We start from the raw sequence: 54,229 nt of genomic DNA on the forward strand, positions 1-54,229 counted from the left end.
TGGTCGTGGAGATGCGCGTCCAGCCGCCAGCGATCAACGCTTGACCGAATCCAGCCCGGTGGCCTGTACATCAGCCTGAGCGGCCGGTGCAGCGAGGTAGGCGAGCAGGGCTTTGGCCTCTTCCGGATGCTCGGCCTTGACCGGGATGCCCGCGGCAAAACGCGTCACCGACTGCACCGATTCCGGAATCTTCGCGACGAAGCTTACGCCCGGCACGGGCAGCAATTCGCTGACCTGCTGGAAGCCCAACTGATAGTCGCCAGTGGCAACCACCGAGCCGACCGGGATCCTGGCAATCATTTTAGCCTTCGGTTTCAACTGATCTTCGATGCCGAGTTTCTTGAACAGCTGCTGCTCGATGTACACGCCGCTGGCGCTGTCGGAGTAGGCCACCGACTGCGCATCAAGCAGGGTTTTCTTCAGGCCATCGACGCTGCTGATGTCCGGTTTCGCCGCGCCTTCACGCACCACCATGCCGATCCGCGAATCTGCCAGTTCAACGCGGGAGGCCGGGTCGACCTTGCCTTGTTTGATCAGCTCATCGAGGGCGTAACCGACCATGATCACCACATCGGCGTGCTCGCCGCGCGCCAGACGGTTGGGAATCGCTTCCGGCGCCTTGCCCATCGACGGGCCGAGGCTGGTGGTCAGCGTGTTGCCTGTTGCGGCAGCGAATTTCGGCCCGAGGATCTTGTAGGCGGCAGTGAAACCACCGGAGGTCATCACGCTGAGTTCTTCGGCCTGGGCCGCGAAGTTGAATGCGAGACCGGCGAGCAGGGCGGTGACAGTAAAAAGTTTTTTCATGGCGAGTTTTCCTCAGGCCGCGACAGGTTGCAGACGACCACCGGCACGGCGGTACAAGTAAAGAGTGGCGCACAGAGCGCACAGGGCACCGATGCTCATCCAGTAGCCTGGCGCGGCTTTGTCGCCGGTGTACTGGATCAGAAAGGTCGACATCGCCGGGGTGAAACCGCCAAAGATCGCCGTGGCCAGGCTGTAAGCCAGGGAGAAACCGGCGACGCGCACTTCCACCGGCATGATTTCGGTCAGCGCCGGAATCATCGCGCCGTTGTACAAGCCGTAAATGAAGGACAACCACAGCAGCGACAGCAGCATGTTGGTGAAGCTCGGCGCCTGCACCAGGAACGACAGCGCCGGATAAGTCGTGGCCAGTGCCAGCAAGGCCATGCCGATCAGCACCGGACGACGGCCGATACGGTCGGACAACGCGCCGCCAATCGGCAGCCAGAAGAAGTTCGACACGCCCACCAACAGCGTTACCAGCAACGCGTCGGAAGTGCTCAGGTGCAGCACGGTCTTACCGAAGGTCGGTGCGTACACGGTGATCAGGTAGAACGCGGTGGTGGTCAGCGCGACCATCAACATTCCGCCGAGTACCACGCCCCAGTTCTGGCCGAGGGTGCGGAACACTTCGCGCATGCTTGGACGGTGTTTGCGTGCGGCGAACTCTTCGGTTTCCGCCAGGTTACGGCGCAGGAAGAAGATGAACGGGACGATCATGCAGCCGACGAAAAACGGAATGCGCCAGCCCCAGGCTGCCACGGCTTGCGGCTCCATCCACTGGTTCAGACCGTAGCCCAGCGCTGCCGCGACGATGATCGCCACTTGCTGGCTGGCCGACTGCCAAGCGGTGAAAAACCCTTTGCGGCCCGGCGTAGCGATTTCGGACAGATACACCGAGACACCGCCCAATTCCGCACCGGCCGAGAAGCCTTGCAGCAGCCGCCCGATCAGTACCAGTGCCGGGGCGAACAGGCCAATGGTTTCGTAGCCGGGCACCAGCACAATCAATATCGTGCCGCTGGCCATGATCGACAGGGTGACGATCAGACCTTTGCGCCGGCCGACGTCATCGATGTAGGCGCCGAGCACGATGGCGCCCAGCGGACGCATCAGGAAACCGGCGCCGAATACTGCGAAAGTCATCATCAGCGAGGCGAACTCGCTGCTCGCCGGGAAGAACACCGCCGCGATCTGCGTGGCGTAGAAGCCGAACAGAAAGAAGTCGAACTGTTCGAGGAAGTTGCCCGAGGTCACCCGGAAGATGGCACCGGCCCGCGAGCCGTTGGTTGGGAATGAGGCTGTCATAGAAAAGTACTCCACCGCTTTTATGACGTGCGCTACGGAGAAGCGGCGCACGGTTTTTATTGAGGTGGATGGTGGCGCAGATGTAACAATCTGTTAATTGCATTGTTGGCATGGATTGATGCGTGGGGCGGATCAATGGATTCAGTGCCTGGCGCATTTGTGGGAGCGAGCCTGCGTCGCGTCGGGCGATGATTTGTTCTGGCTGACCGGGTACATATCCGTTGCTGCGGTCATGGCCGCTTAGGGTTTCGCCCTTACGGCGACTCACTTTTTTTACAAACGCCTAAAAAAAGTAAGCAAAAAAACGCTTGCTCCTGCGTTCGGCCCTCGCAGGCTCGGGTTCCTTCGCTGCGGGATCGATCCGGGCGCAGCGCCTCCGGTTTGCTTCGCTGCACCTCCTTGCGCTGTGTCTGGCTGCGCCAGACGGTCGCTGCGCTCCCACCCCCGGATCAATCCCTCCACTCAGCCTTCCGACGTCGCCGGTGGGTCAAAATCAAAAGCAGTACTCGAGCTTGCGCTCATTGTTGAGTGGGGCGGCTTCGCTGCGGGCAGCTGCGCTGCTTTGCTTTTCTGGTGGGGGCGAGCCTGATCGCGACGACGGCCTGCAGGTGAACCCGTTTCCATCGAATTCACGCGATCCAACTGTAGGAGCTGCCGAAGGCTGCGATCTTTTGATCTTGCTTTGCTTTGCTTGGTTTTGTAGGAGAGGACCGGAGCTCAGGTCAATAATTGCGCTGTAATACAAAACCCTGTGGGAGCTGGCTTGCCAGCGATGGTGGTCTGATGGACAAAGCCTTCTAACGGCCACCTCCGGCAAAAAAACAAGGAATGTTTCCCGCGCCACGCAGTCGGAGTTCAGGTACTACCCATCTGAAAGAGGTTCACCGATGAACAGCAAAACCCTAATCGCCAGCCTGGCCCTTGTTGCCGGTATTGCCGGGATCACGCCCGTTGTTCAAGCGGCGCAAACCTCCAGCGAACCCGCCGTGCAATCGCCGACCAGCGATCGCCAACTGAAGGTCAACGACCGCGCACCGGAAATGTACCAGCGCGAAGACAAGGCGCTGAAGAACTGGAAAGCCAAAGGTCTGAAAGCACCGATCGAGCAGGCGCAGTGGGTGCAGATCAATGACAAGTACGTGATGGTGATGATCACCAACGGCACGATTGTCGAGATGCAACCCGTCGAGAAATAGCCTGAACATCGGGGGGAGCGTTTACAGAAGCTCCCCCTTGTCCCAAAGCTGCACCAGCTCCCCAGGCGCCTGATCCTCTGGCACCTTCAACACCATTTCCCCTGACGGGTAGCGCACCTCAATCTGGTAGAAGCGCTGATCCCCACGGCCGGATTCGCTGCTGTCCAGTGGCAGGCAACCCTCAAGCACCGAGCATATTCTCGAACGCTGACTGATGTCGCATTGCGCGAATTCGATTTCCCGTGGGCGGCTCAGGCTGTGAATCGCTGCAACGCCACCCTGGCGAGATACGCGCAAAACGGAATCTTTATCCAGCTCGGGTAGCGTTTTCATACGGTCTCCTCAGATTATTCGATACCGACCTGTGCCCAGGCTTGCTGCACCGTGTCGGCTGTTTCGGCGCCGAAGCGCTGGCCAGCATGGTCGATCGTCAGTTTCGCGAACGCGTCGAACGTTGCGTCCTGTTTCAAACGGTCATCACACAGCGTGTCGTACCAGATGTGTCCGGCCTTTTCCCAAGCGAAGCCGCCAAACGCTCGCGCTGCCAGGTAAAACGCGCGGTTGGGAATGCCGGAGTTGATGTGCACGCCGCCATTGTCTTCGCTGGTGATGACGAACTTGCGCATGTGATCCGGTTGCGGATCCTTGCCCAGCATCGGGTCGTCGTATGCCGTGCCGGGGTGCGACATCGAGCGCAGGCCCTTGCCTTGGATCTGTGGCATCAGCAGGTCGGCGCCGATCAGCCAGTCTGCCTGCTCGGCGGTTTGGCCGAGGATGTATTGCTTGATCAACACGCCGAATACATCCGAGAGCGACTCGTTCAGCGCGCCGGACTGGTTGGCATAAATCAGCCCGGCTTCGCTTTCGGTGACGCCGTGGGCCAGTTCATGGCCGATGACGTCGAGCGAGCGGGTGAAGCGCTGGAAGATCTCGCCATCGCCGTCACCGAAAACCATCTGCGCGCCATTCCAGAACGCGTTTTCGTAGGCTTGCCCGTAATGCACGCTGCCGATCAGCGCGAATCCCTGATTGTCGATCGAGTCGCGACCAAGCACCTTCCAAAAGAAATCATAGCTGGCGCCCAGCGCATCGTAAGCCTCATCGACCGCCGGATCCCCGGACGCCGGCTGGCCCTCGAGGCGCACCGGCATGCCCGGCAAGAGCATTTTGTTCTGCGCATCATGCACACTGCGCCGCGCCACGCCCGGCTTGCTCGCTTCCGGCAGAATCGCCCGCGCTGGCGGCTGCGAAGGGCGTCCGGGGTTGGGCAGTAGACTGCGTACATGATTGAGCGTCTGCATCGCGGCGTTGCGCTGCGGCTCGGAACCGTGGGCAATGATGCGGTTGAGGATGTAGGGCGGGATGAAACTGCGCAGCAATCGAGAGTCGGTCATCTAAGCATCCTTGTCGTCATACGATGTCGATACACATGTGAGCGGCAAGGCGCGTTTTCGGTTCCATGGATTGCCATCGACGCCGGATTCTGCGAAAAACGCCGCCTGCAAACATCTCGAGAGCCAACGACATGACAGACGAACTGCAAATCATCGACCTGCAACCGGGCGACGGCAAAGCCGCGGTGAAAGGCGCGCTGATCACCACCCAATACACCGGCTGGCTGGAAGACGGCACTGAATTCGACTCGTCCTGGAGCCGAGGCAAACCGTTTCAGTGCGTGATCGGCACTGGCCGGGTGATCAAAGGCTGGGATCAGGGGCTGATGGGCATGCAGGTCGGCGGCAAACGCAAATTGCTGGTACCGGCGCATCTGGGCTACGGCGAGCGGAGCATGGGCAAGATCCCGCCGAATTCGAATCTGGTGTTTGAAATTGAGTTGCTGGAGGTTTTGACGCGGGAGGATTGAAGGGGAGGAATCATCCAGCGGAACTCCTGTGCAGCTGGATGATGTCGATGGTTAACTGCGAAGTTGCATGCTATTCAACTCCCTCGATTTCAAAACTCGGAATGCAGGGTGGACATTGCCACGCAAAGCCAGTGTCAGGCCCATTGCAACGGGCCTGACGCAAAGCAAATGTCCACCTCCAGCCTTGCAGCAGCTGACAGGTTGACCAACGCATCCAGCGAGAATTTGTCGATTTTCCCGTTGAGTACATCATTGAGGCGTGGCTGCGAGATTCCCAATCTTTGTGCCGCGTCCTTTTGAGGGAGCTCCCACGCTCGAATGGTCTCGCAAAGCGAACGCATGAGCTTGGCTCGCAGACGCATGTTGGCAGCTTCCTGAGGCGTGTCCTCCAATGCATCCCATACACTGGAAAATCGTTGGGATGAGTCTTGATGTTCCTTCATGGCTTAACCTATTTCCTGATATCTGGCCCGGGCCAGTTCGATGTCTCTAATTTCCGTTTTACGTGTGGTTCTGTGCATGGCGTGAAGCACACAGATTGCTTCAGGTCGATTGACTAAATAAAACACGCGAAACGCCCCTGAGTCCTCGGTGATCCTGATTTCGTTGACACCGCGTCCTACGGTTTTCATAGGGCGCCAATCGAGTGGGGCATCACCCTGTTGCAACAGATCCAGCTCAAACCCCGCCGCTCTTCGGGCATCAACCGGGAACGCTTTGAGATCTTTCAACGCGCTTCCCACGAACACCACATCCTTGTGTTTCGGCATCGGCTTGTCCTGTGTCAAAAGGAAAAGCGTAATAGCTGAACGTAAGCGGCGACGGTGAGTTTTATTGCAAGAAATGCCAGTGCCCGTTTGATTTTCAGGTTATATCAGAATCAATATAAAGCAAGCCGCATTTTCCGTTTCACAATTTTCACCGTGAGCGTTTCTGCCGGCCTCGCCGTCAACGTCAGCGCTTAAAACGCTGCGGGATGGAACGAAAGCTTGTTGCTTCGCCCAAACCGCTCCCGATAAACCGACGGCGGTACACCCACCACGCTGCGGAATGCCACACGAAAACTTTCCACCGAGCGATAGCCGCAGCGCTGGGCGATCTGCTCGGTGTGTTGATGGGTGCTCTCGAGCAGCTCCCGCGCTCGCGCCAAGCGTTCATGTTGCAGCCACGCCTTGGGCGTTTGCCCGCTGGCTTCGGTGAAGCGCCTCAGAAACGTGCGCTCGCCCATTGCCGCTTCGCTGGCCAGATCGCGGACTTCCAGTGGTTCGTGCAGGCGTTCGCGGGCCCATTGCATGACGCGCGACAGGTCGCTGCGGGGCGTCGTGCTGACCGGGGTGGGGATGAACTGGGCCTGGCCGCCGGTGCGTTGTGGCGACATGACCAGGCGCCGCGCGACGGCGTTGGCGACCTGCGTGCCGAAGTCACGTGTCACCAGATGCAGGCAGGCGTCGATGCCGGCGGCGCTTCCGGCGGAGGTGATCAGTTGGCCCGCGTCGACGTAGAGCACGTCCGGATCGACCTCGATGGCCGGGAAGCGTTGCGCCAGTTCGCTGGTATAGCGCCAGTGAGTGGTGGCGCGGTGGCCGTCGAGCAGGCCGCTGGCTGCAAGGACGAACACCCCGGAGCAGATCGACAGCAACCGCGCGCCTCGGTCATGCGCCCGACGCAATGCGTCGATCAGCGCTGACGGTACCGGGGCGTTGCGGTCGCGCCAGCCCGGAATGACGATGGTGCGCGCTGCGGCGAGCAATTCCAGGCCACCATCGGCCAGTACCTGAATGCCACCCATGGCGCGCATCGGGCCTGGATCGACTGCGGCAATCGCATGCTCGTACCAAGGGAAATCGAACTCTGGTCGGGCCAGGCCGAAGATCTCCACGGCAATGCCGAACTCGAATGTGCAGAGGCCATCGTAGGCCAGAATGGCAACCAGATTGGGCTGAGTGAGCATTTGGCGGAAAAATCCCGGTCGGTGTCTTGCGCGCCACTGTAGCGGCAAGCGCCGTCTCGATAAAGTCTGTTCATCCCCCACAGACAAAGGAGCAACACAACATGACCAGCCTGGTTCGCGAAATCCCCGCCGCACCTTCGGCGATTGCCCTGATGCATTTCAGCAATCGTCTGACCTTCGAAACCGATTGTTCCGACGTGTTCAGTAGCCAAGAGGCCGGGGAGGTCGACTTCGTTCTGGTGGATGTGCGCGGCCCATTGGCGTTCGAGCGCGGCCATGTACCCGGCGCGATCAATATCCCGACACGCTTGCTCACGGCGGAACGCTTGGCCGATTACCCGAAACACACTTTGTTCGTAGTCTATTGCGCCGGGCCGCATTGCAATGGGGCGAACAAGGCTGCGGTGAAGCTGGCGGCGTTGGGTTATCCGGTGAAAGAGATGATCGGCGGCGTCACCGGATGGCTCGATGAAGGTTTCGAACTGAGCGCGGCGTCAGTCGCCAATACACCTGTGGCCTGCGAATGCTGACGTTTCTGTAGGAGCTGCCGGAGGCAGCGATCTTTTGATCTTGATCTCAAAAAAAACAAGATCAAAAGATCGCAGCCTCCAGCAGCTCTACGGGGGATCGGCGTTTCTTGCTCTGAAAACAGTCTTGTTCTACATCCTTCGCACCAACACGGCGCACGCGTTTACTCTCGTCAAAGTGATCGCCGATGTTCTGTAAGTATTTGTCGCTTAAAAACAATTGCCTCCGTGCGCGCCGCCATAGACTGCCGGCCACTTCGGTTTTTGCCGTTAGAACGCCATGACCGAACGCTGACTCGAAAGCTGCCAATAAAAGCCTCCGCACGGGAGTAATAAATGAAAAAGCTAGTGATGTTCGGTGCCCTGGCACTGTCGATGTTGTCCCTGACCGCTGTGGCCAAAGACGACAAGCCGATCCGCATCGGTATCGAAGCCGGGTACCCGCCATTCTCGATGAAAACCCCTGACGGCAAACTCACTGGTTTTGACGTGGACATCGGTGACGCACTGTGCACGCAGATGAAAGTCAAATGCACGTGGGTCGAGCAAGAGTTCGATGGCCTGATCCCGGCACTCAAAGTGAAAAAAATCGACGCGATCCTGTCGTCGATGACCATCACTGACGATCGCAAGAAGAACGTCGACTTCACCATCAAGTACTACCACACCCCGGCACGCTTCGTGATGAAGGAAGGCTCGGGCGTCAAAGACCCGCTGACCGAACTCAAGGGCAAGAAAGTCGGCGTGCTGCGTGCCAGTACCCATGACCGCTATGCGACCGAAGTGCTGGTTCCGGCCGGGATCGAACTGGTGCGCTACGGCTCGCAGCAGGAAGCCAACCTCGACATGGTTTCCGGGCGTATCGACGCGATGCTCGCTGACTCGGTCAACCTCAGCGATGGTTTCCTGAAAACCGACGCCGGCAAAGGCTTCGAATTCGTCGGCCCGACCTACGAAGACGCCAAATACTTCGGCGGCGGCGCTGGCATTGCCGTGCGCAAGGGCGATACCGCACTGGCTGAGCAATTCAACAAAGCCATCACCGAAATCCGCGCCAATGGCGAGTACAAGAAAGTCCAGGACAAGTACTTCGACTTTGACGTGTATGGCCATTAATACGCCGTGAAAAAAAGTGGCCCCGTTTGCGCGGTGGCCACTTTTTTTATGCTTTTTTATTGATGGAAATTCTCTGTGGGAGCGAGCCTGCTCGCGAATGCGGTCTGACATTCGATATCGTCATCGTCTGACCTGACGCATTCGCGAGCAGGCTCGCTCCCACAGGGATTTGCGTAATCCAGCTATTCAGGAGTTTTTCATGCAACGCATCGACCACGATCTGCCCTGGAGCCATTTGGGCAGCGAGCGCTCCCTCAGCGTTTTCCGCTACGGCGCCGGCAGCCGCAAGGTGTATATCCAGGCCAGCCTGCACGCCGATGAATTGCCGGGCATGCGCACCGCATGGGAACTCAAGCTGCGCTTGAATGAACTGGAACAGCAGGGCCGTTTGCAAGGCGTTATCGAACTGGTGCCGGTGGCCAATCCGATCGGCCTTGATCAACATCTGCAAGGCAATCACATGGGCCGCTTCGAATTGGGCAGTGGCAAGAACTTCAATCGCGCATTCGTCGAACTCAGCGCCCCGGTCGCGGCGCTGGTTGGCGAGTGTCTGGGCGCGGATGCCAAGGCCAACGTCGCGCTGATCCGTCAGGCCATGGCTCAGGTCTTCGAAGAGTTGCCGGCGCCGGCCTCGCAACTGGAGGCCTTGCACCGCTTGTTGCTGCGCCACGCCTGCGACGCCGACATCACCCTCGATCTGCATTGCGACTTCGACGCTGCGATTCACCTCTATGCGCTGCCGCAACACTGGCCGCAGTGGCAATCGCTGGCGGCGCGGCTGAAGGCGGGCGTGGCATTGCTCTGCGAGGACTCCGGTGGCAGTTCGTTCGATGAGTCCTGCTCGACGCCATGGTTGCGTCTGGCCAAAGCATTCCCGAACGCGGCGATTCCGGCGGCGAATCTGGCGACGACGCTGGAGCTGGGCAGCATGGGCGACACCCGCGTCGATCAGGCTCAGGCCAACTGCGAAGCGATTCTGGGCTTTCTCGCCGAGCAGGGTTTCATCAGCGGTGAGTGGCCGGCGGCGCCGAGCGAATGTTGTGAAGGTCTGCCGTTCGAAGGCACCGAATACCTGTTCGCCCCGCACCATGGCGTGGTCAGTTTCTTGCGCAATGCCGGCGAGTGGGTAGAGCAGGGCGATGCGCTGTTCGAGGTTGTTGACCCGTTGCAGGATCGCGTGACCACCGTGCGCGCCGGCACCAGCGGTGTGCTGTTCGCGATTGATCGCGGGCGTTATACCGAGCCGGGGATCTGGCAGGCGAAAGTGGCGGGGCGGGTGCCGTTTCGTACCGGCAAGCTGACCAACGACTGATAGGTTGCGGTGAAGGTGCGGGCCTCTTCGCGAGCAGGCTCGCTCCCACAGACGAACGCATTTCAACGGTGGGAGCGAGCCTGCTCGCGAAAGGGCCATCAGCCACTCCACAAAATTTGGATCCTCAGCCGAGAATGTTAGGCTCCCCCGCGAACCCGACACTCTGTGAAGGAACGCTGCAATGCTGAAATTGTTCGCCCTGCTGACCCTGCTCGCATCCACCGCCGTTCACGCGCAAACCACCCTGCAATCCGATCTGCCACTCAAGTACCTCGAACAGGTCCACGCCGACGCTGAACCACGTCCGCTGGTGATTTTCCTGCACGGTTACGGCAGTAACGAGGCCGATCTGATCGGTATGAAGTTTCAGCTGCCGGCGCAGTACAACTACCTTTCCGTGCGCGCGCCGATGACGTTGGGTGAAGGACGTTTCCAGTGGTTTCGCAAGAAAGGTGAAGGCGCCTACAACGGCGAGACCGATGATCTGAAGGTCAGCGGCCAGAAGCTGCGCGACTTTATCGCCCAGGCGGCGAAGAAATATCACGCCGCGCCGGACAAGGTGTACCTGATCGGCTTCAGCCAGGGCGCGATGATGAGCTACGAAGTGGGCCTGCGCGCGCCAGCGGTCGTGGGCGGGTTTGCCGCGTTGAGCGGGCGCTTGTTGCCGGTGCTCAAAGCCGAACTCAAGCCTGGGCAAGCGCCGCTGCCGCTGAGCATTTTTATCGGCCACGGCACCGCTGATGATCCGGTGCCTTACCGTCACGGCACCGAGGTCAACGCGCTATTGCAGAAACTCGATTACAAGCCCGAGTTTCACGCTTATCCGGGCGTCGGCCACAGCATCAGTGCGGCCGAATTGCGCGATCTGAATGGCTGGTTGCAGCGGCTCAATCCTTGACGATGGCTTTGATCAAGGCATCGTGAGCTTTCTTGTCGCTGGCGCGGGAAATCACCTGCACCAGCGCCATCTTCGTCCCCGAGCCGGCCAGCAGCGTCGTGTTCAGCGTCTGGCCACCGCCCTGGGTGGCGGTGCTGTCTACCTGACGTAAACCCAGGCCGGTGCCTTTTTGGGTCAGGCTTTTTTCGCTGAGCTTGTTGAAGTCCGGCAGGGCCTTGCGCTGATCGTCGATGAAACTCGACACGCTGCCGTCGAGAAACTCACCGTCGTTGTCCTTGACGTTCTGCCCAGCCGGGATCTGGTTTTCGGCGGCGATGACCACGGTTTTGGTGGTCTGGTTGGTGTACATCGTGCCCTTGGCCCCGCTCGGGCTGGCGGGCAGCGGGTTGGCGACAAAGCCTTTGGGCAGGACAAAGGCAAACTTGCCGTCGAGCAGCGAGACCTTCTCGGTTTTGACCTTTTCCTTGGCGGCGTGCGCGTTGATCGCGGCGAAACCAGCGATGGCCGCCAGCAACAGGACGACGGCTTTTTTGCTCAACAATGACATCTGAAATCTCCGGAAAATGGTCGCGCGAGGCGGGCGATCATCCCACGGAGCGTGCCGGGCGTTCCAGCGCGATTCGTCCAGGCGGTTATTGTGCTTGCGCCTTGGCCACTGGCCGCGCCAGCAGACGCCGGGTCACCCCGAGCATCGCCACCGACACTGCCACTCCCACTGCGAAGCCGCTGAGGCCCATGGTCGGCAGCGTCAAGGCCGACACCAGGCAGAACGCCGAGAACGAATACATGCCGGTTGCCGTTGCGCGCAATAACGCAGCGGTAAACGCCGGGCCGCGGGTTTGTTGCGAGAACACCGCCATGACACTGCCGAGCACCGGGAACACCGCGAGCAGGCCGCTCCAGCGTTCGCCGACGGTGCTGGCGAGCATCGTCACCACCAGCGTCAGCGCCGCACCGGCGATCATCCGCCAGATCAGTTTGTCCGACTTCGGTGCTGGCCCGTTCAACACCGGCTGCACCTCGGGGAACAGATAAGGCGAAGCGAGCAGTGCCACCGCTGCCGCAATCACCGAGAACGGCAAGGACGCCGGGATCACCGACAAGACCGCCGCCAGCGCGGCCCAAACCGCCAGTGAAATGGTCAACGCCCACGGCCAGTTCGCCCGCTGCGCCACCTGCGCATAGGTGATGCAGAAAGCGATCATCGCGAACATTGCCGACAGCGCCGCGACCGCTGATTGCGCGGCAAACTGCGGCCCTTGTTCGATCGCCAGAAAAAACAGAATCGGCCCGACCACCACCGGCAATCCCGACAGCCACCCGGCCACGCTCGGCCCCCAGCGTTTGCCCGCCAGGGAAATCAGCAGGAGAAAACCGGGAATCAGCAGCAATTTCAGGATCAGCACGCGGGTGTCTCCATCGGGTCAGGATGAGCCACGTTAGCACTGCCGATTGAAGATTGCTGCCTATGTTCGCAATTTTTGTATACAAAAATTCAGGCGCGAATCCGGCTATGCTTTGATCATCAGAATGCAGCGGAGACGATACGGCGATGAACAGAACACCCAAGCTCGTACGTGGCTGTTGTGGCATCGGTTTATGGGCACTGTTGCTTACGCCGACGTGGGCCAATTGGCAGGACGCAGTGCCAGGGGCGCAAATCATCGGCAGTGGCGATTTCAGCGTGTTCGGCTTCGATGTTTACAGCGCGCGCTTGTGGAGTGCCGCGCGGCCTCTGGCGGACGGCCAGCCGTTTGCCCTGGAGCTGATCTACCGGCGCAACATCTCGCGAGACGATCTGGTCAGCACCAGCGTCGATGAGATCAAACGCCTGGCCGGTCCCGGGGTCACTTCAGCGCAATTGGCCGGCTGGCAGAAGCAGATGCAGCAATCGTTTGTCGACGTTCAGGCCGGCACGCGGATTACCGGCGTGTATCTGCCGGGGCAGGGCGCGCGGTTTTTTGTCGGCCAGAAGCTGCAGCATGAGATTGAGGACCCACAGTTTGCCAAGGCGTTTTTCGATATCTGGCTGGATCCGCGAACACGCAGTCCCGAGTTGCGCGAGCAGTTGTTGGGGGTGAACCCATAGGTTCAGTGATCTTTGCGCTTCAAGGCATCAGGCGAAACGACTAAGCTGCCGGGCTCCCGTTTTTGTTTCTGGATGTGTGCGTGAAATTCAGTCTGCCCAAAATCGCCACCGCGCCGTTTTGCCCGCCGGAAGTGGCTGGCAGTGTTGCGGTTGATCCGACTGCCTCGTTCTTCAAACGTGTGCTGCGTTTCGCCGGTCCCGGTTTGCTGGTGTCGATCGGCTACATGGATCCGGGCAACTGGGCGACCGCGATCGAGGCCGGTTCGCGTTTTGGCTACAGCCTGTTGTTCGTGGTGTTGCTGGCGAGTCTGGCCGGCATGGTCGTGCAATGTCTGTGCTCGCGGCTGGGCATCGCCACCGGGCGCGATCTGGCGCAGTTGTCCCGCGAGCGCTACAGCACCCCGACAGCGCGCCTGCAATGGATACTGGCGGAGATCTCGATCATCGCCACCGACCTCGCCGAAGTGCTTGGCTGCGCTCTCGCGTTTCACTTGCTGCTCGGTTGCTCGCTGACCTTCGGCATCGCCCTGACGGCGTTCGACACGTTGCTGGTGCTGGCCCTGCAAAACCGGGGCTTCCGCCGTCTCGAAGCGATCATGCTGGTGCTGGTCGCGACCATCGGCGTGTGTTTCTTCGTCGAGTTGTTGTTGATCAAACCGTACTGGCCAGACGTGGCGCTGGGCTTCAAACCTTCGCTGGCGGCCATCGGCGATGCCGCGCCGCTGTATCTGGCCATTGGCATCCTCGGCGCCACAGTAATGCCGCATAACCTTTACCTGCACACCTCGATCGTGCAGACACGGATGATCGGCAAGGACCTGGCGAGCAAGCAGGACGCGGTGAAACTCGCGCGTATCGACACCATTGGTTCGCTGGCCCTGGCGCTGCTGGTCAACGCGGCGATCCTGATTCTCGCGGCGGCGGCGTTTCACCAGTCCGGACACACCGATGTGGTCGACATTCAGGACGCGTATCACCTGCTCGACCCGCTGGTTGGCGGTGCGCTGGCGAGTGTGCTGTTCGGCGTGGCGCTGCTCGCGTCGGGGCAAAGTTCGACCTTCACCGGGACCATCGCCGGGCAGGTCATCATGGAGGGCTATCTGAACCTGCGCATCCCGTGCTGGCAGCGGCGTTTGATCACTCGCGGGCTGGCGCTGATTCCGGCGTTCATCGGCGTCTGGCTCATGGGCGATAACGCGATCGGCAAGTTGCTGGTGTTGAGCCAGGTCGTGCTCAGCCTGCAACTGCCGTTTGCCTTGTACCCGCTGATTCGCATGACCAACGACCGGCAGTTGATGGGGCCGTTCGTCAACCGCTGGCCCACGCGGGTGCTGGCCTGGGGGCTGTTTGTGTTGATCAGCGGGGCGAACAGCTGGTTGATATTGCAGTGGGCGGTTTGATCACTGAGTTGCGGTGACTGGCAGGGCCTCTTCGCGAGCAGGCTCGCTCCCACAGGTTTTCGCGGGCGGCCACAATTCAGCTGGCCAGCCGACGAGGGGTCATCCATCAACTTGTTTCGCGGCGGGCGAGCCTATACTGTATATGCACACAGTAAAGAGTCCGTGCCATGCAAATCATCGACAAGCTCAGCATCCTCGCCGACGCCGCCAAGTACGACGCCTCCTGCGCCAGCAGTGGTGCGCCCAAGCGCAGCTCCGAGGGCAAGAGCGGGCTCGGTTCGACGGACGGCATGGGCATTTGCCACAGCTACACGCCGGACGGGCGCTGTGTGTCGTTGCTGAAAATCCTGCTGACTAACTTCTGCCTTTACGATTGCCAGTACTGCGTCAACCGCCGTTCCAGCGATGTGCCGCGTGCGCGCTTCACCCCGGAAGAAGTCGTGACGCTGACCATGGATTTCTACCGCCGCAACTGCGTCAGCGGCCTGTTTCTCAGCTCCGGGATCATTCGCTCGGCGGACTACACCATGGAGCAACTGGTGCGGGTGGCGAAGTTGCTCCGTGAAGAGCACGAATTTCGCGGCTACATCCATTTGAAGACCATTCCCGAAGCCGATCCTGCTTTGATCGAAGAAGCCGGGCGTTATGCCGACCGTCTCAGCGTCAACATTGAATTGCCCACCGACGCCAGCCTGCAGACGCTGGCGCCGGAGAAGGACATCACCTCGATCAAGCAAGCGATGAACACCATCTACACCGGCGTGCAAACAGTGTTGAACGAGCCGCGCTCGGCAAAATTCGCCCCGGCCGGGCAAAGCACGCAGTTGATCGTCGGTGCCGATGACACCGATGACAGCACCATCCTCCACAGCGCCCAGTCGCTGTACGGCAACTTCCGTTTGCGCCGGGTCTATTACTCGGCGTTCAGCCCGATCCCCGACAGCCCGAAAAGCGTACCGCTCGCCGCGCCGCCGCTGATGCGCGAGCACCGTTTGTATCAAGCTGATTTCCTCCTGCGCAGCTACGGCTACAGCGCTGACGAATTGCTTAAAGGCCCGGGCAATCTGGCGCTTGATATCGACCCGAAGCTTGCCTGGGCGCTGGAAAATCGCGAAGTGTTTCCGCTGGACCTGAACCGTGCCGACGCGACGTTGATCGCGCGCATCCCCGGCATCGGCTTGCGCACCACCGAGCGCCTGGTCGAGTTGCGTCGCCAGCGCCGCATCCGTTACGAAGACGTGGCGCGGATGCGCTGCGTGCTGGCCAAGGCGAAGCCTTTCATCATCACCAGCGATTACCACCCGCAACAGGCGGAAGTCACCAGCCACATGCTCTATCAGCAATTGCGCGACCGACCGATGCCGCAGCAGATGGGGTTGTGGGGATGATCAGTCTTGATTGCGATGACCTGTTCGACACATGGCGTCAGCAGGCGCGCTGGTTGCTCAGCCATGAAATCGATCCGAGTCTGGTGAGCTGGGCGGCGGAAGGGGTGGGCGATCTGTTTGCCAGTGATGAGCACGTGCCCGAAGGGCAGGGGCCGTTTCAGGCGCGTATTCCCCGTGCGCTGCTCGACACCCTCGAACAAGCGGCGCGCTATCGCGGCGAGCAACGCTGGAGCCTGTTGTATGAAGTGCTCTGGCGCGTCAGTCACGGCGACCGCACGGCGATGATGGCAGGCGACAAACTCGGCAGCGAGTTGCAGCGGCGCATCAAGCAGGTCAGTCGCGAGGCCCATCATCTGCATGCATTCGTGCGTTTCATCGAGCGGTCGAAGGATCTGCCCGGTCCACAATACGTGGCGTGGCACGAGCCGGCCCATGACATTCTGCACAGCGCCAGCGAGCACTTTATCGGGCGCATGGGCCAGCATCGCTGGTTGATCGCCACACCGCGTGACGGCGTTTATTACGACGGTGAGCAATTGATTCACGAGCGGCAGTGCCCGATTGAGTGGCAGCAACTGGCGCAGAACGTCGACGATCCCCACGGCGATTTGTGGTTGACCTACTACAGCCACATCTTCAACCCGGCGCGGTTGAACCCGAAGGTCATGCAAGGGCATCTGCCGGTGCGGTTCTGGAAGAATCTGCCGGAGGGGGAGTTGATACCGGGATTGATCACCCAGGCGCGGATGGGCAAGCAGCAGAATGGGCAGGCGAGCGGGATTTCGGATCGGACGGGCAAGCGCATTGCCTCCAAAAATCAAAAGCAAACCCTCACCCCAGCCCTCTCCCGGAGGGAGAGGGAGCCGACCGAGGTGTTCTTGCGAACTCCATCGACCTGAATGGCCGAGGTGAACGCGATTTTTGAAAAGCACACAAGTCGGCTCCCTTTCCCCCTCGCCCCCTTGGGGGAGAGGGCTGGGGTGAGGGGGAAAAGATCTCCAGCCCTACACAAAAAAAACCAACAACCACCATCAAAAAAGCCCCCCACCAATCACTCGGTGGAGGGCTTTGAGCATCAGCAGTCGTCAGATCAAACCTTGACGATCCAGCCCGCTGGCGCTTCGATGTCGCCGGTCTGCACGCCAGTCAGCTCTTTGTAGAGCTGCTGGGTTACCGGGCCTACCTCGGTTTCGCTGTGGAACACATGCAGGTGGTCGTTGTAGCTGATGCCGCCAATCGGCGTGATCACCGCAGCGGTACCGCAGGCACCGGCTTCCTTGAAGTCCGACAGCTTGTCGATCAGCACGTCGCCTTCAACCACTTCCAGGCCCAGACGCGATTTGGCCAGTTCGATCAGCGACAGGCGGGTGATGCCTGGCAGGACCGATGGCGAGTTCGGGGTGACGAACTTGTTGTCGTGGGTGATCCCGAAGAAGTTGGCCGAACCGACTTCCTCGATCTTGGTGTGGGTCATCGGATCGAGGTAGATCGCGTCGGCGAAGTTGGCCTTCTTGGCTTTCGAGCCCGGCATCAGGCTGGCGGCGTAGTTGCCACCGACCTTGGCCGCACCGGTGCCTTGCGGGGCCGCGCGGTCGTAGCTGGAGATCTGGAAGTTGTGCGGGGTCAGGCCGCCCTTGAAGTAGGCGCCGACCGGGATGCAGAAGATCGAGAAGATGAACTCGGGCGCAGTGCGCACGCCGATGTTGTCACCCACGCCGATCACGAACGGACGCAGGTACAGCGCGCCGCCAGTGCCGTAAGGCGGGATGAAACGCTCGTTGGCGCGGACCACGGCTTTGCAGGCTTCGATGAACTGCTCGGTGTCGACCGTCGGCATCAGCAGACGCGCGCAGCTGCGTTGCATGCGCAGGGCGTTCTGGTCCGGGCGGAACAGGTTGATCGAGCCGTCCTTGCAGCGATAGGCCTTCATGCCTTCGAAGCACTGCTGACCATAGTGAAGGGCGGTGGAGCCTTCGCTGATGTGCAGGACGTTATCTTCGGTCAGGGTGCCTTTGTCCCACTCGCCATCGCGAAAGTACGACAGATAGCGCTTGTCGGTCTTGATGTAGTCAAAACCCAGCTTGTCCCAATTGATGCTTTCGTTACCCATGACACCCTCTATCACTGAACAACCGCCGAAACGGTTCAAGGCTTCTGACGTTTTTTTGGATGGGCACAACAATACTTCATTCTTGAGCGGTTTCGCAGCCCGGACTATCGGATGACACTCAGATAAATAGTGTTGCCCTCAAGAATTCGCGAGCAGGCTCGCTCCCACAGGGGGAATGCATTTCAAGTGTGGGAGCGAGCCTGCTCGCGAAGGGGCCTACAGATGCAGCGCATGCCCCAGCGCCCGCAACGCCGCTTCCTGCACCGCTTCGCCCAAGGTTGGGTGCGCATGAATGGTGCCGCCGATGTCTTCCAGTCGCGCGCCCATTTCCAGGCTTTGCGCAAACGCCGTCGACAGTTCGGAAACCCCAACGCCCACCGCTTGCCAGCCGACAATCACATGATTGTCGCGACGTGCGACCACGCGGACGAAGCCGCTTTTCGATTCCAGGGTCATCGCCCGGCCGTTGGCGGCGAACGGGAAGCTGGAAACGATGCAGTCCAGCCCCGCAGCCTTGGCCTCGTCCGGGGTTGTGCCGACCACCACCAGTTCCGGGTCGGTAAAGCACACGGCGGCGATGGCGGTCGGGTTGAACTCACGGCTCTTGCCACTGATCAACTCGGCAACCATTTCGCCCTGAGCCATGGCGCGGTGGGCCAGCATCGGTTCGCCGCTCACATCGCCAATGGCGTAGACGTTGCGCATGCTGGTCTGGCAACGGCTGTCGATCCTGATCGCCGAACCGTTCATGTCCAGATTCAGCGCTTCGAGATTAAACCCCTGCGTATTGGGTTTGCGACCAACGGCAACCAGTACCTGGTCGGTTTCCAGATTGAGGGTTTCGCCTTCAGGATCGCGCACCTGCAACGTGCCGTCGAAACCGAGCACGCTGTGCTTGAGGTACAGCTTCACACCCAGTTGCTTGAGCGCCTCATGCACTGGTTGCGTCAGTTCTGCGTCATAGGCCGGCAGGATACGGTCCTGTGCTTCGACCACGCTGACCTCGGCGCCGAGCTTGCGATAAGCGATGCCCAGCTCCAGCCCGATGTAACCACCGCCGACCACCACCAGGCGTTTCGGCACAGCCGTTGGCGCCAGCGCTTCGGTGGAGGAGATGATCGGCCCGCCAATCGGCAGGATCGGCAGATTGACGCTGGTCGAACCGGTGGCCAGCACCAGATGTTCGCACTGGATGCGGGTATCGCCGACTTCCACGGTTTTGCCGTCGATGATTTTCGCCCAGCCATTGATGACCTGAACCTTGTTTTTCTTCAGCAGCGCGGCGACGCCAGTGGTCAGGCGATCAACGATGCCATCCTTCCACTCGACGCTTTTGCTGATATCCAGGGTCGGCGCGGCAACGCTGATGCCCAACGCCGAATGCTGGTTGTGATGTTGTGTCTGGTGAAACTGCTCAGCCACATGAATCAGCGCTTTTGACGGAATGCAGCCGATATTCAGGCAGGTGCCGCCCAACGACTGGCCTTCGACCAAAATGGTCGGAATACCCAATTGCCCGGCGCGGATCGCCGTGACGTAACCGCCGGGGCCGCCGCCGATAATCAGCAGCGTGGTGTTCAAAGTCTGCATTCCATTACTCCACAAACAAGGTAGCGGGTTGTTCGAGCAAGCCACGGATGGCCTGAATGAAAAGCGCCGCATCCATGCCGTCGACCACGCGGTGATCGAAGGAGCTGGAGAGGTTCATCATCTTGCGGATCACCACTTGGCCTTTGACCACCATTGGCCGTTCGACGATTTTGTTCACGCCGACAATGGCCACTTCCGGCAGATTCAGCACCGGCGTGCTGACAATGCCGCCCAATGCGCCGAGGCTGGTCAGAGTGATGGTCGAACCGGACAGCTCATCGCGGCTGGCCTTGCCATTGCGCGCGGCGTTGGCCAAACGCGAAATTTCGGCGGCGCTGTCCCACAGGCTGCGCGCTTCGGCGTGACGCACCACGGGCACCATCAGGCCGACATCGCTTTGCGTGGCGACGCCGACATGCACCGCACCGAGGCGGGTGATGACTTGCGCTTCGTCATCGTAACGGGCGTTCATCTGCGGGAAGTCGCGCAGGGCGACGACCAGCGCGCGAACGAGGAACGGCAACAAGGTCAACTTGCCACGGCTGGCGCCATGTTTTTCATTCAGATGCGCGCGCAGTTCTTCGATTGCGGTGACGTCGATTTCCTCGACATAACTGAAGTGCGCGGCACGCTGAGTAGCATCCTGCATGCGCTGAGCGATCTTGCGGCGCATGCCGATCACTTGAATCTGTTCTTCGTCGTGGCGCTGGGCATAAGCGGCAGCGGCCGGCGCCGAAGCGTTCGACTGACCTTGCGCCAGATAGGCCTCCAGGTCGTCATGCAACACACGACCGGCCGGGCCGGTGCCGCGAACCAGACGCAATTGAATACCCAGATCCAGGGCATGTTTGCGCACGGCTGGCGAGGCTAGCGGGCGTTCATCCGCTTCGCGAGCGACCATCGGGCCCTGGCAAACGGCAGCCGGACGTGGTGCGGCGGCTGCGGCGGGCTTGCTTTCGACAGCAGTCTCAACGTTCGGCGCAACCGGTGCTTCTTTGACATGCGCGGGTGCGGCGGACTCTTTAAGGTTGCCAGCACCTTCAACCTCGATGCTGATCAACACACTGCCGACCGCCATCACTTCACCCGGCTGACCACCGAGCGCAATCACTTTCCCGTGTACCGGCGACGGAATATCGACCATCGCCTTGTCGGTCATCACATCCGCCAGCACCTGGTCTTCAACCACCAGATCGCCAACCTTGACGTGCCACTGCGACAGTTCTACTTCTGCGATGCCTTCGCCGATGTCCGGCATCTTGATAACGTGCGTGCCCATTCAGACCTCCATGACCCGTTTCAACGCCGCGCCCACGCGGGACGGCCCTGGGAAATACGCCCACTCCTGCGCGTGCGGGTAGGGAGTGTCCCAACCGGTGACGCGTTCGATCGGCGCTTCCAGGTGATGGAAGCAGTGCTCTTGCACCAGCGATACCAGCTCGGCGCCGAAACCGCAGGTGCGGGTGGCTTCGTGTACCACCACGCAGCGGCCGGTTTTCTTCACCGACTTGACGATGGTTTCCAGGTCCAGCGGCCACAGGCTGCGCAGGTCGATGACTTCGGCATCGACGCCGGATTCTTCGGCAGCGACTTGCGAGACGTAGACGGTGGTGCCGTAGGTCAGCACGGTCACGTCCTTGCCCGGGCGAGTGATCGCGGCAACGTCCAGCGGCACGGTGTAGTAACCGTCCGGCACCTGGGCTTGCGGATGTTTCGACCACGGGGTTACCGGGCGGTCGTGATGGCCATCGAACGGGCCGTTGTACAGGCGTTTCGGCTCGAGGAAGATCACCGGGTCATCGTTTTCGATGGAGGCGATCAGCAAGCCTTTGGCGTCGTACGGGTTGGACGGCATCACCGTACGCAGACCGCAGACCTGAGTGAACATCGCCTCGATGCTCTGGCTGTGGGTCTGGCCGCCGTAGATGCCGCCGCCGCAAGGCATGCGCAGGGTCATCGGTGCGGTGAACTCGCCGGCCGAGCGATAACGCAGACGCGCCGCTTCGGAGATGATCTGGTCGGAGGCGGGGTAGACGTAGTCGGCGAACTGGATTTCGGCGACCGGGCGCAGTCCGTAAGCGCCCATGCCGACAGCCACGCCGACGATGCCGCTTTCCGAAATCGGCGCGTCGAACACCCGCGAGGTGCCGTACTTGGTCTGCAGGCCTTCGGTGCAGCGGAACACACCGCCGAAGTAACCGACGTCCTGGCCGAAGACGACGACGTTGTCATCACGCTCAAGCATCACATCCATGGCCGAGCGCAGGGCCTGGATCATGGTCATGGTGGTCGTGGTCATGGCGGTTTCCAACTGAATATTGTTGTTGTGATCGTTCATGTCAGATCCCCAACTGCTGACGCTGGCGCTTCAAGTGCTCCGGCATCTCTTTGTAGACGTCTTCGAACATGGTCGCGGCGCTTGGAATCTGACCGCCGGCGAGGGTGCCGTACTGTTCGGCCTGTTTCTGCGCAGCAATCACTTCGGCCTCGAGTTCAGCGCTGACGGCGGTGTGCTCTTCCTCCGACCAGTGACCGACCTTGATCAGGTGCTGTTTCAGACGCGCGATCGGATCGCCGAGCGGGAAGTGGCTCCAGTCATCGGCAGGGCGGTATTTCGATGGGTCGTCGGAGGTCGAGTGCGGGCCGGCGCGGTAGGTGACCCATTCGATCATGGTCGGGCCGAGGTTACGCCGGGCGCGTTCGGCAGCCCAGGCGGAAGCGGCGTAGACCGCATAGAAATCGTTGCCGTCGACCCGCAGCGAGGCGATGCCGCAGCCGACGCCGCGTCCGGCGAAAGTCGTGGCTTCACCGCCGGCGATGGCCTGGAAGGTGGAAATCGCCCACTGGTTGTTGACCACGTTAAGGATCACCGGCGCGCGATAAACGTGGGCGAAGGTGAGGGCGGTGTGGAAGTCCGATTCGGCGGTGGCGCCGTCGCCAATCCACGCAGAGGCGATTTTCGTATCGCCCTTGATCGCCGAGGCCATGCCCCAGCCGACGCCCTGAATGAATTGGGTGGCGAGGTTGCCGGAAATGGTGAAGAAGCCAGCGTCCTTGACCGAGTACATGATCGGCAACTGGCGGCCCTTGAGCGGATCGCGCTCGTTGGACAGCAACTGGCAGATCAGGTCTACCAGCGGTACATCGCGGGCCATGAGGATGCTTTGCTGGCGATAGGTCGGGAAGCACATGTCATCGATGTTCAGCGCCAACGCCTGGGCGCTGCCGATGGCTTCTTCGCCAAGGCTCTGCATGTAGAACGACATCTTTTTCTGCCGCTGGGCGACGACCATGCGGTTGTCGTAGATGCGCGTCTTGAGCATCGCGCGCATGCCTTTGCGCAGGATCTCGACCGGCACGTTTTCGGCCCACGGGCCGAGGGCGTTGCCCTGATCGTCGAGCACGCGAATCAGGCCACGGGCGAGGTCGGCGGTATCGGCAGGTTCTACATCGACAGGGGGTTTGCGCACCGTACCGGCATCGGTCAGATGCAGGTAGGAAAAATCGGTTTTGCAGCCGGGACGGCCCGAGGGTTCAGGGACGTGCAGGCGCAGCGGTTCATACGCTTGGGTCATGGCTTCTACGCTCGATCTTGTGAATTTCTTGTAGTGAGCTGGCAGTCATTCCCGGGTAGGGGAAGTCTTGTCCTACAACAATCATAGGCGTGGCCAAGAAGAATATTTCTCTGTGTTTCGTTGCGCTGGCGACCATTTGCAGATAGAAATTCTGCATAAACATAAAAAACAGGTGGTTTTGTCTCATGCGCAAACTGGACCGTACCGACATCGGCATTCTCAACAGCCTTCAAGAGAACGCGCGGATCACCAATGCCGACCTCGCCCGTTCGGTGAACCTGTCGCCGACGCCATGCTTCAACCGGGTCAAGGCCATGGAAGAATTGGGTCTGATTCGCGAGCAGGTCACGTTGCTGGATGCCGATCTGCTGGGGCTGCATGTGAATGTGTTCATTCACGTCAGCCTGGAAAAGCAGGTGGAGGAAGCGCTGCAGCACTTCGAGGAGGCGATTTCTGATCGGCCGGAGGTGATGGAGTGCTATCTGATGGCCGGCGACCCGGATTATCTGATCCGTGTGCTGGTGCCGAGCATTCAGTCGCTGGAACGCTTCATGATGGATTTTCTGACCAAGGTGCCGGGGGTGGCGAACATCCGCTCCAGCTTTGCGCTGAAGCAGGTGCGTTATAAGACCGCGTTGCCGTTGCCGGCTAATGGATTGACCCTGGGCGCATAACCTGACCTGATGCACCCGACCCGACCCGACCCGACCCGACCCGACCCGACCCGACCCGCCGACGCCGATCGTTCCCACGCTCCGCGTGGGAATGCCGCCAGGGACGCTCCGCGTTCCGCCTCAAGAAGTGACGCAGAGCGTCACGGGATGCATTCCCACGCAGAGCGTGGGAACGATCAGACTTAGGGCGCCTGACTAGGGGTCAGAGTTTGTTAAGCGGAATCTTCAGGTAAACCACGCCATTGTCCTCAGGCGCCGGCATATTCCCCGCCCGTACATTCACCTGAATCGCCGGCAGCAGCAACGTCGGCATGCCTAACCCAGCGTCACGTGTCGTGCGCATCTCCACGAACGCCGCTTCATCGATCCCGTCATGCACATGAATATTGCTTTTGCGCTGTTCGCCGACAGTGGTCTGGCACTGCGAGGCGCGGCCTTCGGGTGGGTAATCGTGGCAAACGTAAAGCTTCACGCTCGCCGGAAAAGCCAACAGCTTCTGGATCGACTTGAACAAGTGCTGCGCATTGCCACCGGGGAAATCACAGCGCGCGGTGCCGACATCGGGCATGAACAGCGTGTCGCCGACGAGGATCTGTTCGCCGTCGATCAGGTAGGCCATGTCCGCTGGCGTATGGCCGGGGACGTGCAGGGCGGTGGCCTTGAGGTTGCCGATCATGAACGACTCGTTCGGCGCGAACAGGTGATCGAACTGCGAGCCATCGACGCAAAATTCCGGCTCCAGATTGAACAGCGCCTTGAACACATTCTGCACTTTGCTGATCGATTCACCGATGGCGATCTTGCCGCCCAGTTCACGACGCAGGTACGGCGCGGCGGAGAGGTGATCGGCGTGGGCGTGGGTTTCCAGTAGCCATTGCACTTGCAGCCGGTGCACACGCACGAAAGCGATGATCTTGTCCGCCTGCGCCGTGCCGGTGCGCCCGGCGGCGCCATCGTAATCGAGCACCGGGTCGACGATCGCGCACTGGCCGCCGTCGGCTTCGTAGACCACGTAGCTGTAGGTCGAGGAGGCGGGGTCGAGGAACGCTTCAATCAGGGCGGGCATGGCGAAAACCTGTGCTGGGTAATTTCGGGTTGCAACACTTTATGTAAAAACATAATGTTCGCAGCTTAAGTGACCTTCAAGGCCTCGTGCAAATGCAATCCAGTCTGACCGAATGTGAAGTCGCCCAACTGCGCGCCTCGGCGTCCAAAGCCTGCGCCTTGCTCAAAGCCTTGGCCAATGAGGATCGCCTGTTGATTCTCTGTCAACTGACCCAGGGCGAACGCAACGTCGGCGAGCTGGAAAAAATGACCGGCGTACGCCAGCCGACGCTGTCCCAGCAACTGGGCATCTTGCGCGATGAAGGCCTGGTCGCGACCCGCCGCGAAGGCAAATACATTTTCTATGGCCTGGCCAGTCACGAAGTGATCCAGGTGATGAAAACCCTCTCGGGGCTCTATTGCGGAGCGGTACTCAAGAGCTGGGAACAGCCATAAATGCCAGCCCTCACAAACATCTCCTGTGGGAGCGAGCCTGCTCGCGAAGGCGGCGTGTCAGCCGACGAATAGTTGACTGAGCCACCGCTTTCGCGAGCAGGCTCGCTCCCACATTGGTTGTTGTGGTGAGCCAATAAATCCTTGCGTGCAGCAAAAGGAACAAGCAATGAACGATCAACACTGGGGCCTATCCATCAGTGCGGACATCGTGGTCATCGGCGGTGGCACGGCCGGCATCGGTTTTGTCGCCAGTCTGCTCAAGCGTGACCCGCAGCTCAAAGTCACCGTGATCGAACCGAGTTCACAGCACTACTATCAACCGGCGTGGACGCTGGTCGGCGGTGGCGCGTTTGACGTGAAGGACACGGTCAGGCCGATGAGCAAAGTCATGCCGCGTCAGGCGACGTGGATTCAGGCCAGTGTCAGCGCCATCGACCCGCAAAGCCGCCAACTCACCCTCGACGACCAGCGCACCGTCAGCTATCAGAACCTGATCGTCTGCCCCGGTCTGCGCCTGGCCTGGGAGAGAATCGAAGGCTTGCAGGAAAGCCTCGGCCAGCACGGCGTCACCTCCAACTACAGCTATCAACACGCCCAGTACACCTGGGATCAAGTGCAGAAACTGCGCGATGGCCGGGCGCTGTTCACCCAGCCGGCGATGCCGATCAAATGCGCCGGCGCGCCGCAAAAAGCCCTGTACCTGTCTTGCGATCACTGGCGCAAATCCGCCGTGCTGAAAGACATCAACGTTGAATTCAATCTCGCTGGCGCTGCGCTGTTTGGCGTGCCGACCTTCGTGCCGCCGTTGATGAAGTACATCGAACAGTACGACGCGCAACTGGCGTTCAACTCGAATCTGGTCAAGGTCGACGGCCCGGCAAAAACCGCGTGGTTTGAAGTCAAGGGCGCCGATGGCAATGTCAGCCGGGTCGCGAAAACCTTCGACCTGCTGCACGTCGTGCCGCCACAAGTCGCGCCGGATTTCATCGCACAGAGTCCGCTGGCCGATGCCGGCGGTTGGTGCGAAGTCGATCCACACAGCTTGCAGCATCCGCGTTATCCCGACGTGTTCGCACTGGGCGATATCTGCGGCACCAGCAATGCGAAAACTGCCGCAGCGGTGCGCAAGCAGGTTGTCGTCGTTGCGCAAAACCTGCTGGCCGCGCGCAAACAACAGCCGCTGCCGCTCAAGTACGACGGCTACGGTTCCTGCCCGCTGACGGTGGAGAAGGGCAAGGTGATCCTCGCCGAGTTCGGCTATGGCGGCAAACTGCTGCCGACCTTCCCGCTGGACCCGACCGTGGCCCGCCGTTCGGCATGGTGGCTGAAGGCGACGCTGCTGCCGTGGTTCTACTGGCACGGCATGCTCAAGGGGCGCGAGTGGCTGACGCGTCTGTCCAGGGTCGACTGAGAAAACTCCTATGTTGCTGGCAAGTCTGTTTGGAGTGGTGATGGGTTTGGTCCTCGGCCTGACCGGCGCGGGCGGCGGGATTCTCGCGGTGCCGGCGCTGGTGCTCGGGCTCGGCTGGACGATGACGCAAGCGGCGCCGGTGGCCTTGTTTGCGGTCGGCAGCGCGGCAGCGGTCGGTGCGATCGACGGTTTGCGCCATGGCCTGGTCCGTTACCGCGCGGCGCTGTTGATCGCCGCGTTGGGTGCGGTGTTTTCGCCGCTGGGGATCTACTTCGCGCATCAGTTGCCGGAAAAGATTCTGATGATGCTGTTCAGTCTGCTGATGGTCTTGGTCGCCTGGCGAATGTTCAGAAAGGACCGTCAGCAAGCGGGGCCGAGCGATCACGGCCACGCCAGTTGGGGCCAGAAAAACTGCATGCTCAACGAGCAGACCGGGCGCTTCGACTGGACCGCCAAATGCACCGCCACCCTTGCTGCACTGGGCGCGATTACCGGCGTGGTTTCGGGTTTACTTGGCGTCGGCGGCGGCTTTCTGATTGTGCCGGCGTTCAAGCAACTGACCGATGTGCAGATGCGCGGCATCGTTGCGACGTCGTTGATGGTGATCAGTCTGATTTCCGCGATCGGGGTGATCGGCGCGTTTCATGCGGGGGTGCGTATCGACAGTCAGGGTGCGGCGTTCATTGTCGCCAGCATCGTTGGCATGATCGTCGGTCGCAGGCTGTGCGCGCAGGTGCCGGCGCGGGCGTTGCAGGTGGGGTTTGCCAGTGTCTGTCTGGTGGTGGCGGGGTACATGCTGGTGCGGGCGTGAAGATCAACAGATCGCAGCCTCGTTGCACTCGACAGCTCCTACAGGGGAATGCGATTCCTGCAGGAGCTGCGATCTTTTCAGCGGGTTACAACACCAGGTGCGGCAGCCACAGCGAAATCGCTGGAACGTAGGTCACCAGCAGCAGCACCAGGAACAGCACGCCATAGAACGGCAGCAGCGCTTTTACGGTGCTTTCGATACTGACCTTGCCCACCGCCGAGCCGACGAAGAGCACAGCGCCCACCGGCGGTGTTATCAATCCGATCCCCAGGTTGACCAGCATGATCATGCCGAACTGCACCGGATCGACACCGATGCCCATGATCACTGGCATCAGGATCGGCGTGAGGATCAGGATCAGCGGCGCCATGTCCATCACCGTGCCCAACAGCAGCAACATCACGTTGATGCACATCAGGATCACGTAGCGGTTGTCCGACAGGGTCAGGAACAGCGTGGTGATCTTCGCCGGGATCTGCATCAGGGTCATGATGTAGCCGAAGCTGGCGGCGAAACCGATCAGGATCATCACAATGGAGATGGTGCGCACCGTGCGGTGCATCAGCTTGGGCAGTTCGCTCCATTTGTAGTCGCGGTAGATGAACATGGTCACGAAGAATGACCACAGCACCGCGATGGCCGCCGATTCAGTGGCGGTGAAAATACCCGAGAGAATGCCGCCGAGGATGATCACCATCGCCATCATGCCCCACAGGGCTTCGCCGACGATCTTCAGCGCCTGGCGCATCGGGATCACTTCGCCCTTGGGGTAGTTGCGCTTTTTCGCGAAGATCAGGCACAGCACCATCAGGCAGGCGCTCATCAGCAGGCCCGGGACGATGCCGGCCATGAACAGCGAAGCGATCGACACCGTACCGCCTGCAGCCAGGGAGTAGAGCACCGAGTTATGGCTTGGCGGAGTCAGCAGGGCTTGCACCGAACCGCTGACGGTCACAGCGGTGGAGAAGTCGCGCGGATAACCCTTGCGCTCCATCTCCGGAATCAGCACCGAACCCACCGATGCCGTGTCGGCCACTGACGAACCGGAGATCGCACCGAAGAACGTCGAGGCAACGATGTTGACCAGCGACAGGCCACCGCGGACGAATCCCACCAGCACGCCGGCACACGCCACCAACCGCCGGGACATGCCGCCCTCGGCCATGATCGCGCCGGCCAGGACGAAGAACGGAATGGCCAGCAGCGAGAATTTGTTCACCCCTGAGGCGACCTGGATCATCACCGCCTGGAAGGGAATGTCGATCCACCATGCGCCGATCAGCGCAGCGGCGCCCAACGCGTAGGCGACCGGCATGCCGATCAGGATCAATACGATAAAACTGCCCAGCAGAATCAGAGCGTCCATTAAGCGGCACCTTCACTTTCTTCAACCAGGTCGAACTGCACGACCCGCCGTTTGCTCTGGTCACCGAGCAAGAGTTTTTCCAGAACAAAAATCAGCGTCAGCAGGCCGCCCACGGGGATCGGCAAATACGTTACGCCAACGCGCAGATCGGGCAGGGCGGCCATGAACTGGTTCCAGGTGGAGATGCACAGCTTGGTGCCCCAGATGGTCATGAAGATGCAGATGGCCGCCATCAGCAGTTGCGAAAAAATCGCTGCTGCGGATTTCAGCTGCGGTGGCATGCGGTCGGTGAGCATGGCCACGGCCATGTGCGCACCGGCGCGGTAACTGGCGGCGGCGCCGATGAAGGTGAACACCATCATCAGCAGGATCGCCGTCGGCTCTGGCCAGCTCGAACCGGTGCCGAGCACGTAGCGGGCGAAGACGCCCCAGGGAATCATCAGGGAAATCGCCAGGACGGAAAGGCCGGCGACCCAGATGCACGTCATGTAGATCTTGTCGTTGATACGCAGCAGCAGATTCTTCATCGGGTTCCACCGTAACCGGGCGCGCCTGAACCGCTGGCGCGCCGGGCCTTGTTCATGAGTATGGAGCGGGGGGCGTTACTGAACGGCTTCGATCTTTTTGATCAGATCTGCGTACTTCGCACCGTACTTTTCACGTACCGGAGCGGTGGCGTCGTAGAAGGGTTTCTTGTCAACGGTGATGAACTCGACGCCGGCGGCCTTGAGTTTTTCTTCACTGGCGGCGGACTTCTTGTCCCACAACACGCGTTCTTCAGCCTGGGCAGCTTTGGCCGCCGTTTTCACCATCTTCTGTTGATCCGGAGTGAGTCTTTCCCAGGTGATTTTCGACATCACGATCGGCTCTGGCAGGATCAGGTGACCGGTCAGGCTGTAGAACTTGGCGTTCTGGAAGTGGTTGTGTTCGAGCAGGGTCGGCGGGTTGTTTTCCGCGCCGTCGATCACGCCGGTTTGCAGGGCGCTGAAGATTTCGCCGGTGTCCATGGCGATGCCGTTACCGCCCATGGCGTTCATCATGTCGATGAACATCGGGTTGCCTTGTACGCGGATTTTCATGCCCTTGAGGTCTTCGAGCTTGCGCACCGGTTTCTTGGTGTAGATGTTGCGCGTGCCGCCGTCCATCCACGCCAGGGCCACCAATTTGAATTCGGAGTTGGTGATCTTGTCGAGAATCTCATCGCCCACCGGGCCATCGATGACGTTACGCATGTGTTGCTGGTCCCGGAAAATGAACGGCATGTTGAACACGTTCACATCCGGCACCACGGGGCCGACGATACCCAGGCTGACCCGGGACATCTGTATCGCGCCGACTTGCATCTGCTCGATGACTTCCTTCTCGGAACCGAGCACTCCGCCCGGGAAGTACTGGAAGGTCAGCTCGCCGTTGGTTTCCTTTTCAAGCGTTTTGCCCATGCTCTTTTCGGCCACCACAGTTGGGTAACCGTCTGGATGAATATCAGCGAATTTGAGTTTCATATCTGCCTGAGCGCCACCAGCAAAGGTGAACATCAGCGGGAGTGCAGCGGCGAGCAAGGTGCGTTTGAAGTTCATGGGGGGTGAGTCTCCAGTCTTGTTATTTTTGTGTTCAAGGCGCAGCGGTGCAGCAGAGGGTCTAAAGCAAATCGTTGAATTGCGGTTCGGCGAGGCCCTTGACGCCTGGCTTCAGGGCGAACACGCCGCCGGCCAGGGATTGCGGATCGTGGTCATCGCCGGGGCGAATCGAGGCGACAAACAAGGTGTCCAGGTTGCTGCCGCCGAAGGCACACATGGTCGGTTTCTTCACCGGTACTTCCAGTGAAAAATCCAGACGACCGTCCGGGGCGAAGCGGTGAATCAGGCCGGCGTCGTTGGCGCAGATCCAGTAGCAGCCTTCGGCATCCACGGCAGCGCCATCGGGGCGGCCGGGGAAGTGATTCATGTCGACGAAGATTCGGCGATTCGATGGCGTGCCGGTCTCGGTGTCGTAATCGAAGGCCCAGATCAGTTGCACGTTGGGGTGCGAGTCCGACAGGTACATGGTTTTGCCGTCGGGGCTGAAGGCGAGGCCGTTGGGCACGATGAAGCCATCCAGCTGCGCTTCGATCACGCCAGTCTGCCCGGCGCCGTAGCGATAGAGCCGGCCTTCAGGCGCGTTCAGGCCCATATTCAGCACCATGCTGCCGGCCCAGAAACGCCCTTGGCGATCGCAGCGACCGTCGTTGAGGCGCATGTCCGCGCGGCTGTGCCCGACGGTGGCGAGCAATTCGCTGTCGAGGCTGCCGTCGCTGTGCGGGTGCAGGCGATAGAAACCGCTTTCCATGCCGGCGACCCAGCCGCCACTGCGGTGGCGGGTGATGCAGGCGAGCATTTGCGGGGCTTTCCACGAGGCGACGTGCCCGGTGTCAGCGCTCCAGCGTTGCAGCCCGCCGTTGGGAATATCGACCCAGTACAGGGCGTTTTCCTGCGGCACCCAGACCGGGCTTTCACCGACCGCGTTGCGGGCGTCGACGATCAATTCGGCTTGCATACTCATTCCCTTGGTTTTTATTGGAGGGGGATCAAGTCGAGCGATCAATCGCCAAACGGGCCTGCTGCGACGAAGGCGCCGCCCTGATAGATCCGCGCCGGATCATCGTCGGCTGGCATCGGCTGCGCTTCGACCTTGTCGCGGAACACTTCCGAGGTGTCCTTGGCTTCGAAACCGAGGTGGCTGGCGTAGCGGTTGTCCCACCAGACGTCTTTGTTGGCGGACATGCCGTAGACCACGGTGTGGCCGACGTTTGGTGTGTACAGCGAGCGTTCGAGCAGTTGCGTGAGATCGTCGAAGCTCAGCCAGGTGTGCATCATCCGGCGGTTCTGCGGTTCGGGGAACGAGGAGCCGATGCGGATGCTGACGGTTTCGATGCCGTAGCGATCGAAGTAGAAACTGGCCATGTCTTCGCCGTAGGACTTGGACAAGCCGTAGTAACCGTCGGGGCGGCGTGGAGATATGGCGTCGAGTTTCTCGTCCTGTTTGTAGAAACCGATGACGTGGTTGGAGCTGGCGAAGATCACCCGTTTCACACCGTGCTTGCGTGCCGCTTCGTAAATGTGGAACACGCCGCAGATGTTGGCGCCGAGGATTTCTTCGAACGGCCGCTCAACCGAAACGCCGCCGAAATGCAGGATCGCATCGACTCCTTCGACCAGTTGATGCACGGCTTGCTTGTCGGCGAGGTCGCAGAGCACGACTTCTTCGTGATCATCGACGGCCGGGGCGAGGGCGGCGATGTCGGACAGGCGCAGCACATTGGCGTAAGGGCGCAGGCGTTCGCGCAGGACTTTGCCCAGGCCTCCGGCGGCACCGGTCAGCAGCAGGCGGTTGAAAGGAGCGCGGGGGGTAGAAATAGACGTCATGGCAATCCCTGAACACATTGTTATTAGGTTTGTTGTAGGTTGTCGTATGACTGCGCTGAAGTATCGGTAGGGTTTCCGGATCTTGTCAACGCGACTTTTGGTGTAGATGACGGAAGGGGCGATTCATTTTTTCAACACCCGATACCTGCCTTGCAATGCAATCCCCTTGTGGGAGCGAGCCTGCTCGCGAAGGCGTTGTGCCAGTCAGAACAAGTCGACTGGTCCGGCGCTTTCGCGAGCAGGCTCGCTCCCACAGGGCAAACCGCCAACCGTTACAACAACGAAATCGGATAGCTGATAAAGATCCGGTTCTCGTCAAATTCGTTGGTGCTGAAGTCCCGGCGAATGGTCGCGTTGCGCCATTTCACGTTGAGGTTCTTCAGCGGGCCGCTCTGCACGGTGTAGGCCAGTTCCGATTCGCGGCCCCATTCCTTGCCGTCATTGGTGGTGGCGGTGTGCACGTTATCGCCGCTGATGTAGCGGTTCATCAGGGTCAGGCCAGGCACGCCCAGCGCAACGAAGTTGTAGTCGTGACGCACCTGCCAGGAGCGCTCTTTGGCGTTGTCATAACTGGCGTTGTAACTGTCGTTGGCCAGGGTGCCGCCGCTGGTGCCGTTGACGCGCATCCAGGCATCGTCGCCGGTGAGTTTCTGCAGGCCGACGTAGAAGGTGTTGCCACCATATTTCGCCGAGAGCAGGGCGAACGCGGTCTTGTTGTCGAGGTCGCCGGCCTGAGCGCTGCCGTCTTCCTTGCCGGTGAAGAAACCGAGGTTGGCGCCCAGCGTCCAGTCGCCCATCGGCTGGCTGTGGCTGAGGTTGAAATACTGCTGCTGATAGATGTCGGTGAGCTCGGCGTACCACACGCCGACCATGGTGCGTTTTTCGTTGAAGCTGTATTCGCCGCCGCCGAAGTTGAAGCGATCGGAGGTGAATGCACCGCGGCCGTTCATCGACATGTCTTCCATGCTCGCGTCGTTGCGCGGGCTGTTGCCACGGAACTGGCCGCCGTAGACGGTCAGGCCGTTGATTTCAGTGGACGTGATCTGGCCGCCGCGAAAGGTCTGCGGCAGGGAGCGGCCATCGTCGGAGCGCAGGATCGGCAGCACCGGCATCCATTCACCGACTTTCAATTCTGTCTTCGAGACTTTGGCTTTCAGCGCCACGCCGAGGCGACCGAAATTGTCGGCCGGGCGACCGTCATCATGAATCGGCAACAGTTGCGTGCCGCCAGTGCCTTTGCCGCCATCGAGCTTTTGCGAATACAGCCCGAGCACATCGAGGCCGAAGCCGACGGTGCCTTGGGTGAAGCCGGATTTGGCGTCGAGAATGAAGCTCTGTGTCCACTCTTCAGCCTTGCCCTGCGGATAGGCCGGGTTGACGAAGTTGCGGTTGAAGTAGGCGTTGCGCAGGTTCAGCGTGGCTTTGCTGTCGTCGAGGAAGCCTTCGGCATCAGCGCTCATGGGCAGGGCCAGGACTAGACTGCTGCAACCGATCAGGCTGAGGGTCGAACGCGGTTTGAAATGGGCAAAACGTGAAGGGCGGACGGAATTGCGGGCGAGTGGGCTCACTGTGACGCTCCCTGAATCGTTTGTTGTTTTTATTATTTGTCATACGTCGTCGTACAACATCGATGCGGATATTTCCCAGATTCTCAGGGATTGTCAACTGGAAGTTATACGATGACCTCCCATGCGACGCCGAACCCATGTGGGAGCGAGCCTGCTCGCGAATGCGGACTTTCAATCAATGAAGTTGTCGACTGACACAGCGCTTTCGCGAGCAGGCTCGCTCCCACAGGGTTCCTTGGTGTCTGTCGAGTCGTGTATTGCCCGTCAAATTGCGGCAAACTTCCTCCACCCCCAGCACCAGGCCGATTCATGGATAAATACGCCCCGCGCAACTGGCAACCCCACGAAAAGCCCAGCCTGCCCGGTTCTCCGTCGACACCGCTGCACTCCACGCCCAAGCGCCTGGCGTACGCGGCGGTTGGCGTGCTGGTGGCGGTGACCGGTGGGCTGGGAAACTCGCTGGTGGTTGCCAACCTGCCTTACCTGCAAGGCTCGCTCGGCGCGACCACGGCGGAGATGGCCTGGCTGCCGGCGGCGTATGTGATGACCAACGTCTCGATGAACCTGCTGTTGGTGAAGTTTCGCCAGCAGTTCGGCTTGCGCGCGTTCACCGAAGTGTTTCTGGTGCTGTATGCGCTGGTGACCTTCGGCCATTTGTTCGTCAACGATCTCAACTCGGCAGTGGCGGTGCGAGCAGCGCACGGCATGGTCGGTGCGGCGCTGAGCTCGCTGGGTCTGTATTACATGGTGCAGGCGTTCCCGGCGAAGTGGCGGCTCAAAGCGTTGGTACTCGGCCTCGGCACGTCGCAACTGGCGTTACCGCTGGCGCGGCTGTTTTCCGAAGACCTGTTGCAGATCGCCGAATGGCGCGGTCTGTACCTGTTCGAATTGGGCATGGCCCTGCTGTCACTCGGCTGTGTGTTGCTGCTGAAGCTGCCGCCCGGTGACCGCTTCAAGACCTTCGAAAAACTCGACTTCCTGACCTTCGCCATTCTCGCCACCGGTGTGGCGTTGTTGTGCGCGGTGCTGTCGCTGGGGCGCATCGACTGGTGGCTGGAGGCGGACTGGATCGGCGTGGCGCTGGCCTGTTCGATCGCGCTGATCATTATGGGCCTGGCCATTGAGCACAATCGCAGCAACCCGATGTTGATGACCCGCTGGCTGGGCAGCGGAACGATGATTCGCCTGGCGCTGGCGGTGACCCTGATTCGCATGGTCACCTCGGAGCAATCCACCGGCGCGGTCGGTTTCATGCAGAACCTCAACATGGGCTATGAGCAGTTGCACAGTCTGTACGTGGTGATGCTGATCGGCAGTATCGCCGGGCTTGCCACCAGCGCGTTGACCATCGACCCCAAACACTTGCTGATGCCTTTGATCATCTCGCTGGCGCTGATGGCCACCGGTTCGGTGATGGACAGTTTTTCCAACAACCTGACCCGCCCGCAAAATCTCTACTTCAGCCAGTTCCTGCTGGCATTCGGCAGTACGTTTTTTCTCGGCCCGACCATGGTCTTCGGCACGCGCAACGTGCTGACCAATCCGCGCAACCTGGTGAGTTTTTCCGTGCTGTTCGGGATCTGCAACAACCTCGGCGGGCTGCTCGGCGCGGCGTTGCTTGGCACTTTTCAGATCGTGCGGGAGAAGTACCACTCCAGCCACATCGTCGATCATCTGGTGATGTCCGATCCGTTGGTGGCGGCGCGCGTGCAGAGCGGCGGTTCGGCCTACGGCGGTTTGCTCGCCGACCCGAGCCTGCGCAATCTGGCCGGCATGCGCAGTCTCGCCAATGCGGCGACACGCGAAGCGAACGTGCTGGCCTATAACGATGTCTTCATGCTGATCGCGGTCATTGCCGTCCTGACCATGATCTGGCTTTCGATTCGCGCGTTGTGGCTGATGAGCACCACCAAAGCCATTGAACCGACACCTTCCGTACCACCCAGCGGTGCCACTTCTTCATGACCGAACCGACCACCACAACTACCAATGCCATTGCCGCCACGCCTGAAGGTGAGGCGCCGCCATCGTCACCCAATACCGCGCCGCGTTCGCTGCGGGTGCGGATCATTTCTTCGCTGGGCTTTGCCGCAATCGCCATCGTCGGTGTCCTGATCGTGCTGTATGCGTGGCAACTGCCGCCGTTCAGCAGTGCGGTCGAAACCACCGAAAACGCCTTGGTGCGCGGGCAGGTGACGATCATCGGCCCGCAGCTCAGCGGCTATGTGTTCGAGGTGCCGGTGCAGGACTTCCAGTACGTCAAGGCCGGGGATCTGCTGGTGCGTCTGGACGACCGCATTTATCAGCAACGCCTCGACCAGTCCCTGGCACAACTGGCAGTGCAGAAGGCCGGGCTGGCCAACGTCGTGCAGCAACGCAACAGCGCTGAAGCGACGATCAAATTGCGCCAGGCGGTGTTGGCCGACAGCCAGGCGCAGTTGCGCAAGAGCGAGGCCGATCTGCGGCGTAATCAGGAACTGGTGCGCGACGGCTCGGTGTCCAAACGCGAGTTCGACGTGACCCTTGCTGCCAACGCGCAGAGCACGGCATCTGTGGCGCAGGCCAAGGCCAATCTGGAAATCGCCCGGCAGGATCTGCAAACGGTCATCGTCAATCGCGGCTCGCTGGAAGCCGCCGTGGCCAGTGCTGAAGCAGCGGTGCAACTGGCGCGGATCGATCTGTCGAACACGCGGATTGTCGCCCCGCGCGACGGCCAGCTCGGGCAGATCGGCGTGCGCTTGGGCGCCTACGTCAACTCCGGCGCGCAATTGATGGCGTTGGTCCCGGACCAGAAATGGGTGATCGCCAACATGAAGGAAACCCAGATGGCCAACGTACGTGTCGGGCAACCGGTGCGCTTCACCGTCGACGCCTTGAACCACCGCAGATTCACCGGCCATGTGCAGCATATTTCGCCGGGCACCGGCTCGGAATTTGCCTTGCTGCAGGCCGACAACGCCACCGGCAACTTCGTCAAGATCGCCCAGCGGGTGCCGGTGCGCATCACTATCGATCCCGATCAGCAGGAAGCAGAACGCTTGCGGCCGGGGATGTCAGTTGTTGTCAGCATCGACACCGCCGCCGGCGACACCCAACCCCACTGATCAATGCATAACCCTGTGGGAGCGAGCCTGCTCGCGAAAGCGTCGTATCAGTAACATTTCTTTATCTGACACACCGCTTTCGCGAGCAGGCTCGCTCCCACAGGATTAGTGCTCACGGGGCTCTATTCATTCGGGCGAGGGGGTGACCCGGCAACTTTTGCGGTTGCGAATCTGCTCGTCGCTGGGCCGTTCGCGGACGAATTCGAAGCGCGGTTCGCCTTCGCTGTAATGCACCAGCCAGCCCCATTCCAGTTCGCTTTCTTCCTGTCCGGGATGCGGTGGCCGGGCCCACCAGGGTTCTTTGCTGAGGATCTCGCGCATGGCAGCCTCCGGTTGATGGCAATCCCTGAACTATAGCTTCCTGTCGCGAGTCGTCAGCACAGGCTGTGTAGAATCGGCGCGATCATGACGAACAAGGGGGCAGGGCAATGATTGATGGGGTGCGCAAGGATGAACCTGCAAAGCGGCTGTTCTTTGCCCTGGATTGCCCGCCGGCGCAGCGCAAGGCAATCGCCCAGTGGCGCGCGGAGCTGGGCCTGCGCAGCGGCAAACCGGTGCCGGCGGATAACTTTCATCTGACTCTGCTGTTCCTCGGTGCGGTGCCGTTGGCGCAGATTCACGGCGTCTGCGAAGCAGCGGGCAGTGTGCGTATTCCGGGCGAAACGTTGCGTATTGAGCTGGATCGCTTGCAGGTCTGGCATCGCGCCGGTGTGCTGTCGCTGGCGCCCGAGCAGGCACCGCCGGCGCTGTTGCGCCTGGTTTACGCGCTGGAGCAGGCGATGCTGCCGTTCGGTTTTGAACAACCCACCCACGAGTTCCGTCCGCACTTGACGCTGGCCCGCGAGTACCGCGCGCCGGAGCCGGAATCGCGCACGCCGCCGGAGTTCTTTCTGCGTGCTGAACGCTTCGCTCTGTTCGAATCGCACAAGGGTCGCTATCGGGTTTTGCAGGACTGGCCGCTGATCTGAACGGACAAAAAAAGGCGCCCGAAGGCGCCTGCAAATTCACCCGAGCCGAGGGAGCCGGGTGAGGCCGTTCAGATCAGGGTGCAGCGGTGGTAAGGCGCTGCGTGAACGGAAAATTTTCAGCACTGTATTGCTTCATTGTGGGAGCGAGCCTGCTCGCGAAAGGGTCGGCACATGCGGCATCTCAATCGCCTGACACGACGCCTTCGCGAGCAGGCTCGCTCCCACATTTTGATCATCGGTGTTTTTATTTACCAAGCTTCACCCGCGTCCAGCCGCGCGTCATGATCCGCTGCGTGGCAATCGGCTGATCCGGCACTGCATACAACGTCGCCATCACCGCTTGCGACGGATACGAGCCCGGTTCGTTGCGGATCGCTTCGTCCACCAATGGCGTGGCCGCTGCGTTGGCGTTGCTGTAGCCGATGCTGTTGGTGACTTCGGCGATGATGTCCGGGCGCATCAGGAAATCCATGAACAGGTAGGCGTTGTCGACGTTCGCCGCATCACGGGGGATGGCGACCATGTCGTAGAAACTGCCGGCGCCTTCCTTGGGTATGCTGTAGTCGATCACCACCTTGTTGCCCGATTCCACCGCGCGGGCCTTGGCCTGCAGGACGTCGCCGGAGTAACCCACCGCCACGCAGATGTTGCCGTTGGCCAGATCGGAGATGTACTTCGAGGAATGGAAATACGCCACGTAAGGGCGGATTTTCATGAACAGCGCTTCGGCTTCGGCGATGTGCGCCTTGTCCTTGTCGTTCACCGGATAGCCCAGGTAGTGCAGGGCGGCCGGGAGCATTTCGGTTGGCGAATCGAGGAAACTGATGCCACAGGCTTTGAGTTTTTCCGCGTTCTCCGGTTTGAACAGCAAGTCCCAGGAGTTGGTCGGGGCGTTGGCGCCGAGCACTTCCTTGACCTTCGCCGGGTTGAAACCGATGCCGATCGAGCCCCACATGTACGGAAAGGCATGGGCATTGTCCGGATCACTGGCGGCGGCGTTTTTCAGCAGCACCGGGTTGAGATTCTTCCAGTTCGGCAGCTTCGATTTGTCCAGCGGCTGGTAGACGCCGGCTTTGATCTGCTTGGCCAGAAAACTGTTCGACGGCACGACGATGTCATAGCCGGATTTGCCCGCGAGCAGGCGCGCTTCCAGAGTTTCGTTGCTGTCGAAGACGTCGTAGGTCACGCGAATGCCGGTCTCGTCTTCGAACTTTTTCACGGTGTCCGGCGCGATGTAATCGGACCAGTTGTAAACACGCAGCACCTTGTCGTTGGCCTGGGCGCCCATGACCATTGCGCCCATTAAGGACAGTGTCAGCAGAGTCCTGCCAAACATTTTCATCGGTACAACTCCCTTCTTCTTATTCAAAAACACAAAAGCTCGGTGCACTTGAACCTTGTGGCGAGGGGATTTATCCCCGCTCGGCTGCGTAGCAGTCGCAAAACCTGAATACGGAGTCTTCAGGTAGAACTGCAGGGGCCGCTTCGCAGCCCAACGGGGATAAATCCCCTCGCCACAGTCGTTCATCGGTGTTGCTCAGGCAGTCGCCGTTGCCGGCTGTTGCCACGACTCGTTTGCGGTCTGATCCATCGCTTCCTGGATCGCCCGTTTGCGATTGGCTTCGGCCTTGCGGCCGAAGTACCAGACCAGGAAAGTCACCAGCGATACCGCCAGTAGAATCAGGCTGGCCACGGCGTTGATCTCGGGTTTAACGCCCAGGCGCACCGCCGAGAACACTTCCATCGGCAGCGTCGTCGAGCCCGGCCCGGAAACGAAACTCGCCAGCACCAGATCGTCCAGCGACAAGGCGAACGACATCATCCCGCCGGCGGCCAGCGACGGCGCGATCATGGGGATGGTGATCAGGAAAAACACTTTGAATGGTTTCGCGCCGAGGTCCATCGCCGCTTCTTCGATCGACAGATCCAGCTCGCGAAGGCGCGCGGAGACTACCACCGCGACATAGGCTGCACAAAACGTGGTATGGGCGATCCAGATGGTGACGATGCCGCGCTCCTGCGGCCAGCCGATCAGTTGCGCCATCGCCACGAACAGCAGCAACAGCGACAGACCGGTGATCACTTCCGGCATCACCAACGGCGCGGTCACCAGACCACCAAACAGCGTGCGACCCTTGAAGCGCGTCACCCGCGTCAGCACGAACGCCGCCAGCGTCCCCAGTGCCACAGCGGCAATCGCGGTGTAGCAGGCGATCTCCAGCGAACGCAGCACCGAGCCCATCAGTTGCGTGTTGTCGAGCAGGCCGACATACCACTTCACTGACCAGCCACCCCACACCGTCACCAGCTTCGAGGCGTTGAACGAGTAGATCACCAGAATCAGCATCGGCAGATAAATGAACATCAAGCCGAAGATCAGCATGAACTTGGAAAAATTGAAGCGTTTCATCCCCGTGCCTCCATCTCTTTGGCCTGGCTGCGGTTGAACAGCAGAATCGGCACAATCAGGATCAACAGCATCACCACCGCTAGCGCGGAAGCCACCGGCCAGTCGCGGTTATTGAAGAACTCCTGCCACAGCACGCGACCGATCATCAGCGTCTCCGGGCCACCCAGCAGTTCCGGGATCACGAACTCGCCAACCACCGGAATGAACACCAGCATGCAGCCGGCAATGATGCCGTTCTTGGCCAGGGGCACGGTGATTTTCCAAAAGTTGTTGAAGTTGCTCGAACCCAGATCCTGCGCGGCTTCCAGCAGGCTGTTGTCGTGCTTGACCAGGTTGGCGTAGAGCGGCAGCACCATGAACGGCAGATACGCGTAAACCACACCGATATAGACGGCAGTGTTGGTGTTGAGGATCTCGATCGGGTGGTCGGTGAGCCCGGTCCACATCAGGAACCCGTTGAGCAGACCGTTGTTGCTGAGGATGCCCATCCACGCATACACGCGGATCAGGATCGCCGTCCAGGTCGGCATCATGATCAACAGCAGCAGGACGTTTTGCGTTTCCTTGCCGGTCTTGGTGATCGCGTAAGCCATCGGAAAACCGATCACCAGGCACATCAGCGTGCTCAATGCCGCGACCTTCAGCGAGCCGAGATACGCCGACAGGTACAGCTCGTCTTCGCCGAGCAGGGTGTAGTTGCCGATGTTCAGCAGCAGCTGGAATTTCTGTTCGGCGAAGGTGTAGATCTCCGAGTACGGCGGGATCGACAGCGCGGCTTCCGAGAAGCTGATCTTCATCACCAGAAAGAACGGCAGCATGAAGAACAGGAACAGCCAGATGAACGGAATACCGATCACCAGTTTTCGTCCGCTGGGCACCAGGCGCAAGAATTGCTGATTGAAAGTTCTCATGAGCGCAGCACCACGCCGCTGTCGTCTTCCCACCAGACGTAGACCTTGTCGTCCCAGGTCGGCCGCGCGCCACGGCGTTCGGCATTGGCCATGAACGACTGGACGATCTTGCCGCCGGGCAGCTCGACGTAGAACACCGAATGGCCGCCGAGGTAGGCGATGTCGTGGACCTTGCCTTCGGACCAGTTGTAGCGGAACTCCGGTTGGGTAGTGCTGACGAGCATTTTTTCCGGGCGGATGGCGTAGGTGATCGACTTGTCCTGCACCGAGGTGCTGACGCCGTGACCGACATAGATCTTCTGCTGCAAGTCGGGGCTGTGAATGATTGCGTGGCCTTCCAGATCTTCCACCACGGTGCCGTCAAAGGCGTTCACGTTACCGATGAATTCGCAGACCATGCGGCTGACCGGCGCTTCATAAATGTCCACCGGGCTGCCGATCTGCGCGATCCAGCCCAGGTGCATGATCGCGATGCGCTGAGCCATGGTCATGGCTTCTTCCTGGTCGTGGGTGACCATCACGCAAGTCACGCCGACGCGCTCGATGATTTCCACCAGCTCAAGCTGCATCTGCGAACGCAGCTTTTTATCCAGCGCGCCCATCGGCTCGTCGAGCAGCAACAGTTTCGGCCGTTTGGCCAACGAGCGGGCGAGGGCGACGCGCTGCCGCTGGCCGCCGGACAACTGGTGCGGGCGGCGCTTGGCGTATTGGGTCATGTGCACAAGGCGCAGCATTTCTTCAACGCGAGCATCGATTTCGCTGGCAGGCAAACGGTCCTGTTTGAGGCCGAAGGCGATGTTCTGTGCCACGGTCATGTGCGGGAACAGCGCGTAGGACTGGAACATCATGTTGATCGGCCGCTCGTAAGGCGGCATGTCGGTGATGTCCACGCCATCGAGCAGAATCCGCCCCTCGGTCGGCCGCTCGAAACCGGCGAGCATGCGCAGCAGCGTCGATTTGCCCGAACCGGAACCGCCCAGCAGCGCGAAGATTTCGCCCTGATGGATCTCCAGGGACACATCGTCCACGGCCACGGTTTCGTCGAACTTCTTGGTGACACGATCGACTTTCACCAACACCTTTTTCGGTTGCTGATGACCTTCGAGTGCCTTGCGGTAAGTGCTGGAGGCGTTTGCCATGTGAAACTCCCAACAGGTGTCGTGTGCCTGGCCAATGTGGCCGGGCTTAAGTGGATTGCGGAACGGTCCGGAATGCCTGTCAGCTCCCACAGGGGATATGCGTTGACCTGAGTGGCCTTTGTCCGTACCGATCCGGCTTGTTCGGCGCCGCCGTCCTGGCTGCCTGGGTCGTACTTGTTGTTATCACGGGTGTTGCGGTTCACGGCTGACGGATGTGCAGATGCACATCCGTCAGCCGTGGGGGCAGTAAATTGTTATCGAGTCTGGGATTGCGTCAGCGCTGACTGCGCTTCGCCGCCCGTTGCCGGCACGCTGCGCCGAACGCCTGGAAAATCCTCAGGTAGTTCGGGTTGTCCAGCACCTGCCATTCCGGATGCCATTGCACGCCGAGGGCGAAGGTCAGGCTGTGCTCGACCGAGATCGCTTCGATCAAACCGTCCGGTGCCACGGCTTCAGCACGCAGGCCGGGAGCGAGGCGGTCGATGCCCTGGCTGTGAATCGAATTGACCTGAAATTCGTCGGGCAGCTCCAGCGCTTCGAACACGCCGCCAGCGATCACGCTGACCGCATGGGCTGGTGCGTATTGCACGGCCACATCCGGGCTGTCGGCTTCACGGTGGTCGAGCATGCCGGGCAGCTCGTGCACCTTTTGATGCAGGCTGCCGCCGAAGGCCACGTTCATTTCCTGGAAGCCACGGCAGATGCCGAGCACCGGAACGCCCGCCGCGATGGCTGCACGCAATAAAGGAAGGGTGGTGGCGTCGCGGGCCGGATCATGATCCGTGCCGGGGGCGCTGGCCGGGCCTTGATAGTGGAAGGGCTCCACGTTCGAGGGAGAGCCGGTAAGCAACAGACCGTCGAGTTGACCGAGCAGGTCTTCGATCTCAGTCAGATTGCCGAGGGAAGGAATGACCACTGGCAACCCTTGAGCGCCAACGCTGACAGCACGTACGTACTTGTCGCCGCTGATGTGATAGGGGTGCAGGCCAATCTGTTTGACGCACGCAGTAACGCCGATCAATGGCTTGAATGCCATTTTTATTCACCTCGAAGTCTGTCACTTGAACGAGCTTTTCCGGAGCTTAGCCTCGTTGATTTTAATTAACAACTGCCATGTAAAAAATTCTAAACGCCATTCATCAAATCACTCAGGTTTACCGGGGTTTGCCGGCGGATATGGCACGAGAGTGTTAAGAAAAGCCCGAAAAATAAAGGCTGCAGGGCAGGGTGTTCGCTATTGACTTCACTTTGCCTTTCGGATTGACTGGCTGCGCAACACGGTGGTGAACATAATAATTAACAGCTAAATAGGTGCATCATGTCGGTCCCTCTGCGTACCGTTCAACTCAACGAAGCCAACGCATTCCTTAAGAAATATCCTGAGGTTTTGTACGTCGACCTTCTGATTGCGGATATGAACGGTGTGGTGCGCGGCAAGCGCATCGAACGCACCAGTCTTCATAAGGTGTACGAAAAAGGCATCAACCTGCCGGCGTCGCTGTTCGCGCTGGACATCAACGGCTCGACGGTGGAAAGCACCGGTCTGGGCCTGGATATCGGCGATGCCGATCGCATCTGCTACCCGATCCCCGGCACCCTGAGCATCGAGCCGTGGCAAAAACGCCCGACCGCTCAACTGTTGATGACCATGCACGAGATCGAAGGCCAGCCGTTCTTCGCCGACCCGCGTGAAGTGCTGGCCAACGTCGTGCGCAAATTCGATGACCTCGGCCTGACTATTTGCGCGGCGTTCGAACTCGAGTTCTACCTGATCGACCAGGACAACGTGAATGGTCGTCCGCAATCGCCGCGTTCACCGGTATCCGGTAAGCGTCCGGTGTCGACCCAGGTTTACCTGATCGACGATCTCGACGAATACGTCGATTGCCTGCAAGACATCCTTGAAGGCGCGAAAGAGCAGGGCATCCCGGCGGATGCCATCGTCAAGGAAAGCGCCCCGGCGCAGTTCGAAGTCAACCTGCATCACGTCTCCGACCCGATCAAGGCGTGCGATTACGCGGTCCTGCTCAAGCGTCTGGTGAAGAACATCGCCTACGACCACGAGATGGACACGACTTTCATGGCCAAGCCTTATCCGGGCCAGGCCGGCAATGGTTTGCACGTGCACATTTCGATTCTGGACAAAGAAGGCAACAACATCTTCGCCAGCGAGGATCCCGAGCAGAACGCCGCACTGCGTCACGCGATCGGCGGTGTGCTCGAGACCCTGCCGGCGCAAATGGCGTTCCTCTGCCCGAACGTCAACTCGTACCGCCGCTTCGGCGCGCAATTCTATGTGCCGAACTCGCCGAGCTGGGGCATCGACAACCGCACCGTGGCCGTGCGCGTGCCGACCGGTTCAGCGGACGCCGTGCGCATCGAGCACCGCGTCGCCGGTGCTGATGCCAACCCGTACCTGCTGATGGCGTCGGTGCTGGCCGGTATCCACCACGGGCTTACCAACCAGATCGAGCCCGGCGCGCCGGTCGAAGGCAACAGCTACGAGCAGAACGAGCAGAGTCTGCCGAACAACCTGCGCGACGCCTTGCGCGAGCTCGACGACAGCGAAGTCATGGCGCGCTACATCGACCCGATGTACATCGACGTGTTCGTTGCGTGCAAGGAAAGCGAGCTGGCCGAGTTCGAGAACTCGATTTCTGACCTTGAGTACAACTGGTATCTGCATACGGTCTGAAGATCAAAAGCCCCTCACCCTAACCCTCTCCCGGAGGGAGAGGGGACTGACCGCGTCGTCTGGAGATATCCGGCGACCTGAACGATCCAGTCGATGATGGATTCGGCAAAGATTTTTCAGGTCGGCGCAGTTACCAGGCATCCCCCGATCGGTCCCCTCTCCCTCTGGGAGAGGGCTAGGGTGAGGGCAGCGATTCCCGGCCAGACAAAGCAACCAGACCAACCCCCAAATTCCCCCTTGTCGAGCTCAAAACAATGACCACAACCCGCAACGACTGGGAACAACGCTTCCAGTCTCTGTCCATCGAATCCCGCGCCTTCATCAACGGTGAATATCGCCCGGCGATCAGCGGCGATACCTTCGAATGCCTGAGCCCGGTCGACGGCCGCTTTCTTGCTGCCGTCGCCAGCACCGATGAAGCCGACGCCAACCTCGCCGTCGAAGCCGCGCGCCAGTCCTTCAACTCCGGCATCTGGGCGAAAAAAGCCCCCGCCGAGCGCAAGCGCGTGCTGATCCGCTTCGCCGATCTGATCCTGCAGCACCAGGAAGAACTGGCGCTGCTTGAAACCCTCGACATGGGCAAACCGATCAGCGATTCGATGAGCATCGACATCCCGGCGACCGCCAACGCGATCCGCTGGAGCGCCGAAGCGATCGACAAGATCTACGACGAAGTTGCCGCCACGCCGCACGATCAACTCGGCCTCGTGACTCGCGAGCCATCCGGCGTGGTCGCGGCGATCGTGCCGTGGAATTTCCCGCTGATCATGGCCAGCTGGAAGTTCGCCCCGGCGCTGGCGGCGGGTAACTCGTTCATCCTCAAACCTTCGGAAAAATCACCGCTGACCGCTATCCGCATCGCGCAACTGGCGCTGGAGGCGGGTATTCCGAAGGGCGTGTTCAACGTGCTGCCGGGCTACGGCCACACCGTCGGCAAGGCGCTGGCGTTGCACATGGACGTCGACGTGCTGGCCTTCACCGGCTCCACGGCGATCGCCAAGCAGCTGATGATCTATGCCGGCCAGAGCAACATGAAACGCGTCTGGCTCGAGGCCGGCGGCAAGAGCCCGAACGTGGTGTTCGCCGACGCACCGGACCTGCGCGCGGCAGCCCAGGCAGCAGCCAGTGCCATCGCCTTCAACCAGGGCGAAGTCTGCACTGCCGGCTCGCGTCTGCTGGTCGAGCGCTCGATTCGCGAGCAGTTCATTCCGCTGCTGGTGGAAGCGCTGCAAGCGTGGAAACCGGGGCACGCGCTTGATCCGGCGACCACCGTCGGCGCCGTGGTCGACCAGCGTCAACTGGACAACGTGCTGCGCTACATCAGCATCGGCCGCGAGCAGGGCGCCGAGTTGATTGCCGGCGGCCAACGCACCCTCGAAGAAACCGGCGGCCTCTACGTGCAGCCAGCGATTTTCGACGGCGTGACCAATGCGATGACTATCGCCCAAGAAGAAATCTTCGGCCCGGTGCTGTCGCTGATCACCTTCGACACTGCCGAAGAAGCCCTGCAGATCGCCAACGACAGCATCTTCGGCCTCGCCGCCGGGGTGTGGACCAGCAACCTGAGCAAGGCGCACACCTTCGCCCGCGGCCTGCGCGCCGGCAGCGTCTGGGTCAACCAGTACGACGGCGGCGACATGACCGCGCCATTCGGTGGCTTCAAGCAATCGGGCAACGGTCGCGACAAATCGCTGCATGCGTTCGACAAGTACACCGAACTGAAAGCGACCTGGATCAAGCTCTGACTCTTTTACAGCGGCGGCCGCCCCTGGTTGGCGGCCCTCGGAGAAACCTATGAAACAGCAACACGTAAACAGCTACTACGCCGCCACCCGCAACGAAGTCATCGACTTCCCGATTCTCGAAGAAGCGCTGGACTGCGACGTCTGCATCATCGGCGCCGGTTATACCGGCCTGTCCTCGGCGCTGTTCCTCAGCGAAGCCGGCTACAAAGTCACGGTGCTGGAAGCGGCGAAAGTCGGCTACGGCGCCAGCGGGCGCAACGGCGGGCAACTGGTCAATTCCTATAGCCGCGACGTCGATGTCATCGAAGAGCGCTACGGCGACAAGACTGCAGAAATCCTCGGCAGCATGATCTTTGAAGGCGCCGACATCATTCGTTCGCGCATCAAGGATTACGACATCAAGTGCGACTACCGCCCGGGCGGTATTTTCGCGGCGATGAACAAGAAACAACTCAATGGCCTGGCCGAGCAGAAGCGCAATTGGGAGCGCTACGGCAACCGCAATCTGAAGATGCTCGATGCAGCGGATATTCGTCGCGAAGTCGGCTCCGACGCTTACGTTGGCGGCTTGCTGGACATGCAGGGCGGCCACGTTCATCCATTGAATCTGGCGTTAGGGGAGGCCGCTGCCATCGTGCGTTTGGGCGGCAAGATCTACGAGCAATCGGCGGCGGTGGAAATCACCTACGGCGAGCCGATCACCGTGCGCACTGCCAAAGGTCTGGTCCGCGCCAAATATTTGCTGATCGCCGGCAACGCTTATCTGCCGCAAGGCCTCGACAATCGCGTCACCGCGAAAAGCATGCCGTGTGGTTCGCAGATCGTCGTCACCGAACCGCTGACCGAGCAGCAGGCGCGCAGCCTGATCACCAATAATTACTGCGTCGAGGACTGCAACTATCTGCTGGATTACTACCGCCTCACCGCTGACAACCGCCTGCTTTACGGTGGTGGTGTGGTCTACGGCGCGCGGGAGCCGGACGATATCGAGCAGCTGATCCGGCCGAAGATCCTCAAGACCTTTCCGCAGCTCAAGGACGTGAAGATCGACTACCGCTGGACCGGCAACTTCCTGCTGACCATGTCGCGCATGCCGCAATTCGGCCGCATCGAAAAGAACGCCTACTACATGCAGGGCTACAGCGGCCACGGCGTCACCTGCTCGCACCTGGCCGGCAAACTGATCTCGGAAATGATCCGCGGCGACGCCGAACGCTTCAACGCCTTCGCCTCACTGCCGCACATACCAATGCTCGGCGGCCGCACCTTCTCCGCACCGCTCACCGCTCTGGGCGCGGTCTACTACTCCCTGCGCGACCGGTTCGGCGTCTGATTGACCTCACCGGCGACGGTCCGAAAGACCTCGCCGGTTTTTCCCTACACAGCACACAGAACCTGTGGGAGCTGGCTTGCCAGCGATTGCGGTCTTTCAGCAAAAGGGATGTTGAATGTGCCATCCAATCGCTGGCAAGCCAGCTCCCACAAGTTTTTTATTTATCCGCAATAATCGCCAGCCAGCTCATTTCGATCACCATCCATCGAACCTGCTGAGCAACGCTGGCAAACGTGATTTAATAGCCGCCTTTCACGGTTCCGGGACACGGGAGCAACGTGATCCGCGCGACCTGCGCGTCACCCGCCACCCACCCCCATCGCCCCTTTTACATAAGGCAGTCATGGATACGGGTTCTCGACTCAAACTAGTACGCGAAAGCTACAAACTCTCCCAGCGCGAACTCGCCCGGCGTAGCGGCGTGACCAACGCGACCATCTCGCTGATCGAACAGAACCGCGTCAGCCCCTCCGTCAGCTCGCTGAAAAAGCTGCTCGAAGGCATACCGATGTCCCTGGCCGACTTCTTCACCTTCGACCAGCCCCCGCGCGAACACCAATACGTGTTCCGCGCCAACGAACAACCCGACCTCGGCCGCCACGGCCTGCGCCTGCTGCTCATCGGCGCCTCGGTGCCCAGCCGGCAGATGCGCCTGCTCCGCGAACAATACGCCCCCGGCGCCAGCTCCGGCGAAGAGCCGATCGTGCATGCCGAAGGCGAAGAGTGCGGGCTGGTCACGCGTGGCACGGTGGAATTGACCGTGGACGGGCAGGTGAGTGTGCTGAGTGCGGGGGATGGGTATTACTTTCCGACGACGCTGCCGCATAAATTCCGGAATATCGGCGCGGATGAGGCGGAGATAATCAGTGCGAATACGCCGGCGAATTTTTAGGGTGGTTGAAAGTTTTTGTCGGTGCGAATGGGATGACAGCAAGCTATCGTGCTGTCTTTGAGTTTCGTATTTGCTAATTTTTGAATAGAAAGGAATCGTAAATGCAAGGTGCCATTAGAGCAATTCTCGTTTTTGTGATGCTTATAATGGCGGCGCCCGGTTACACTGCCGTATCTAGTGGAAAAGTAGAAAAGGCTGAAGTGCTGTCCGAGGAGCTTCGAGACGCTAAGCAACAAATCAAGTTGTTGGAAACTCAAATCGAGTTAATGAAAGAGTATCAAGGTTCATTGCTCGATACAGTTTATTGGGCTTTGGGTGGGGTTTTTTTGATAGTTGGCTTGCTTTTAGGGTTCGGGTGGTTCTCAAACTTCAGGATCTATGAAAGAGACAAGGAAACGCTCAAGGCGGATCTAGAACTCGTGGTTCGTTCGAAGGGTGATGAGCTTGAAAAGAAGACCTCTTCACAGTTTACAAAGATCTCTGCAGAGTTAGCTTCTCAAAACTCCGAGAATGCAAAAAAAATCGAGACTGCCATAAAGTCTTCTCTCACACCTCTAGATGCTCGATTGTTTGATCTTGAGTTCTTCCGTCTTCACGAGAAAATGACTACAAACGATAGTGAAAGTATGGCGCTTACGGACGCCTTGAATTTGCTAGGTATATGCGTTGCACGTAGTCATCATCAAGCCCCAGAGATTATTCATTTCATGCTTAAAAAAATTGATAAAGGAGGTAAGTTTACGCCAGGCGAAATAACTCGGTTGAACATGATTCTGGACTCGTTACCTTCGCAGTACTCATCGTTGCGTGAGAAGCTTGGCGCGAGATTAGTTGTTGCTGATATGTTTTGATTCTTTAGCGCTATCATGGTCGTGATTTTTATAGCAGTAAGTTTTTTGTTTGGTAGTGCTGTTTTTTAAGGGCGGTATAAGGAGTGGCTGGGAATTAAGTTCTTAATGGTTTTGCTGTAGATAAAGCACTTTAAAGTCACGCTAAAACCGCTTTGCGCGGTCTCAGCGTTAATCCAATTTATCTAGGCGATGCAGTCAAATCCCCGCCGCTCGATTACCCGAAACACATCACTCACATCCTGCACCATGATCCTTGCGATATTCGTTACGGTATTGATGTCGTGCTCGGCGTAATCTGGGAGGCTCGTGCAAGCGATGAGATCTAGGTACTTCAGCACGGCGTTCAGGCGTTCGGCGAGGCAGGCGTGGAGGTCGCGTAAGGGGACGTCTGTATCGATCAGGAGAACTGGTGCATCGGTGGCAGGGTGGGACATGTGGGCGTAATGGTGGAGCGGTTTGTTGGCGGTCATCAAAAAAGTCCTCTCGGGTAGAAGAGCCACCTCTTTGCTGCGAAACAAATGGGTGGCGGCTGTGAGCGGGTTCGCAGACCGAGGAGAAGACTAAGACTCGGCAGACCCAAGGGTCTCCCGCGCACAGCCACCATAAAACGTAACGCCGGCGGATTTTGCCAGAATTGTCGGTTGGCTGTGTCAGTCATATTCTCATTAGGGCTGCGAAACCCGTCGCCGACTGCGGTCAGCGATGGCGTCACTGTAGGTAGCGATTTCGATCGTCGCAACTGGCCTGTAGGACGGAGAGGGCACCATACGGCGTGCTGTGCTTGACCTTGATTGACGGCCATTTGGCGGATTTAGCGGTTCCGGCGGCCAACTCACGAAACGGATTATTTGATTGCACGCCTGCTTCCCATCTCCCAAGTCTCAAACTCCCTCCCCGGACGATGCGTTTTCCTACGCATTTTTCAGAATTTGAAATTTGTGGACATTGCCATTCGTCAGCCCCTCCGCATTTTCGCCGCTCGCCTGCTTCCAATGCATACCTTATCCCAGCAAAGGAACCGCCCACATGCGCAAATCCAACCTCGCAGCACTGACCCTGGCCACGCTGTTATCCGCCACTTCGCTCTATGCAACAGCCGCCAGCGATACCCCGGCACCCACCGCTAACGACGGCAACAGCCAGACCAACCCGAGTGCGCCGGAAGACATTCATTCCAATGGCGCCACCGTGCCCAAAGGCACACAGGGCAACACCACCAACAATGACGGCTCTACACCTTCGGGTTCCAAGCCCAGTGGTTCGAAGCAATCGAACGACAGCGGCACGAGCAGCGGTGCAGGTGAAGGTTGAAGCTGTTTGCAGATGCAGCAAGCCCGGCATCAAGCCGGGCTCTCTATCAGGCAATCCTCGATGACCGAGGTTACTTAGCCTTCCAGTTCCCGCCACTGTTTTCGCAATCAATCTTCGCCTGCGCCAAGTGCTCACCGTTGTAGTAATACGTGGTGACTTTGGCGTTGTCGGGCATGTTCAGCGGTTTGGCACTTTTGTCTTTGCTGGTCGAGTGCGGGTTGGCCAGGGACTCCTGGGTGAGGCGGGCGGTGCAGGTGGCCTGGTAGTGGTCGTCGCAGCGATCGACTTTTTTCTTGGTGGCGTTGAGGGTGTCCTTGGTTTCGTTGCTGCATGACCAGTTGATGGAGTCCACCGGCATGCCTTCGTATTCGTAACAGCTATGGGTTTCCACCGCCGGCACCGAGGCGCTGGAGGAGCGGGTCTGCACGTCGCAGCCTTCGGCCATGACGCAGGTGGGGATGATGGCGAACGTGGCGATCAGGAGCAGCAGTCGGGTTTTCATCGGCAATTCCTCTCCAATGGCGCCGCGTCTGATCGGTGATTTGGCGCTTGTCTGGTTTCGAGGCGGCGAGGGCGGGCAAGGTTCAATCGGCTTTGCGCTGCGCGATCTTCGCGTACACTGCGCAACAATCAGAAACATTCAGCGCAGGATTCGATTCCCATGGCCCAAACCCTCGAACGCGCTATCGCCATTGCCGCCACGGCCCACAGCGGGCAGGTGGACAAGGGCGGGGCGCCGTACATTCTGCATCCGCTGAAAGTCATGTTGCGCATGCACACGCTGGAAGAACGCATCGTCGCTGTGCTGCACGATGTGGTCGAGGATTGCGGGGTGAGTCTGGATGATTTGCGCGGGGAAGGATTCAGCGAAGAGGTGCTGGCGGCGATTGCGGCGGTGACCAAAGTGCCCGGCGAGTCCTACGAGGATTTTGTCGACCGTGCCGCGCAAAACCCCATCGGCCGGGTGGTGAAGCTGGCGGATCTGGAAGAGAACAGCGATATCTCGCGGATTGCCTCGCCGAGTTGGGAGGATCTGGAGCGGATCGAGAAATATCGGCGGGCGATTGCACGCTTGCGTATGTAAGACGTATTGGATTCTTGTGGGAGCGAGCCTGCTCGCGAAGGCGATAGATCAGTTATTTATCTGTGACTGGCAGGACGCTTTCGCGAGCAGGCTCGCTCCCACAAGTGGAATGGTGGTGTGTCAGATAAATAGCCAGGAAGGCGAACTATGAAATCCATTGTGTGCTTGTTGATTGCGGCCGGTTTCGGCGCGTTATTGCAGTTTGAAGGCGTACCCCACGGCTTGCTGCTGGGCTCGATTGTCGTTACTGCGTTGTTCGCCAGTAAAACCGGCATCGCCCCGGCAACTCCTTATGGACTGGGCTACATCCAGGTCACGCTGGGCATCGCCACCGGGTTGATGTTCGAAGCATGGGACAGCGAAACGGCCGCGACGATGTTGCCCAGCCTTGGCGTATTGCTGATCTGCCTGACCGTACAAATTGCACTCGCCGGATGGTGGCTGACACGCGGTGCCGGATGGAATCGCACCGATGCACTGCTGGCGGTGTATCCCGGCGCATTGGCCGCAGTGTTCGATTTGCTCGAGTCGGAAAAGGCTTCGAGCAAAGTCATCATCGTGCATCTGATGCGACTGCTGTTGATCACCGTGCTGGTGAGTTTGCTCATTCCCGGGCAAGCAGCGGTGGCTGAAGTCGCCAGCGATCCGTTGACCACAGGCATGGCGCTGACCGCGTTCTCTGTCATCGCGCTGAGCGTATTGCTCGGACGCTTGCTGTTGCTGGTCGGCGTCCCGGCGCCGTTCATGCTTACCGCGATCATCATCACCGCTGTATTTGTGAAGTCGGGATGGCTGCACGGCTTTCACATGCCGGAGTGGAGCCTGAACCTGGCCGCACTGATTCTCGGCGTGCGCATCGGCTCACGTTTTCAGGGACTCGGCATCGCAGAACTGGCGCGGCATGGGCGCACCGCTCTGGTTTCGGTCGGCTTGATGATCATCGTTGCAGCGGCGTTTGCCGAGGTGGCTGCGCGCTGGCTGGGCAGTGATCCGCTGGCGCTGTGGCTGGCGTACATGCCGGGCGCGATCGAGACGATTGCGATTGTCGCGTTTGGCGGCGGGCTGAACGTGGTGTTTATCCTGACGCATCACTTGAGCCGGATGGTGTTGCTGCATTTTGCTCCGGCGTTGTTGGTGCAGGTCAGGCGGGTGCGCCAGGAAACTTGAAGCAAGCCAGTGCTGCCTGGCGATTGCGGCGTGTCATTCAGATCCATCCCCCTCAGCCCAGCCCTTTCCCCCAGGGCGGCTGCGGCGCATAAGCGGCTTCGTGAGCAATTGCTGGGCTCGGTTTGACGCGCTGTCAGGCGTGGCCCAAGGCAATCGCGAACGACACGACGATCATGCAGGCGAAGGCAAAATTGAGATTCATGGGCTGTTCATCCTGAGCTTTTGAGATTGGCGCCATTGTGAACAGGCGCAGCGCAAAGAAAAAATTCGCCTTGTTGATTCCAATGATCGAAAGCATTGATAGCCGCTGCGTTTGTGTTTGCTTGAGACTTTCGCTAGTGTGGCTGAAACCTGCAACTACAAGCACAAACAGGCACAACCATGCACGATCACTCCATCGCTGAATTGCCGTCCCTGCGTCGGCAGAAAATCCTTTTGCTTCTCGAGCGTGACGGCAAGGTCATGGCCTCCGAGCTGAGCCAGCATTTCGCGGTGTCCGAAGACACTATCCGCCGCGACCTTGCCGAACTGGACAACGCCGGGCTGGTGCAGCGCGTGCATGGCGGGGCGTTGCCGCGACCGAAGGACTCGGGCAAGGATTACTTCACCCGTCTGGATGAGACCGACGAGGTCAAGGTGCGCCTGGCGCAATTGGCGGCGCAGCACATCGAGGATGGGCAGATTGTGCTGTTCGATTCCGGCTCGACCACCTTGCAGGTGGCGCGCGCGTTACCGTCCGATATCCGCATCACCGCCGTGACCG

The 54,229-nt window shown here is 60.0% G+C and carries 58 protein-coding genes (2 of these 58 cut by a window edge); 27 read left to right on the plus strand and 31 right to left on the minus strand.

The window, feature by feature from the left end; translation table 11 throughout:
- Positions 1–44 carry the end of a LysR family transcriptional regulator gene (locus AC0Z5Z_RS18680; RefSeq protein ID WP_150634976.1) on the plus strand. Its footprint begins 871 nt before the window's first position, so the window shows 44 of its 915 coding nt (coding positions 872–915); its start codon lies beyond the left edge, outside the window; the stop codon is at positions 42–44.
- On the opposite strand, the gene AC0Z5Z_RS18685 is transcribed toward AC0Z5Z_RS18680, so the two are convergent.
- Together AC0Z5Z_RS18685 and tcuC are read right to left on the minus strand one after the other, a co-directional pair.
- Positions 34–804 (minus strand): substrate-binding domain-containing protein, encoded by a 771-nt coding sequence (locus AC0Z5Z_RS18685; protein WP_122612173.1) that lies wholly within the window; start codon positions 802–804, stop codon positions 34–36. The two genes, AC0Z5Z_RS18680 and AC0Z5Z_RS18685, sit on opposite strands and share 11 nt — an antisense overlap.
- A gap of 12 nt (positions 805–816) precedes the next feature.
- Complete coding sequence (gene tcuC / locus AC0Z5Z_RS18690; protein ID WP_485611508.1) at positions 817–2,109, minus strand: tricarballylate/proton symporter TcuC; 1,293 nt, start codon at positions 2,107–2,109, stop codon at positions 817–819.
- A gap of 887 nt (positions 2,110–2,996) precedes the next feature.
- Here tcuC and AC0Z5Z_RS18695 point away from each other — a divergent pair.
- On the plus strand, positions 2,997–3,305 hold the full coding sequence (locus tag AC0Z5Z_RS18695) for an RcnB family protein (protein ID WP_150634977.1): 309 nt from the start codon (positions 2,997–2,999) through the stop codon (positions 3,303–3,305).
- A gap of 21 nt (positions 3,306–3,326) precedes the next feature.
- Here AC0Z5Z_RS18695 and AC0Z5Z_RS18700 read toward each other — a convergent pair whose 3' ends face one another.
- Positions 3,327–3,638 (minus strand): protealysin inhibitor emfourin, encoded by a 312-nt coding sequence (locus tag AC0Z5Z_RS18700; RefSeq protein ID WP_305381043.1) that lies wholly within the window; start codon positions 3,636–3,638, stop codon positions 3,327–3,329.
- Between the two features lie 14 nt (positions 3,639–3,652).
- On the minus strand, positions 3,653–4,699 hold the full coding sequence (locus AC0Z5Z_RS18705) for a M4 family metallopeptidase (protein WP_485611509.1): 1,047 nt from the start codon (positions 4,697–4,699) through the stop codon (positions 3,653–3,655).
- Between the two features lie 131 nt (positions 4,700–4,830).
- On the opposite strand from AC0Z5Z_RS18705, the gene AC0Z5Z_RS18710 reads away from it, so the two are divergent.
- A complete protein-coding gene (locus tag AC0Z5Z_RS18710) occupies positions 4,831–5,169 on the plus strand; it encodes an FKBP-type peptidyl-prolyl cis-trans isomerase (protein ID WP_095182023.1) in 339 nt (112 codons plus the stop codon).
- Positions 5,170–5,303: 134 nt separating this feature from the next.
- On the opposite strand, the gene AC0Z5Z_RS18715 is transcribed toward AC0Z5Z_RS18710, so the two are convergent.
- The 3 genes from AC0Z5Z_RS18715 to ftrA form a co-directional block, all read right to left on the minus strand.
- Entirely contained in the window at positions 5,304–5,612 is a 309-nt protein-coding gene (locus AC0Z5Z_RS18715) for a helix-turn-helix domain-containing protein (RefSeq protein WP_095182022.1), read from the minus strand.
- 3 nt (positions 5,613–5,615) lie between these two features.
- A complete protein-coding gene (locus AC0Z5Z_RS18720; RefSeq protein ID WP_485611510.1) occupies positions 5,616–5,939 on the minus strand; it encodes a type II toxin-antitoxin system RelE/ParE family toxin in 324 nt (107 codons plus the stop codon).
- A 191-nt stretch (positions 5,940–6,130) separates the two neighbouring features.
- A complete protein-coding gene (ftrA, locus tag AC0Z5Z_RS18725; protein ID WP_485611511.1) occupies positions 6,131–7,120 on the minus strand; it encodes a transcriptional regulator FtrA in 990 nt (329 codons plus the stop codon).
- A gap of 101 nt (positions 7,121–7,221) precedes the next feature.
- Here ftrA and AC0Z5Z_RS18730 point away from each other — a divergent pair, with 101 nt between their 5' ends.
- A complete protein-coding gene (locus tag AC0Z5Z_RS18730; RefSeq protein WP_041477005.1) occupies positions 7,222–7,650 on the plus strand; it encodes a rhodanese-like domain-containing protein in 429 nt (142 codons plus the stop codon).
- 61 nt (positions 7,651–7,711) lie between these two features.
- Here the strand turns inward: AC0Z5Z_RS18730 and AC0Z5Z_RS18735 are convergent, their stop codons facing one another.
- Positions 7,712–7,957 (minus strand): hypothetical protein, encoded by a 246-nt coding sequence (locus AC0Z5Z_RS18735; protein ID WP_095182018.1) that lies wholly within the window; start codon positions 7,955–7,957, stop codon positions 7,712–7,714.
- 26 nt (positions 7,958–7,983) lie between these two features.
- On the opposite strand from AC0Z5Z_RS18735, the gene AC0Z5Z_RS18740 reads away from it, so the two are divergent.
- From AC0Z5Z_RS18740 to AC0Z5Z_RS18750, 3 genes are all read left to right on the plus strand, one after another.
- Positions 7,984–8,763, plus strand: a complete 780-nt coding sequence (locus AC0Z5Z_RS18740) for an ABC transporter substrate-binding protein (RefSeq protein WP_056789026.1) — start codon at positions 7,984–7,986, stop codon at positions 8,761–8,763.
- Between the two features lie 199 nt (positions 8,764–8,962).
- Positions 8,963–10,075 carry a succinylglutamate desuccinylase/aspartoacylase family protein gene (locus AC0Z5Z_RS18745; protein WP_485611512.1) on the plus strand — a complete coding sequence of 371 codons (1,113 nt, stop codon included), beginning with the start codon at positions 8,963–8,965 and terminating at the stop codon, positions 10,073–10,075.
- A 181-nt stretch (positions 10,076–10,256) separates the two neighbouring features.
- On the plus strand, positions 10,257–10,973 hold the full coding sequence (locus tag AC0Z5Z_RS18750) for an alpha/beta hydrolase (RefSeq protein ID WP_485611513.1): 717 nt from the start codon (positions 10,257–10,259) through the stop codon (positions 10,971–10,973).
- Here the strand turns inward: AC0Z5Z_RS18750 and AC0Z5Z_RS18755 are convergent.
- The gene (locus tag AC0Z5Z_RS18755) at positions 10,963–11,520 is read right to left on the minus strand and encodes a DcrB/PsbP domain-containing protein (protein ID WP_310216747.1); all 558 of its coding nucleotides are present in this window, start codon (positions 11,518–11,520) and stop codon (positions 10,963–10,965) included. The genes AC0Z5Z_RS18750 and AC0Z5Z_RS18755 overlap by 11 nt on opposite strands.
- A gap of 85 nt (positions 11,521–11,605) precedes the next feature.
- Positions 11,606–12,379 carry a hypothetical protein gene (locus AC0Z5Z_RS18760; protein ID WP_056789034.1) on the minus strand — a complete coding sequence of 258 codons (774 nt, stop codon included), beginning with the start codon at positions 12,377–12,379 and terminating at the stop codon, positions 11,606–11,608.
- A 146-nt stretch (positions 12,380–12,525) separates the two neighbouring features.
- On the opposite strand from AC0Z5Z_RS18760, the gene AC0Z5Z_RS18765 reads away from it, so the two are divergent.
- From AC0Z5Z_RS18765 to AC0Z5Z_RS18780, 4 genes are all read left to right on the plus strand, one after another.
- Complete coding sequence (locus AC0Z5Z_RS18765) at positions 12,526–13,062, plus strand: chalcone isomerase family protein (RefSeq protein WP_485611514.1); 537 nt, start codon at positions 12,526–12,528, stop codon at positions 13,060–13,062.
- A gap of 80 nt (positions 13,063–13,142) precedes the next feature.
- The gene (locus AC0Z5Z_RS18770; RefSeq protein WP_236168605.1) at positions 13,143–14,462 is read left to right on the plus strand and encodes an Nramp family divalent metal transporter; all 1,320 of its coding nucleotides are present in this window, start codon (positions 13,143–13,145) and stop codon (positions 14,460–14,462) included.
- Between the two features lie 167 nt (positions 14,463–14,629).
- The gene (locus AC0Z5Z_RS18775; protein WP_024013352.1) at positions 14,630–15,850 is read left to right on the plus strand and encodes a putative DNA modification/repair radical SAM protein; all 1,221 of its coding nucleotides are present in this window, start codon (positions 14,630–14,632) and stop codon (positions 15,848–15,850) included.
- Entirely contained in the window at positions 15,847–16,749 is a 903-nt protein-coding gene (locus AC0Z5Z_RS18780) for a TIGR03915 family putative DNA repair protein (protein ID WP_236168606.1), read from the plus strand. Before AC0Z5Z_RS18775 ends, AC0Z5Z_RS18780 begins: the two co-directional genes overlap by 4 nt.
- A gap of 191 nt (positions 16,750–16,940) precedes the next feature.
- On the opposite strand, the gene AC0Z5Z_RS18785 is transcribed toward AC0Z5Z_RS18780, so the two are convergent.
- The 5 genes from AC0Z5Z_RS18785 to AC0Z5Z_RS18805 all read right to left on the minus strand — a co-directional run bounded on the left by AC0Z5Z_RS18785 (position 16,941) and on the right by AC0Z5Z_RS18805 (position 23,125).
- Positions 16,941–17,960, minus strand: a complete 1,020-nt coding sequence (locus tag AC0Z5Z_RS18785; protein ID WP_016775201.1) for a branched-chain amino acid aminotransferase — start codon at positions 17,958–17,960, stop codon at positions 16,941–16,943.
- 216 nt (positions 17,961–18,176) lie between these two features.
- Complete coding sequence (gene lpdA / locus AC0Z5Z_RS18790) at positions 18,177–19,550, minus strand: dihydrolipoyl dehydrogenase (RefSeq protein ID WP_485611515.1); 1,374 nt, start codon at positions 19,548–19,550, stop codon at positions 18,177–18,179.
- 4 nt (positions 19,551–19,554) lie between these two features.
- Positions 19,555–20,829 (minus strand): dihydrolipoamide acetyltransferase family protein, encoded by a 1,275-nt coding sequence (locus tag AC0Z5Z_RS18795; protein ID WP_252882241.1) that lies wholly within the window; start codon positions 20,827–20,829, stop codon positions 19,555–19,557.
- The gene (locus AC0Z5Z_RS18800; RefSeq protein WP_003224000.1) at positions 20,830–21,888 is read right to left on the minus strand and encodes an alpha-ketoacid dehydrogenase subunit beta; all 1,059 of its coding nucleotides are present in this window, start codon (positions 21,886–21,888) and stop codon (positions 20,830–20,832) included.
- Position 21,889: 1 nt separating this feature from the next.
- A complete protein-coding gene (locus tag AC0Z5Z_RS18805) occupies positions 21,890–23,125 on the minus strand; it encodes a 3-methyl-2-oxobutanoate dehydrogenase (2-methylpropanoyl-transferring) subunit alpha (protein ID WP_095182010.1) in 1,236 nt (411 codons plus the stop codon).
- Between the two features lie 185 nt (positions 23,126–23,310).
- On the opposite strand from AC0Z5Z_RS18805, the gene bkdR reads away from it, so the two are divergent.
- Positions 23,311–23,799, plus strand: coding sequence for a Bkd operon transcriptional regulator BkdR (bkdR, locus tag AC0Z5Z_RS18810; RefSeq protein ID WP_041476986.1), 489 nt, complete (start codon positions 23,311–23,313; stop codon positions 23,797–23,799).
- A 202-nt stretch (positions 23,800–24,001) separates the two neighbouring features.
- Here bkdR and AC0Z5Z_RS18815 read toward each other — a convergent pair whose 3' ends face one another.
- On the minus strand, positions 24,002–24,865 hold the full coding sequence (locus AC0Z5Z_RS18815; RefSeq protein WP_460161033.1) for an MBL fold metallo-hydrolase: 864 nt from the start codon (positions 24,863–24,865) through the stop codon (positions 24,002–24,004).
- Positions 24,866–24,957: 92 nt separating this feature from the next.
- Here AC0Z5Z_RS18815 and AC0Z5Z_RS18820 point away from each other — a divergent pair, with 92 nt between their 5' ends.
- From AC0Z5Z_RS18820 to AC0Z5Z_RS18830, 3 genes are all read left to right on the plus strand, one after another.
- Positions 24,958–25,299, plus strand: coding sequence for an ArsR/SmtB family transcription factor (locus AC0Z5Z_RS18820; RefSeq protein ID WP_016775194.1), 342 nt, complete (start codon positions 24,958–24,960; stop codon positions 25,297–25,299).
- Between the two features lie 166 nt (positions 25,300–25,465).
- On the plus strand, positions 25,466–26,710 hold the full coding sequence (locus tag AC0Z5Z_RS18825) for an NAD(P)/FAD-dependent oxidoreductase (protein WP_485611516.1): 1,245 nt from the start codon (positions 25,466–25,468) through the stop codon (positions 26,708–26,710).
- A gap of 10 nt (positions 26,711–26,720) precedes the next feature.
- A complete protein-coding gene (locus AC0Z5Z_RS18830) occupies positions 26,721–27,521 on the plus strand; it encodes a sulfite exporter TauE/SafE family protein (RefSeq protein ID WP_236168611.1) in 801 nt (266 codons plus the stop codon).
- Positions 27,522–27,606: 85 nt separating this feature from the next.
- Here AC0Z5Z_RS18830 and AC0Z5Z_RS18835 read toward each other — a convergent pair whose 3' ends face one another.
- The 6 genes from AC0Z5Z_RS18835 to AC0Z5Z_RS18860 all read right to left on the minus strand — a co-directional run bounded on the left by AC0Z5Z_RS18835 (position 27,607) and on the right by AC0Z5Z_RS18860 (position 33,856).
- Positions 27,607–28,887: a TRAP transporter large permease gene (locus tag AC0Z5Z_RS18835; RefSeq protein ID WP_016775191.1), complete on the minus strand. Its 1,281-nt coding sequence runs from the start codon at positions 28,885–28,887 to the stop codon at positions 27,607–27,609.
- Entirely contained in the window at positions 28,887–29,414 is a 528-nt protein-coding gene (locus tag AC0Z5Z_RS18840; protein ID WP_056789065.1) for a TRAP transporter small permease, read from the minus strand. Before AC0Z5Z_RS18840 ends, AC0Z5Z_RS18835 begins: the two co-directional genes overlap by 1 nt.
- A 75-nt stretch (positions 29,415–29,489) precedes the next feature.
- The gene (locus AC0Z5Z_RS18845) at positions 29,490–30,464 is read right to left on the minus strand and encodes a TRAP transporter substrate-binding protein (RefSeq protein ID WP_150634991.1); all 975 of its coding nucleotides are present in this window, start codon (positions 30,462–30,464) and stop codon (positions 29,490–29,492) included.
- 61 nt (positions 30,465–30,525) lie between these two features.
- On the minus strand, positions 30,526–31,419 hold the full coding sequence (locus AC0Z5Z_RS18850; protein WP_252884424.1) for an SMP-30/gluconolactonase/LRE family protein: 894 nt from the start codon (positions 31,417–31,419) through the stop codon (positions 30,526–30,528).
- Between the two features lie 44 nt (positions 31,420–31,463).
- Complete coding sequence (locus tag AC0Z5Z_RS18855) at positions 31,464–32,288, minus strand: NAD-dependent epimerase/dehydratase family protein (RefSeq protein ID WP_236168613.1); 825 nt, start codon at positions 32,286–32,288, stop codon at positions 31,464–31,466.
- Between the two features lie 272 nt (positions 32,289–32,560).
- On the minus strand, positions 32,561–33,856 hold the full coding sequence (locus AC0Z5Z_RS18860) for an OprD family porin (RefSeq protein ID WP_431078062.1): 1,296 nt from the start codon (positions 33,854–33,856) through the stop codon (positions 32,561–32,563).
- 309 nt (positions 33,857–34,165) lie between these two features.
- On the opposite strand from AC0Z5Z_RS18860, the gene AC0Z5Z_RS18865 reads away from it, so the two are divergent.
- Positions 34,166–35,821, plus strand: a complete 1,656-nt coding sequence (locus AC0Z5Z_RS18865) for an MFS transporter (RefSeq protein WP_056789076.1) — start codon at positions 34,166–34,168, stop codon at positions 35,819–35,821.
- A complete protein-coding gene (locus tag AC0Z5Z_RS18870; protein ID WP_041480937.1) occupies positions 35,818–36,960 on the plus strand; it encodes an HlyD family secretion protein in 1,143 nt (380 codons plus the stop codon). Before AC0Z5Z_RS18865 ends, AC0Z5Z_RS18870 begins: the two co-directional genes overlap by 4 nt.
- 126 nt (positions 36,961–37,086) lie before the next feature.
- Here AC0Z5Z_RS18870 and AC0Z5Z_RS18875 read toward each other — a convergent pair whose 3' ends face one another.
- Positions 37,087–37,281 carry a hypothetical protein gene (locus AC0Z5Z_RS18875; RefSeq protein ID WP_125927669.1) on the minus strand — a complete coding sequence of 65 codons (195 nt, stop codon included), beginning with the start codon at positions 37,279–37,281 and terminating at the stop codon, positions 37,087–37,089.
- A gap of 107 nt (positions 37,282–37,388) precedes the next feature.
- Between AC0Z5Z_RS18875 and thpR the strand changes: the two genes are divergently transcribed.
- Complete coding sequence (gene thpR, locus AC0Z5Z_RS18880; protein ID WP_485611517.1) at positions 37,389–37,928, plus strand: RNA 2',3'-cyclic phosphodiesterase; 540 nt, start codon at positions 37,389–37,391, stop codon at positions 37,926–37,928.
- 244 nt (positions 37,929–38,172) lie between these two features.
- Here thpR and AC0Z5Z_RS18885 read toward each other — a convergent pair whose 3' ends face one another.
- The 5 genes from AC0Z5Z_RS18885 to AC0Z5Z_RS18905 form a co-directional block, all read right to left on the minus strand.
- Positions 38,173–39,270 carry a polyamine ABC transporter substrate-binding protein gene (locus AC0Z5Z_RS18885; RefSeq protein WP_016775183.1) on the minus strand — a complete coding sequence of 366 codons (1,098 nt, stop codon included), beginning with the start codon at positions 39,268–39,270 and terminating at the stop codon, positions 38,173–38,175.
- A 195-nt stretch (positions 39,271–39,465) separates the two neighbouring features.
- Positions 39,466–40,338: an ABC transporter permease subunit gene (locus AC0Z5Z_RS18890; protein WP_056789082.1), complete on the minus strand. Its 873-nt coding sequence runs from the start codon at positions 40,336–40,338 to the stop codon at positions 39,466–39,468.
- Positions 40,335–41,249 (minus strand): ABC transporter permease subunit, encoded by a 915-nt coding sequence (locus tag AC0Z5Z_RS18895; protein WP_024013334.1) that lies wholly within the window; start codon positions 41,247–41,249, stop codon positions 40,335–40,337. The genes AC0Z5Z_RS18890 and AC0Z5Z_RS18895 overlap by 4 nt, the downstream gene beginning before the upstream one ends.
- The gene (locus AC0Z5Z_RS18900; protein ID WP_039763289.1) at positions 41,246–42,388 is read right to left on the minus strand and encodes an ABC transporter ATP-binding protein; all 1,143 of its coding nucleotides are present in this window, start codon (positions 42,386–42,388) and stop codon (positions 41,246–41,248) included. The genes AC0Z5Z_RS18895 and AC0Z5Z_RS18900 overlap by 4 nt, the downstream gene beginning before the upstream one ends.
- A gap of 274 nt (positions 42,389–42,662) precedes the next feature.
- Positions 42,663–43,424, minus strand: coding sequence for a gamma-glutamyl-gamma-aminobutyrate hydrolase family protein (locus AC0Z5Z_RS18905; protein WP_485611518.1), 762 nt, complete (start codon positions 43,422–43,424; stop codon positions 42,663–42,665).
- Between the two features lie 282 nt (positions 43,425–43,706).
- Between AC0Z5Z_RS18905 and AC0Z5Z_RS18910 the strand changes: the two genes are divergently transcribed.
- From AC0Z5Z_RS18910 to AC0Z5Z_RS18930, 5 genes are all read left to right on the plus strand, one after another.
- A complete protein-coding gene (locus tag AC0Z5Z_RS18910) occupies positions 43,707–45,083 on the plus strand; it encodes a glutamine synthetase family protein (RefSeq protein WP_007918694.1) in 1,377 nt (458 codons plus the stop codon).
- A 254-nt stretch (positions 45,084–45,337) separates the two neighbouring features.
- Positions 45,338–46,828 (plus strand): aldehyde dehydrogenase, encoded by a 1,491-nt coding sequence (locus AC0Z5Z_RS18915; protein WP_041480929.1) that lies wholly within the window; start codon positions 45,338–45,340, stop codon positions 46,826–46,828.
- Between the two features lie 49 nt (positions 46,829–46,877).
- Positions 46,878–48,161 (plus strand): NAD(P)/FAD-dependent oxidoreductase, encoded by a 1,284-nt coding sequence (locus AC0Z5Z_RS18920; RefSeq protein ID WP_485611519.1) that lies wholly within the window; start codon positions 46,878–46,880, stop codon positions 48,159–48,161.
- A gap of 343 nt (positions 48,162–48,504) precedes the next feature.
- Complete coding sequence (locus AC0Z5Z_RS18925; RefSeq protein ID WP_011333561.1) at positions 48,505–49,053, plus strand: cupin domain-containing protein; 549 nt, start codon at positions 48,505–48,507, stop codon at positions 49,051–49,053.
- A gap of 101 nt (positions 49,054–49,154) precedes the next feature.
- Positions 49,155–49,904 (plus strand): hypothetical protein, encoded by a 750-nt coding sequence (locus AC0Z5Z_RS18930; protein WP_485611520.1) that lies wholly within the window; start codon positions 49,155–49,157, stop codon positions 49,902–49,904.
- A gap of 182 nt (positions 49,905–50,086) precedes the next feature.
- Here the strand turns inward: AC0Z5Z_RS18930 and AC0Z5Z_RS18935 are convergent, their stop codons facing one another.
- Complete coding sequence (locus AC0Z5Z_RS18935; RefSeq protein ID WP_485611521.1) at positions 50,087–50,374, minus strand: fructose-bisphosphate aldolase; 288 nt, start codon at positions 50,372–50,374, stop codon at positions 50,087–50,089.
- Between the two features lie 556 nt (positions 50,375–50,930).
- Here AC0Z5Z_RS18935 and AC0Z5Z_RS18940 point away from each other — a divergent pair.
- On the plus strand, positions 50,931–51,215 hold the full coding sequence (locus AC0Z5Z_RS18940) for a hypothetical protein (protein ID WP_095181995.1): 285 nt from the start codon (positions 50,931–50,933) through the stop codon (positions 51,213–51,215).
- A gap of 70 nt (positions 51,216–51,285) precedes the next feature.
- Here the strand turns inward: AC0Z5Z_RS18940 and AC0Z5Z_RS18945 are convergent, their stop codons facing one another.
- Positions 51,286–51,717: a hypothetical protein gene (locus AC0Z5Z_RS18945; protein ID WP_375122344.1), complete on the minus strand. Its 432-nt coding sequence runs from the start codon at positions 51,715–51,717 to the stop codon at positions 51,286–51,288.
- A gap of 159 nt (positions 51,718–51,876) precedes the next feature.
- Between AC0Z5Z_RS18945 and AC0Z5Z_RS18950 the strand changes: the two genes are divergently transcribed.
- Together AC0Z5Z_RS18950 and AC0Z5Z_RS18955 are read left to right on the plus strand one after the other, a co-directional pair.
- Positions 51,877–52,299 carry an HD domain-containing protein gene (locus tag AC0Z5Z_RS18950; protein ID WP_258706870.1) on the plus strand — a complete coding sequence of 141 codons (423 nt, stop codon included), beginning with the start codon at positions 51,877–51,879 and terminating at the stop codon, positions 52,297–52,299.
- Between the two features lie 147 nt (positions 52,300–52,446).
- Positions 52,447–53,466, plus strand: a complete 1,020-nt coding sequence (locus tag AC0Z5Z_RS18955) for an AbrB family transcriptional regulator (RefSeq protein WP_485611522.1) — start codon at positions 52,447–52,449, stop codon at positions 53,464–53,466.
- Positions 53,467–53,599: 133 nt separating this feature from the next.
- Here AC0Z5Z_RS18955 and AC0Z5Z_RS18960 read toward each other — a convergent pair whose 3' ends face one another.
- Positions 53,600–53,764, minus strand: a complete 165-nt coding sequence (locus AC0Z5Z_RS18960; protein ID WP_485611523.1) for a hypothetical protein — start codon at positions 53,762–53,764, stop codon at positions 53,600–53,602.
- An 83-nt stretch (positions 53,765–53,847) separates the two neighbouring features.
- On the opposite strand from AC0Z5Z_RS18960, the gene AC0Z5Z_RS18965 reads away from it, so the two are divergent.
- Positions 53,848–54,229, plus strand: the 5' portion of a protein-coding gene (locus AC0Z5Z_RS18965; RefSeq protein ID WP_056789103.1) for a DeoR/GlpR family DNA-binding transcription regulator. 404 nt of this gene lie beyond the right edge of the window; only the first 382 of its 786 coding nucleotides appear in the window; the start codon lies at positions 53,848–53,850; its stop codon lies off the right edge, out of view.

The sequence above is a fragment of the Pseudomonas sp. 1L-E-NC-VB-C3 genome (assembly GCF_057291535.1).

Excerpts from the sequence above, each read along its gene's own strand:
- AC0Z5Z_RS18685 (WP_122612173.1), bottom strand. The coding sequence starts at position 804 with ATGAAAAAACTTTTTACTGTCACCGCCCTGCTCGCCGGTCTCGCATTC.
- tcuC (WP_485611508.1), bottom strand. The coding sequence starts at position 2,109 with ATGACAGCCTCATTCCCAACCAACGGCTCGCGGGCCGGTGCCATCTTC.
- AC0Z5Z_RS18695 (WP_150634977.1), top strand. The coding sequence starts at position 2,997 with ATGAACAGCAAAACCCTAATCGCCAGCCTGGCCCTTGTTGCCGGTATT.
- AC0Z5Z_RS18700 (WP_305381043.1), bottom strand. The coding sequence starts at position 3,638 with ATGAAAACGCTACCCGAGCTGGATAAAGATTCCGTTTTGCGCGTATCT.
- AC0Z5Z_RS18705 (WP_485611509.1), bottom strand. The coding sequence starts at position 4,699 with ATGACCGACTCTCGATTGCTGCGCAGTTTCATCCCGCCCTACATCCTC.
- AC0Z5Z_RS18710 (WP_095182023.1), top strand. The coding sequence starts at position 4,831 with ATGACAGACGAACTGCAAATCATCGACCTGCAACCGGGCGACGGCAAA.
- AC0Z5Z_RS18715 (WP_095182022.1), bottom strand. The coding sequence starts at position 5,612 with ATGAAGGAACATCAAGACTCATCCCAACGATTTTCCAGTGTATGGGAT.
- AC0Z5Z_RS18720 (WP_485611510.1), bottom strand. The coding sequence starts at position 5,939 with ATGCCGAAACACAAGGATGTGGTGTTCGTGGGAAGCGCGTTGAAAGAT.
- ftrA (WP_485611511.1), bottom strand. The coding sequence starts at position 7,120 with ATGCTCACTCAGCCCAATCTGGTTGCCATTCTGGCCTACGATGGCCTC.
- AC0Z5Z_RS18730 (WP_041477005.1), top strand. The coding sequence starts at position 7,222 with ATGACCAGCCTGGTTCGCGAAATCCCCGCCGCACCTTCGGCGATTGCC.
- AC0Z5Z_RS18740 (WP_056789026.1), top strand. The coding sequence starts at position 7,984 with ATGAAAAAGCTAGTGATGTTCGGTGCCCTGGCACTGTCGATGTTGTCC.
- AC0Z5Z_RS18745 (WP_485611512.1), top strand. The coding sequence starts at position 8,963 with ATGCAACGCATCGACCACGATCTGCCCTGGAGCCATTTGGGCAGCGAG.
- AC0Z5Z_RS18750 (WP_485611513.1), top strand. The coding sequence starts at position 10,257 with ATGCTGAAATTGTTCGCCCTGCTGACCCTGCTCGCATCCACCGCCGTT.
- AC0Z5Z_RS18755 (WP_310216747.1), bottom strand. The coding sequence starts at position 11,520 with ATGTCATTGTTGAGCAAAAAAGCCGTCGTCCTGTTGCTGGCGGCCATC.
- AC0Z5Z_RS18765 (WP_485611514.1), top strand. The coding sequence starts at position 12,526 with ATGAACAGAACACCCAAGCTCGTACGTGGCTGTTGTGGCATCGGTTTA.
- AC0Z5Z_RS18775 (WP_024013352.1), top strand. The coding sequence starts at position 14,630 with ATGCAAATCATCGACAAGCTCAGCATCCTCGCCGACGCCGCCAAGTAC.
- AC0Z5Z_RS18780 (WP_236168606.1), top strand. The coding sequence starts at position 15,847 with ATGATCAGTCTTGATTGCGATGACCTGTTCGACACATGGCGTCAGCAG.
- AC0Z5Z_RS18785 (WP_016775201.1), bottom strand. The coding sequence starts at position 17,960 with ATGGGTAACGAAAGCATCAATTGGGACAAGCTGGGTTTTGACTACATC.
- lpdA (WP_485611515.1), bottom strand. The coding sequence starts at position 19,550 with ATGCAGACTTTGAACACCACGCTGCTGATTATCGGCGGCGGCCCCGGC.
- AC0Z5Z_RS18795 (WP_252882241.1), bottom strand. The coding sequence starts at position 20,829 with ATGGGCACGCACGTTATCAAGATGCCGGACATCGGCGAAGGCATCGCA.
- AC0Z5Z_RS18800 (WP_003224000.1), bottom strand. The coding sequence starts at position 21,888 with ATGAACGATCACAACAACAATATTCAGTTGGAAACCGCCATGACCACG.
- AC0Z5Z_RS18805 (WP_095182010.1), bottom strand. The coding sequence starts at position 23,125 with ATGACCCAAGCGTATGAACCGCTGCGCCTGCACGTCCCTGAACCCTCG.
- bkdR (WP_041476986.1), top strand. The coding sequence starts at position 23,311 with ATGCGCAAACTGGACCGTACCGACATCGGCATTCTCAACAGCCTTCAA.
- AC0Z5Z_RS18815 (WP_460161033.1), bottom strand. The coding sequence starts at position 24,865 with ATGCCCGCCCTGATTGAAGCGTTCCTCGACCCCGCCTCCTCGACCTAC.
- AC0Z5Z_RS18820 (WP_016775194.1), top strand. The coding sequence starts at position 24,958 with ATGCAATCCAGTCTGACCGAATGTGAAGTCGCCCAACTGCGCGCCTCG.
- AC0Z5Z_RS18825 (WP_485611516.1), top strand. The coding sequence starts at position 25,466 with ATGAACGATCAACACTGGGGCCTATCCATCAGTGCGGACATCGTGGTC.
- AC0Z5Z_RS18830 (WP_236168611.1), top strand. The coding sequence starts at position 26,721 with ATGTTGCTGGCAAGTCTGTTTGGAGTGGTGATGGGTTTGGTCCTCGGC.
- AC0Z5Z_RS18835 (WP_016775191.1), bottom strand. The coding sequence starts at position 28,887 with ATGGACGCTCTGATTCTGCTGGGCAGTTTTATCGTATTGATCCTGATC.
- AC0Z5Z_RS18840 (WP_056789065.1), bottom strand. The coding sequence starts at position 29,414 with ATGAAGAATCTGCTGCTGCGTATCAACGACAAGATCTACATGACGTGC.
- AC0Z5Z_RS18845 (WP_150634991.1), bottom strand. The coding sequence starts at position 30,464 with ATGAACTTCAAACGCACCTTGCTCGCCGCTGCACTCCCGCTGATGTTC.
- AC0Z5Z_RS18850 (WP_252884424.1), bottom strand. The coding sequence starts at position 31,419 with ATGCAAGCCGAATTGATCGTCGACGCCCGCAACGCGGTCGGTGAAAGC.
- AC0Z5Z_RS18855 (WP_236168613.1), bottom strand. The coding sequence starts at position 32,288 with ATGACGTCTATTTCTACCCCCCGCGCTCCTTTCAACCGCCTGCTGCTG.
- AC0Z5Z_RS18865 (WP_056789076.1), top strand. The coding sequence starts at position 34,166 with ATGGATAAATACGCCCCGCGCAACTGGCAACCCCACGAAAAGCCCAGC.
- AC0Z5Z_RS18870 (WP_041480937.1), top strand. The coding sequence starts at position 35,818 with ATGACCGAACCGACCACCACAACTACCAATGCCATTGCCGCCACGCCT.
- AC0Z5Z_RS18875 (WP_125927669.1), bottom strand. The coding sequence starts at position 37,281 with ATGCGCGAGATCCTCAGCAAAGAACCCTGGTGGGCCCGGCCACCGCAT.
- thpR (WP_485611517.1), top strand. The coding sequence starts at position 37,389 with ATGATTGATGGGGTGCGCAAGGATGAACCTGCAAAGCGGCTGTTCTTT.
- AC0Z5Z_RS18885 (WP_016775183.1), bottom strand. The coding sequence starts at position 39,270 with ATGAAAATGTTTGGCAGGACTCTGCTGACACTGTCCTTAATGGGCGCA.
- AC0Z5Z_RS18890 (WP_056789082.1), bottom strand. The coding sequence starts at position 40,338 with ATGAAACGCTTCAATTTTTCCAAGTTCATGCTGATCTTCGGCTTGATG.
- AC0Z5Z_RS18895 (WP_024013334.1), bottom strand. The coding sequence starts at position 41,249 with ATGAGAACTTTCAATCAGCAATTCTTGCGCCTGGTGCCCAGCGGACGA.
- AC0Z5Z_RS18900 (WP_039763289.1), bottom strand. The coding sequence starts at position 42,388 with ATGGCAAACGCCTCCAGCACTTACCGCAAGGCACTCGAAGGTCATCAG.
- AC0Z5Z_RS18905 (WP_485611518.1), bottom strand. The coding sequence starts at position 43,424 with ATGGCATTCAAGCCATTGATCGGCGTTACTGCGTGCGTCAAACAGATT.
- AC0Z5Z_RS18910 (WP_007918694.1), top strand. The coding sequence starts at position 43,707 with ATGTCGGTCCCTCTGCGTACCGTTCAACTCAACGAAGCCAACGCATTC.
- AC0Z5Z_RS18915 (WP_041480929.1), top strand. The coding sequence starts at position 45,338 with ATGACCACAACCCGCAACGACTGGGAACAACGCTTCCAGTCTCTGTCC.
- AC0Z5Z_RS18920 (WP_485611519.1), top strand. The coding sequence starts at position 46,878 with ATGAAACAGCAACACGTAAACAGCTACTACGCCGCCACCCGCAACGAA.
- AC0Z5Z_RS18925 (WP_011333561.1), top strand. The coding sequence starts at position 48,505 with ATGGATACGGGTTCTCGACTCAAACTAGTACGCGAAAGCTACAAACTC.
- AC0Z5Z_RS18930 (WP_485611520.1), top strand. The coding sequence starts at position 49,155 with ATGCAAGGTGCCATTAGAGCAATTCTCGTTTTTGTGATGCTTATAATG.
- AC0Z5Z_RS18935 (WP_485611521.1), bottom strand. The coding sequence starts at position 50,374 with ATGACCGCCAACAAACCGCTCCACCATTACGCCCACATGTCCCACCCT.
- AC0Z5Z_RS18940 (WP_095181995.1), top strand. The coding sequence starts at position 50,931 with ATGCGCAAATCCAACCTCGCAGCACTGACCCTGGCCACGCTGTTATCC.
- AC0Z5Z_RS18945 (WP_375122344.1), bottom strand. The coding sequence starts at position 51,717 with ATGAAAACCCGACTGCTGCTCCTGATCGCCACGTTCGCCATCATCCCC.
- AC0Z5Z_RS18950 (WP_258706870.1), top strand. The coding sequence starts at position 51,877 with ATGGCCCAAACCCTCGAACGCGCTATCGCCATTGCCGCCACGGCCCAC.
- AC0Z5Z_RS18955 (WP_485611522.1), top strand. The coding sequence starts at position 52,447 with ATGAAATCCATTGTGTGCTTGTTGATTGCGGCCGGTTTCGGCGCGTTA.
- AC0Z5Z_RS18960 (WP_485611523.1), bottom strand. The coding sequence starts at position 53,764 with ATGCTTTCGATCATTGGAATCAACAAGGCGAATTTTTTCTTTGCGCTG.